Origin of the sequence: Paraburkholderia sacchari, assembly GCF_000785435.2 — a bacterium.
In the GTDB taxonomy this organism is placed as follows: domain Bacteria; phylum Pseudomonadota; class Gammaproteobacteria; order Burkholderiales; family Burkholderiaceae; genus Paraburkholderia; species Paraburkholderia sacchari.
Genome location: NZ_JTDB02000012.1, coordinates 113,693 through 171,363, shown reverse-complemented (window position 1 = coordinate 171,363; position 57,671 = coordinate 113,693). Strand labels below are relative to the sequence as shown.

At 63.2% G+C, this 57,671-nt stretch carries 48 protein-coding genes (1 of these 48 cut by a window edge); 20 read left to right on the top strand and 28 right to left on the bottom strand.

Annotated elements, in window-relative coordinates; all coding sequences use genetic code 11:
* Positions 1-1,928: part of a beta strand repeat-containing protein coding region (locus NH14_RS29530; protein ID WP_168727167.1), annotated on the bottom strand (this coding region is incomplete at its 3' end). Its footprint begins 5,745 nt before the window's first position; the window shows 1,928 of its 7,673 annotated nt.
* Between the two features lie 198 nt (positions 1,929-2,126).
* A complete protein-coding gene (locus tag NH14_RS29525) occupies positions 2,127-2,699 on the bottom strand; it encodes a LysE family translocator (RefSeq protein ID WP_407947199.1) in 573 nt (190 codons plus the stop codon).
* A 200-nt stretch (positions 2,700-2,899) separates the two neighbouring features.
* Here NH14_RS29525 and NH14_RS29520 point away from each other — a divergent pair, with 200 nt between their 5' ends.
* Both NH14_RS29520 and NH14_RS29515 read left to right on the top strand, forming a co-directional pair.
* The gene (locus NH14_RS29520) at positions 2,900-3,625 is read left to right on the top strand and encodes a 3-ketoacyl-ACP reductase FabG2 (protein WP_035533460.1); all 726 of its coding nucleotides are present in this window, start codon (positions 2,900-2,902) and stop codon (positions 3,623-3,625) included.
* Between the two features lie 69 nt (positions 3,626-3,694).
* Positions 3,695-4,960 carry an NAD(P)/FAD-dependent oxidoreductase gene (locus tag NH14_RS29515; RefSeq protein ID WP_052148490.1) on the top strand — a complete coding sequence of 422 codons (1,266 nt, stop codon included), beginning with the start codon at positions 3,695-3,697 and terminating at the stop codon, positions 4,958-4,960.
* A gap of 114 nt (positions 4,961-5,074) precedes the next feature.
* Here NH14_RS29515 and NH14_RS29510 read toward each other — a convergent pair whose 3' ends face one another.
* The 3 genes from NH14_RS29510 to NH14_RS29500 are packed head-to-tail and all read right to left on the bottom strand — an operon-like array spanning position 5,075 to position 7,398.
* Positions 5,075-5,866, bottom strand: a complete 792-nt coding sequence (locus NH14_RS29510; RefSeq protein WP_035533462.1) for an ABC transporter ATP-binding protein — start codon at positions 5,864-5,866, stop codon at positions 5,075-5,077.
* A 26-nt stretch (positions 5,867-5,892) separates the two neighbouring features.
* Positions 5,893-6,660, bottom strand: coding sequence for an ABC transporter permease (locus NH14_RS29505; RefSeq protein WP_035533463.1), 768 nt, complete (start codon positions 6,658-6,660; stop codon positions 5,893-5,895).
* A 15-nt stretch (positions 6,661-6,675) separates the two neighbouring features.
* Positions 6,676-7,398, bottom strand: coding sequence for an ABC transporter permease (locus tag NH14_RS29500; RefSeq protein ID WP_035533465.1), 723 nt, complete (start codon positions 7,396-7,398; stop codon positions 6,676-6,678).
* 247 nt (positions 7,399-7,645) lie between these two features.
* Between NH14_RS29500 and NH14_RS29495 the strand changes: the two genes are divergently transcribed.
* Genes NH14_RS29495 through NH14_RS29485 form a run of 3 tightly spaced genes read left to right on the top strand, consistent with a single transcriptional unit; the run spans position 7,646 to position 10,588 of the window.
* On the top strand, positions 7,646-8,683 hold the full coding sequence (locus tag NH14_RS29495; RefSeq protein ID WP_035533467.1) for an aromatic ring-hydroxylating dioxygenase subunit alpha: 1,038 nt from the start codon (positions 7,646-7,648) through the stop codon (positions 8,681-8,683).
* A gap of 19 nt (positions 8,684-8,702) precedes the next feature.
* Positions 8,703-9,677 carry a PDR/VanB family oxidoreductase gene (locus NH14_RS29490; RefSeq protein ID WP_035533469.1) on the top strand — a complete coding sequence of 325 codons (975 nt, stop codon included), beginning with the start codon at positions 8,703-8,705 and terminating at the stop codon, positions 9,675-9,677.
* A gap of 44 nt (positions 9,678-9,721) precedes the next feature.
* The gene (locus tag NH14_RS29485; RefSeq protein WP_035533471.1) at positions 9,722-10,588 is read left to right on the top strand and encodes a transporter substrate-binding domain-containing protein; all 867 of its coding nucleotides are present in this window, start codon (positions 9,722-9,724) and stop codon (positions 10,586-10,588) included.
* Between the two features lie 242 nt (positions 10,589-10,830).
* On the opposite strand, the gene NH14_RS29480 is transcribed toward NH14_RS29485, so the two are convergent.
* Positions 10,831-12,399 (bottom strand): HAL/PAL/TAL family ammonia-lyase, encoded by a 1,569-nt coding sequence (locus NH14_RS29480; RefSeq protein WP_052148491.1) that lies wholly within the window; start codon positions 12,397-12,399, stop codon positions 10,831-10,833.
* Between the two features lie 185 nt (positions 12,400-12,584).
* Positions 12,585-13,514: a LysR substrate-binding domain-containing protein gene (locus NH14_RS29475; protein ID WP_035533472.1), complete on the bottom strand. Its 930-nt coding sequence runs from the start codon at positions 13,512-13,514 to the stop codon at positions 12,585-12,587.
* A gap of 291 nt (positions 13,515-13,805) precedes the next feature.
* Between NH14_RS29475 and NH14_RS29470 the strand changes: the two genes are divergently transcribed.
* The 3 genes from NH14_RS29470 (at position 13,806) to NH14_RS29460 (ending at position 19,045) form a co-directional block, all read left to right on the top strand.
* Entirely contained in the window at positions 13,806-17,282 is a 3,477-nt protein-coding gene (locus tag NH14_RS29470) for an adenylate/guanylate cyclase domain-containing protein (protein WP_035533473.1), read from the top strand.
* Positions 17,283-17,301: 19 nt separating this feature from the next.
* Positions 17,302-18,363 carry a patatin-like phospholipase family protein gene (locus NH14_RS29465; RefSeq protein WP_035533475.1) on the top strand — a complete coding sequence of 354 codons (1,062 nt, stop codon included), beginning with the start codon at positions 17,302-17,304 and terminating at the stop codon, positions 18,361-18,363.
* Between the two features lie 61 nt (positions 18,364-18,424).
* Positions 18,425-19,045: an HD domain-containing protein gene (locus tag NH14_RS29460; protein WP_035533476.1), complete on the top strand. Its 621-nt coding sequence runs from the start codon at positions 18,425-18,427 to the stop codon at positions 19,043-19,045.
* Between the two features lie 10 nt (positions 19,046-19,055).
* On the opposite strand, the gene NH14_RS29455 is transcribed toward NH14_RS29460, so the two are convergent.
* The 4 genes from NH14_RS29455 to NH14_RS29440 form a co-directional block, all read right to left on the bottom strand.
* Complete coding sequence (locus tag NH14_RS29455) at positions 19,056-20,006, bottom strand: hypothetical protein (RefSeq protein ID WP_237179816.1); 951 nt, start codon at positions 20,004-20,006, stop codon at positions 19,056-19,058.
* 41 nt (positions 20,007-20,047) lie between these two features.
* Positions 20,048-20,563, bottom strand: a complete 516-nt coding sequence (locus tag NH14_RS34065; RefSeq protein ID WP_035533479.1) for a (2Fe-2S)-binding protein — start codon at positions 20,561-20,563, stop codon at positions 20,048-20,050.
* Positions 20,560-23,352, bottom strand: coding sequence for a xanthine dehydrogenase family protein molybdopterin-binding subunit (locus NH14_RS29445; RefSeq protein WP_035533481.1), 2,793 nt, complete (start codon positions 23,350-23,352; stop codon positions 20,560-20,562). The genes NH14_RS34065 and NH14_RS29445 overlap by 4 nt, the downstream gene beginning before the upstream one ends.
* A 90-nt stretch (positions 23,353-23,442) precedes the next feature.
* Positions 23,443-24,609 carry a formylglycine-generating enzyme family protein gene (locus tag NH14_RS29440; RefSeq protein ID WP_331253478.1) on the bottom strand — a complete coding sequence of 389 codons (1,167 nt, stop codon included), beginning with the start codon at positions 24,607-24,609 and terminating at the stop codon, positions 23,443-23,445.
* Between the two features lie 568 nt (positions 24,610-25,177).
* On the opposite strand from NH14_RS29440, the gene NH14_RS29435 reads away from it, so the two are divergent.
* The 9 genes from NH14_RS29435 to NH14_RS29395 all read left to right on the top strand — a co-directional run bounded on the left by NH14_RS29435 (position 25,178) and on the right by NH14_RS29395 (position 37,116).
* Complete coding sequence (locus tag NH14_RS29435) at positions 25,178-25,603, top strand: DUF4399 domain-containing protein (RefSeq protein ID WP_035533483.1); 426 nt, start codon at positions 25,178-25,180, stop codon at positions 25,601-25,603.
* 94 nt (positions 25,604-25,697) lie between these two features.
* Positions 25,698-26,090 carry a DUF4399 domain-containing protein gene (locus NH14_RS29430; RefSeq protein WP_237179815.1) on the top strand — a complete coding sequence of 131 codons (393 nt, stop codon included), beginning with the start codon at positions 25,698-25,700 and terminating at the stop codon, positions 26,088-26,090.
* A 395-nt stretch (positions 26,091-26,485) separates the two neighbouring features.
* Positions 26,486-26,755, top strand: coding sequence for a hypothetical protein (locus NH14_RS29425; protein ID WP_035533486.1), 270 nt, complete (start codon positions 26,486-26,488; stop codon positions 26,753-26,755).
* A 160-nt stretch (positions 26,756-26,915) separates the two neighbouring features.
* Complete coding sequence (locus NH14_RS29420; RefSeq protein WP_052148493.1) at positions 26,916-28,346, top strand: efflux transporter outer membrane subunit; 1,431 nt, start codon at positions 26,916-26,918, stop codon at positions 28,344-28,346.
* 164 nt (positions 28,347-28,510) lie between these two features.
* Positions 28,511-30,445, top strand: a complete 1,935-nt coding sequence (locus NH14_RS29415) for an FHA domain-containing protein (protein WP_237179805.1) — start codon at positions 28,511-28,513, stop codon at positions 30,443-30,445.
* A gap of 58 nt (positions 30,446-30,503) precedes the next feature.
* The gene (locus tag NH14_RS29410) at positions 30,504-31,880 is read left to right on the top strand and encodes an HlyD family secretion protein (RefSeq protein WP_035533550.1); all 1,377 of its coding nucleotides are present in this window, start codon (positions 30,504-30,506) and stop codon (positions 31,878-31,880) included.
* Positions 31,881-31,948: 68 nt separating this feature from the next.
* On the top strand, positions 31,949-32,701 hold the full coding sequence (locus NH14_RS29405) for a peptidylprolyl isomerase (RefSeq protein WP_035533488.1): 753 nt from the start codon (positions 31,949-31,951) through the stop codon (positions 32,699-32,701).
* A gap of 18 nt (positions 32,702-32,719) precedes the next feature.
* Positions 32,720-35,791 carry a peptidase domain-containing ABC transporter gene (locus NH14_RS29400; RefSeq protein ID WP_035533490.1) on the top strand — a complete coding sequence of 1,024 codons (3,072 nt, stop codon included), beginning with the start codon at positions 32,720-32,722 and terminating at the stop codon, positions 35,789-35,791.
* A complete protein-coding gene (locus NH14_RS29395; RefSeq protein WP_035533492.1) occupies positions 35,788-37,116 on the top strand; it encodes a sigma-54 interaction domain-containing protein in 1,329 nt (442 codons plus the stop codon). The genes NH14_RS29400 and NH14_RS29395 overlap by 4 nt, the downstream gene beginning before the upstream one ends.
* A gap of 31 nt (positions 37,117-37,147) precedes the next feature.
* Here the strand turns inward: NH14_RS29395 and NH14_RS29390 are convergent, their stop codons facing one another.
* Positions 37,148-37,930, bottom strand: a complete 783-nt coding sequence (locus NH14_RS29390; protein ID WP_152617299.1) for a PP2C family protein-serine/threonine phosphatase — start codon at positions 37,928-37,930, stop codon at positions 37,148-37,150.
* Positions 37,931-37,948: 18 nt separating this feature from the next.
* The gene (locus NH14_RS29385; RefSeq protein ID WP_035533495.1) at positions 37,949-38,239 is read right to left on the bottom strand and encodes a hypothetical protein; all 291 of its coding nucleotides are present in this window, start codon (positions 38,237-38,239) and stop codon (positions 37,949-37,951) included.
* A 488-nt stretch (positions 38,240-38,727) separates the two neighbouring features.
* Between NH14_RS29385 and NH14_RS29380 the strand changes: the two genes are divergently transcribed.
* Together NH14_RS29380 and NH14_RS29375 are read left to right on the top strand one after the other, a co-directional pair.
* Positions 38,728-39,213 (top strand): lecithin retinol acyltransferase family protein, encoded by a 486-nt coding sequence (locus NH14_RS29380; RefSeq protein ID WP_035533496.1) that lies wholly within the window; start codon positions 38,728-38,730, stop codon positions 39,211-39,213.
* A gap of 46 nt (positions 39,214-39,259) precedes the next feature.
* Positions 39,260-39,502 carry a hypothetical protein gene (locus NH14_RS29375; protein ID WP_035533498.1) on the top strand — a complete coding sequence of 81 codons (243 nt, stop codon included), beginning with the start codon at positions 39,260-39,262 and terminating at the stop codon, positions 39,500-39,502.
* Between the two features lie 62 nt (positions 39,503-39,564).
* Here NH14_RS29375 and NH14_RS29370 read toward each other — a convergent pair whose 3' ends face one another.
* From NH14_RS29370 to NH14_RS29360, 3 genes are all read right to left on the bottom strand, one after another.
* The gene (locus tag NH14_RS29370) at positions 39,565-39,780 is read right to left on the bottom strand and encodes a hypothetical protein (RefSeq protein WP_162531588.1); all 216 of its coding nucleotides are present in this window, start codon (positions 39,778-39,780) and stop codon (positions 39,565-39,567) included.
* A gap of 197 nt (positions 39,781-39,977) precedes the next feature.
* Positions 39,978-40,250 (bottom strand): hypothetical protein, encoded by a 273-nt coding sequence (locus tag NH14_RS29365; protein WP_035533501.1) that lies wholly within the window; start codon positions 40,248-40,250, stop codon positions 39,978-39,980.
* Positions 40,251-40,340: 90 nt separating this feature from the next.
* Positions 40,341-40,610 (bottom strand): hypothetical protein, encoded by a 270-nt coding sequence (locus tag NH14_RS29360; RefSeq protein ID WP_035533503.1) that lies wholly within the window; start codon positions 40,608-40,610, stop codon positions 40,341-40,343.
* A 429-nt stretch (positions 40,611-41,039) separates the two neighbouring features.
* On the opposite strand from NH14_RS29360, the gene NH14_RS29355 reads away from it, so the two are divergent.
* On the top strand, positions 41,040-43,142 hold the full coding sequence (locus NH14_RS29355; protein ID WP_035533505.1) for a serine/threonine-protein kinase: 2,103 nt from the start codon (positions 41,040-41,042) through the stop codon (positions 43,140-43,142).
* An 81-nt stretch (positions 43,143-43,223) separates the two neighbouring features.
* On the opposite strand, the gene NH14_RS29350 is transcribed toward NH14_RS29355, so the two are convergent.
* From NH14_RS29350 to NH14_RS29295, 12 genes are all read right to left on the bottom strand, one after another.
* On the bottom strand, positions 43,224-44,318 hold the full coding sequence (locus NH14_RS29350; protein WP_035533507.1) for a ferritin-like domain-containing protein: 1,095 nt from the start codon (positions 44,316-44,318) through the stop codon (positions 43,224-43,226).
* A 51-nt stretch (positions 44,319-44,369) separates the two neighbouring features.
* Complete coding sequence (locus NH14_RS29345) at positions 44,370-46,310, bottom strand: hypothetical protein (RefSeq protein ID WP_035533508.1); 1,941 nt, start codon at positions 46,308-46,310, stop codon at positions 44,370-44,372.
* A gap of 84 nt (positions 46,311-46,394) precedes the next feature.
* Entirely contained in the window at positions 46,395-47,174 is a 780-nt protein-coding gene (locus NH14_RS29340) for a VOC family protein (protein WP_052148494.1), read from the bottom strand.
* 129 nt (positions 47,175-47,303) lie between these two features.
* On the bottom strand, positions 47,304-48,041 hold the full coding sequence (locus tag NH14_RS29335; RefSeq protein WP_161790886.1) for a UbiA family prenyltransferase: 738 nt from the start codon (positions 48,039-48,041) through the stop codon (positions 47,304-47,306).
* Positions 48,019-49,416, bottom strand: coding sequence for an alkaline phosphatase family protein (locus NH14_RS29330; protein WP_035533510.1), 1,398 nt, complete (start codon positions 49,414-49,416; stop codon positions 48,019-48,021). The genes NH14_RS29335 and NH14_RS29330 overlap by 23 nt, the downstream gene beginning before the upstream one ends.
* Positions 49,394-50,518: a metabolite traffic protein EboE gene (eboE, locus tag NH14_RS29325; RefSeq protein ID WP_035533512.1), complete on the bottom strand. Its 1,125-nt coding sequence runs from the start codon at positions 50,516-50,518 to the stop codon at positions 49,394-49,396. Before eboE ends, NH14_RS29330 begins: the two co-directional genes overlap by 23 nt.
* On the bottom strand, positions 50,515-51,708 hold the full coding sequence (locus NH14_RS29320; RefSeq protein ID WP_052148496.1) for a 3-dehydroquinate synthase: 1,194 nt from the start codon (positions 51,706-51,708) through the stop codon (positions 50,515-50,517). Before NH14_RS29320 ends, eboE begins: the two co-directional genes overlap by 4 nt.
* Before the next feature lie 83 nt (positions 51,709-51,791).
* A complete protein-coding gene (locus NH14_RS29315; protein ID WP_035533514.1) occupies positions 51,792-52,688 on the bottom strand; it encodes a TatD family hydrolase in 897 nt (298 codons plus the stop codon).
* Entirely contained in the window at positions 52,685-53,605 is a 921-nt protein-coding gene (locus NH14_RS29310) for an EboA domain-containing protein (protein WP_052148497.1), read from the bottom strand. The genes NH14_RS29315 and NH14_RS29310 overlap by 4 nt, the downstream gene beginning before the upstream one ends.
* A gap of 85 nt (positions 53,606-53,690) precedes the next feature.
* The gene (locus tag NH14_RS29305) at positions 53,691-55,571 is read right to left on the bottom strand and encodes a hypothetical protein (RefSeq protein ID WP_035533516.1); all 1,881 of its coding nucleotides are present in this window, start codon (positions 55,569-55,571) and stop codon (positions 53,691-53,693) included.
* Positions 55,571-56,614: a ferritin-like domain-containing protein gene (locus tag NH14_RS29300; protein ID WP_035533518.1), complete on the bottom strand. Its 1,044-nt coding sequence runs from the start codon at positions 56,612-56,614 to the stop codon at positions 55,571-55,573. Before NH14_RS29300 ends, NH14_RS29305 begins: the two co-directional genes overlap by 1 nt.
* Positions 56,615-56,694: 80 nt before the next feature.
* A complete protein-coding gene (locus NH14_RS29295; protein ID WP_052148498.1) occupies positions 56,695-57,624 on the bottom strand; it encodes a hypothetical protein in 930 nt (309 codons plus the stop codon).
* Between the last annotated feature and the right edge of the window lie 47 nt (positions 57,625-57,671).

Genomic DNA, 57,671 nt, shown 5'->3' with positions numbered 1-57,671 from the left:
AGATCACTGGTTGCCGAGAGGGCGAGCGTGTCGCCGTTGATGTTGCCCCTGGTGTTGTCGATGGATGCGCCGGAAACGGTCGCCGCTGCGCCCGAGAACGTACCGCCTGCATTGGAGAGCGCCCCTGTTGCGCTTACGCTCAACGCGCCGCCAGCGGTCGTCGCACCATGGTTGACGAGGTCCCATGCCGAAAGCGTGGCGTGGCCGAGCGCGGAGATCTGGCCCAGGTTCGTGAGCCGGTAAGCGTTTGCCAGAACATTGCCGTTGCCACCGATCACGCCACCGGGGCCGTTCAGGAGCGTACTCGCCACGCCGAGGTTCAATCCGTTGCCGTTGAGCGACAGGATATGGCCTGTGGAATTGTCCAGAGAGCCCGCGAACACGCTTTGCGGACCTGCCGACTGCATCGTGCCGCCCTGATTGTTCAGCGTGCCGCCGACATTCGTATTGAGTGCGCCGCCCGAAACGACCTGACCGTCGCGGTTCGACATTGCCCCTGCATCGAGCGTTTGCGTGCTGCCGGAAGAGATTGCCGCATGATCGGTCGTGAGCGTGCCTGCCGCAGTGGCCGCAAGCGTGCTGCCCGCTTTGACGGTCGCGCCCGAAAGGTACGCGTCGCCCGCGCCCGCGCTCAGCGCCATGCTGCTCGTGGCCGACGTGTTGCTGCCCGCGAGATTCAGGCCGTTGCCGGAAAAAGCGGCGTTGCCGCCCGAGAGGTTGTGGCCCGTCGCCGTGAGCGCGCCCGACGACGTGACGCTCAGGCTTGCCGCCTGGGTCACGACGCCATCGCCGTTCACGCCCGCGCCAATCGTCCCGCTCGACGCAACGCTGCCCGCGTTGACGGAAACGTTCTGCTGTGCGGCCAGCGTACCGCTATTCGTGAACGCGCCTGCTGTGCTCGCGCTCAAACCCTGCTGCGCGTAAGTCGTGCCGCTGTTATCGATGCCATCGCGCGCGCTTGCGCCGATGTTGCCGCTCGCGCTGGTTTGGCCCGCCAGCACGAGCTTGCCCGCCGAGGTCAGCACCAGATCGCCCGCCTGCGCCGCGAGCACGCCCCGGGTCGACACCCCCACGCCCAGCTCCGTGCCCACCAGCACGATGCGGTTCGCGTACATGCCGCCGAGATGGCTCACGTCGATGGAAACCCCCTGCGCGGGGCCATCGCCCGCAATCGGCGTGGCCGCGAGCGTATCGTGATCGACGCGGTTCGCGCCCGTCACGACATTCAGATTCTTCGCGTAGATAGCGGCATTGGCCTGCACCGCACGCGACAGCAAATCGACCTGATCGACATTCGACGCATTCAGCCCCGCGCCGCTGACCGTGATGTTGCCGCCGGTGACATTAAATCCGGAGAGCGAACCATCGGCCGCATAGTTCGGCGTACCGGTAGTGAGAACGGCGCGCGACGTGTTGATGAACCCGCCGCCGTTCACGGCTATGCCAGAAGGGTTCGCGATAACCACTTCGGCCCGGTTCCCCGCCACCTCGAGATGCCCGTTCAGCTGCGAAGGCCCCGCGCCATTCACCTGATTGACGATGATCCGTGCGGCCTGGCCCGGCGCGAAATTCGGGTTGCCGTTGATCATGCCCGCCTGCTGCGTCTGCACCATGGTGGGCGAGTTGTTGAGGATCGCGCCGCGCTGCTGCACGTCGAAGCGGTTGTACGTGTTGACCGACACGCCCGCGCCCGAAGGCCGGTTGATGTTCACCTGATCCAGGCCGTTCTGGGTCTGGATCACGCCCGGTGCGTTCGCGCCGCCCGGCGCGATCTGCGCTTGCGCACCCAATGCGAAACCCGCCAGCACCAAGGCGGTTGCAATCGATGCCTCGCCGCTGCCCCGTTTTCCCGCTGCGGTGGCCGTTTCCTCGACAGCCACGAGCATATTGCGCACGCGCGAAAACACCAGCCTGTAACTCAGGTTCATCCCGTCACCCCGTAGATTTTTCGAAATCCTTACAGGGGTGGCATCTCAATAAACGTCAAATTGCCTGTTTCAATGAACTTTCGGATTTATCCTAGTCAGGATCATGCTTCTGGCATTGCACGTGTTGCAGCCAGACAACTCCGGGGCTACGCGCAGACTAGCTAGCAGGTCACCAGGGTAACGAGCAGTGTCCAACCGCTAGCGAACGAGCGGCCACATCAGCGACACGGAGAAGGTCGCCACTACCACCGCTGCGCAATGCTGAACCAGCGCGGGCCGAATGCTCGGCACGCGCCCGTTGCGAGGCGCGGCGCCGATGGCGATCCACACGAGGCCAATGGGTACCAGCAGGGCCGAGAAGATCGCCATGGCCGCGAGCCACGTTGCGGGGCTTGAAAACGCTGCGGGAGGAAAAATCGAGCCCGCGAACAGCGTCGCCTTGGGATTGAGCACCGTTGCGCAGAATAGCGAACGCGCACTGACGACGCCGGTAGCCGAGCACGAAACCGACTTCGCCGTGAGCCACAGGCGAATGGCGAGCCACGCAAGGTAGATGCTGCTGGCCACTCGCAGGAGCTTGGGCAGCCAGCTCATTGAATGCGAGGCGTGGGTGAAGCAAATGCCCCAAAGCGAAATCGAAACGAGGTAGCCGGCAAGCTCCGCAGCGGTGAGGGGCGCCGAGCGGCGCACGCCCTGCCTTAGCCCGGCGGCGGCGAGCAGGGTGTTGGTGGGGCCCGGCATGAGGAGCACGATCGCGCAGCTCAAGGCCATCAGTCCGGCGGTCGAGAGGGAGAGCATGAAAAAGGGGGGAGAAGAGGACTGGCGTGGGCGATTGAAACAGCGCGAAAATAGCTCGCATTTTACCGACTGCGCGCTCGAGCGCGTATTCGGAGTCGAACTTGCCCCTTGTGCGCGTTTCGATCCGTTCAGTCGAATATTTTTTGGAATTTTATCGAGGAGAATGACTGACCATGAGCCGGCGTGTTCTCGTCACCGGCGCGAGCCGCGGCATTGGCCGAGCGATCGCGCAACAACTGGCCGCGGACGGCTTTGCCGTCAGCGTGCATTGCCGCACCGGCCTCAACGAAGCGCAGGCCGTGTTGGCAGATATCGTCGCGCAGGGCGGCACGGCCAGCGTGTTGCAATTCGACGTGCGCGACCGTGCCGCGTGCCGCGCGATACTCGAAGCGGACGTGGCTGCGCACGGCCCGTACTACGGCATCGTCTGCTGCGCGGGCGTGACGCGCGACGCGGCGTTTCCGGCGCTCACCGACGAAGACTGGGACATCGTGCTGGAAACGGGCCTCGACGCGTTCTACAACGTGGTCCATCCGCTGATCATGCCGATGGTGCGCGCGCGCAAGGGCGGCCGCATCGTGACGGTGTCGTCGGTGTCGGGCGTGACCGGCAATCGCGGCCAGGTCAATTACAGCGCGGCCAAGGCTGGCCTGATCGGCGCGACCAAGGCGCTGGCGGTGGAACTGGCCACGCGCAACATCACGGTCAACAGCGTCGCGCCCGGGCTCGTGGACACCGGCATGCTCGACAATGTGCCGCTCGAGCACGCGCTGAAGGCTGTGCCGATGAATCGCGTCGGACAGCCCGCCGAAGTGGCGGCCGTAGTCGGCTTCCTGATGTCGGATGCGGCCTCGTATGTCACCCGCCAGGTGATCGGCGTGAACGGCGGAATGGTCTGATGAAACGCGTCGTCATTAACGGCACGATAGAACGCACAGAAAATTTAGCACCAAAGGACGGAACGACGAATGGAACATAACCCCGCAGAAGCAGCCCAGCCCCTCGCGACGCGGCACGAAACCGTGGATGTGGCGATCATTGGCGCCGGCCCGTCCGGCGCGGTGGCGGCCGCGCTATTGCGCAAAGCCGGGCATTCGGTGCTCGTGCTGGAACGCCAGCATTTCCCGCGCTTTTCTATCGGCGAGAGCCTGTTGCCGCAAAGCATGGCCTACCTCGAAGAAGCCGGCATGTTGCAGGCCGTGGTGGAGGCGGGCTTTCAGTACAAGAACGGTGCTCACTTCGTGTGGCGCGATCGTGCGTCGTCATTCGACTTCCGCGACAAGCACTCGGCAGGTTGGGGCACGACCTATCAGGTCGAGCGCGCGAAATTCGACGAAGTGCTGATCGGTTGCGCCGCGCAGCAAGGCGCCGAAGTGCGCTTCGGCCATACCGTGCTGGCCATGCGCACGGGCGCTGCGCCGGTGCTGGAAGTGGCCGACGAGAGCGATGCGCGCTACGAAGTCCGCGCCCGCTTCGTGCTCGACGCGAGCGGCTTCGGCCGCGTGTTGCCGCGACTGCTGGATCTCGAAGCGCCCACGCGCCAGCCGACGCGCACGGCGATCTTCAGCCATGTGCGCGACGGGCTGGCGCTCGACGCGTTCGATCGCAACAAGATCTGCGTCGCGACGCACCCCGAGCATCGCGACGTGTGGTTCTGGATGATTCCGCTCGCGGGCGGCCGCTCCTCGGTGGGATGCGTGGCCGAGGCGGCGTTCCTCGACGTCCCGGAGGCCGAACGCGAGGCGCGCCTGCGCACGCTGATTCGCGAGGAGCCGACGTTGAACCGCCTGATCGGCGACGCGCCGTTCCTGATGCCGGTGAGGCAGATCAGCGGTTATTCGGCCAACGTCGCAAGCCTGCATGGGGCAGGCTATGCGCTGCTCGGCAACGCGGGCGAGTTTCTCGATCCGGTATTTTCGTCGGGCGTCACTATCGCGTTGCGATCGGCGCATCTGGCTGTGGAGGTGCTGGCGCGCGCGCTTGCGGGCGAAACGGTGGACTGGCATGCCGAATACGATGTGCCCTTGCGCAAGGGCATCGACACGTTCCGTGCTTTCGTCGATCGCTGGTACACGGGCGAGTTGCAGGACATCATTTACTACCCGCAGCAGGCCCCGTCGATCCGGCGCATGATCAGCGCGGTGCTGGCGGGCTACGCATGGGACGAAAGCAATCCGTTCGTGGCGGACCCGGTGCGCAGGCTCAACGTGCTGCATGAAGCATGCACGCAGTGAGCGAGGCTGCGTGCGCGGCAACCGTTGCGTTGCCGCGACTTCGCACATATAGATCGGTAATGCGGACTCGTAATCCGCCGGAGAAATTCGCACTCCATCGCCCGACGGGCTTTGTCAATGCGCGGCGCGGTCTTTGTGGCTCGAAACGAATCGCCTGAAGCGATCCGAGCGCAGTTCGTCGAATACTTCGCCGGGCGTTCCGTCAACGTCCACTTGCCCTTGATGCAGAAACATCACGCGGTTGGACACATGGCGCGCGAAATCCATCTCGTGCGTCACCACCAGCATCGTGCGGCCTTCTTCCGCTAGCGTTCTCATGACGCGAAGCACCTCGCCGACAAGTTCGGGATCGAGCGCCGACGTCGGCTCGTCAAAAAGCATGACTTTCGGATGCATGGCAAGCGCGCGTGCTATGGCGACCCGCTGCTGCTGTCCGCCCGACAAATGTGCGGGATAGTACGCGCGTTTGTCGGCAAGGCCGACTTTCGCAAGTAATGTTTCGGCTTCCTCAATTGCTTCTCCACGAGCGCGTTTCAATACTCGAACCGGTCCTTCAATCAGGTTATCGATCACGGTCATGTGAGACCACAGATTGAAATTCTGGAACACCATGCCGATTCGCGAGCGAATACGGTCGACCTGCTGGCGATTGCCGGCGTGCAGCTTGCCGTCGCGCCGGCGTACTAGTTCGAGTTGTTCTCCGGCGAGGAAAATCGAGCCGTCGTCTGGCGTTTCCAGCAGGTTCATGCAGCGCAGCAATGTACTTTTTCCCGAGCCGCTCGCGCCAAGGATGGAGATCACATCGCCTTCGTACGCATCGAGAGAGATGCCGTTGAGGACGCTATGTTTGCCGAACGATTTATGAATGTTGTTAACCGACAATGCCGTGGGAAGCGGCTTGCTCATGGATATCTCCGAAGAAGAATCATGGGTCACGATGCGACGCGATGTGGATCGGCGACGGCCGCGGTGGAATTCGAACCCATCGCCTGCGGGTACGACCGGTTGGGCTCAGCACGAAGGTGGCGCGAAAGGCGTGCTTCAAGCAAGCCAAAAGACCGTACGATGATGAAGTTCAGAAACAGATAGATAAGCGCAGCACAAAGAAAGACTTCGCTGGTGCGATAGGTCTGCTGAATGATTTGCTGCGCGACGCCTGTCACTTCCCATACCGTGACGAGACTGGCGAGTGCGGTCGATTTCACCTGAAGCACCGCTTCGGTCGTATAGGCGGGCAGGCACTGGCGCAGTGCGATGGGGCCGACGATCCGGCGCAGGAGCGTGAATCCGGACATTCCGATCGAATAGCCCGCTTCGATCTGTCCGAGCGGAACGGCCAGCAGTCCACCGCGGATGATCTCGGCAGTGTAGCCCGCCGTGCACAGTGCAAGAGACAACACGGCGCACGTATACGGCTCACGCAGGAGCGGCCAAACGAAGCTTTGCCGGATTACACCGAACTGGGCGAGTCCGTAATAGACCAGAAATAGCTGGATGAGGATCGGCGAGCCGCGAAATACGAGGATGTACGCGCGTGCCAGTCGATTCGGCAGCCAGTGTCGCGAGACGCGCATCGCTACGATCACGAGAGACATCATGCCGCCAAGCGCAATGGAGCTGAAAAACAGGCCAAGCGTGACAGGAACGGCGGCGAGAAGGCGAGTGAAGGTGTCGAACAGAAAAGCGAATTCGGAATGCATGTTGATGCGTCCTCGTCAGTTGCATGCGAAATTGGTGCGAAAGGTTCGCTCGACGCGCGCTTCCGCATGATTGAAGACCCGGTTGGAGATCATTGTCATCGCCATATAAAGCGTGCCGCCCACGATGAAGAACAGGAAATACTGATGCGTCGAACCTGCTGCAACCTGACTCGTGCGCAATAGTTCCGCAAGACCCGTTACCGAAATGAGAGCGGAATCTTTCAAGCTCAGCTGCCAGACGTTTCCGATCCCCGGGAGCGCGAAACGGATGACTTGGGGGATCAGGATGCGTCGCATCATCAATGACGCCGACATGCCGACTGCACGCGCCGCTTCGAGTTCGCCGCGCGAAACAGCGAGCACCGCTGCGCGATAGACCTCTGCCTGGTAGGCGCCGGAAATCATGCCCACGGCAAGCGAGCCAATCAGAAAAGGGGAAACTCCGATGAAGCCCGACGCACCGAACCATTGACCGACGGATGTGACGAATGTCGACCCGCCGAAATAAAACAGATAGATGACGAGGAGTTCTGGAACGCCCCGAAAAATGGTGGTGTAGAGATCCCCGGCGATTCGAAGAGTACGGACGCCAGACAGCTTTGCAGCTGTGATGAGCGCGCCAAGCAACGCCCCTATGGCGAGTGCAGTCGCCGTCACGGCGACTGTCATCGATGCGGCCAGCAATAGTACGCCGCCCCATCCGTCGCTGCCAAAACCGAGTAATTCAAATATGGACATCCGTCGTGCTCCTATTGATTTGCCGATACGAGGCTGCACATTTCAGAATTTCCGTGCAGGCCATTTATTGAAATATCTGTGACGTCATCTGGAAACTCCCGATACGTAGCCATGGTGGCACAAAAATATCTGTTATGCGTTTAGAAAAAATGAGGCGCGATATTAGATTTAATCGCTTGATCGATGTTTATCTCCGTTCCTATTCTGTCCACCATCCAACAACGAACTACACACGGAAGAGGTGGCAATGTATTTGCGCAACGCATGGTATGTGGCGGCCTGGAGCGATGAAATCGGCGACCGGCCAGTGGGTCGTGTCATCCTCGGCGAGCCTGTCGTGTTTTATCGAAATGCGGACCGTGCGGTCGTCGCGCTGGAGGATGCCTGTCCCCATCGAAAACTCCCGCTTTCAATGGGGGAGGTGGTGGGCAACCATCTGCGCTGCGGCTATCACGGGCTGGAATTCGGGGCGGACGGTACGTGCACGCGTGCGCCAGGTCTCTCGCGCACGCCGCCGAGTGCGTGCGTGAAGCCTTATCCCATTGCGGAACGTTACGGATTGGTCTGGATCTGGATGGGCCCCTCCGAGCTGGCCGATCCGGATACGATCATTCCGGTCGCGCATTACGACGACCCCGCATGGGGCATCAATCGGGGCCCGGCCATGGACGTCGACTGCGATTACCTGTACATGACGGATAACCTGCTCGATCCCTCGCACGTCACTTACGTGCACAAGACGTCGCTGGGTAATGTGGCGACGGCCGATGTGCCGGTCAGAATGTCCGTCGTCGAAAACGGCGTGCTTGCGTCGCGCTGGATGCTCGATTGCGAACTCGCGCCGTTCTTCATTCCGTACGTGAGTTTTACCGGCCGCGCCGACCGCCTCCAGCATTACGAAGTGCAATATCCCTCTCACGCGATCATTCGAGACATCATTGCGCCGGCGAATTCGGGTGCTCCACAAGGGCATCTTCATTCCAGTGCATTTCTTATGGACTCGTACAATTTCGTGACGCCGGTTGCCGAGAATACATGCCGTTATTTCTGGTTCCAGGTGCGCAACTTTCGCCCGAATTGCATGGCGACCAGTCGCGCCTTGACCAATGATTTTATCGCTGCGTTCAAGGAGGATCTCGTCGTGTTGGCGGCGGTCGATCGGGGGATGAAAAACAAGCGCACGCCGAATACCGATATCGAAACCGACGCTGCACCGCTGCGCTTTCGCAGAGTGTTGAAAAAGATGATCGATGCGGAGCAGGAATTGCAACCGGTGCTGTCATGACAGTGAGGAGTATGAGGTCATGAACGCTTTGATCGAAACGATCGAGGTCGTTGTCGGTGAGGCCGAGGGCGGGACGGCCGACACGCGCGTATTGAAGTTGGTCCGGCTGGACGGCCAGCCGCTGCCGGCATATCGGCCAGGCGCGCATGTCGACGTCTACCTTCCGGACGGGTTGGTGCGTCAATATTCGCTTTGCGGCCCGAACCCTCAAGCGCCCGATTATCGGATCGCCGTCAAACGCTCGAGTGAGTCGCGAGGTGGATCCGAGTGGCTTTGCAGCCATGCAGGCAACGGCTCCCGGTTGCGGATCGGCATGCCAAGGCATGCCTTTGGCGTGAACGATATGGCCAGCCACCACATCCTGGTAGCCGGGGGAATTGGTGTTACGCCAATTCTTTCGATGGCTTACGCATTGCAAGCGTCGGGCAAGTCGTACCAATTCGAATATTTTGTCCGCAGCGATGCCGATACGGTCTTTCGGAATGAAATCATGGCCTCGTCATTGGCCGCGCAAACACGAATTCATCCCGCGCTCGCACCACAGGCGGTGCGCGAGCGCATCGCGAGGGTGCTCGCTGCTTCGAAAGCGCAATCGCACTTGTACGTATGCGGTCCCGCCGCGCTGATGCAGTCGACCGCGGAGCAGGCTCGCGGCGTACTCGGCGACGCGAACGTTCACATGGAGGCCTTTGCGCCGCCGGCCTTGCCCGCGGCCGGCGAGCGCGGGTTCGCCGTCATGCTGGACACGTGCGGCAAGACTGTCGAAGTTCCGTCGGGCAAGTCCGTATTGGCATGTCTTCGCGAAGCGGGGCACGAGATCGAGTCTTCCTGCGAAGTCGGGGTATGCGGGACATGCATGATGCGCGTGATCGAAGGAGAGCCCGACCATCGGGACAGCTATTTGACGGATGATGAACGCATGGCGGGAACGTACTTCATACCCTGCGTATCGCGATCGAAGTCGCCGGTGCTCGTGCTTGCCAGCGACCCTTGACAATAAACGCAGCGGAATTCGAATTCAACAGCGAAGGAGGAGATATGCATAGGATCGCAAATCAACGCAGACTCGTAAAAGCCGTGGCAGGTGCGATAGCTTTCACGACCATCATGGCAATCACGCCAGCGCAGGCGACGCAGAACACGGCCGTGAGTATCGCCCTCGAGGGCAGTTACGAGCCCTGGAACCTGACACGGCCAGACGGCAGGCTCGATGGCTTCGAGCCGGAATTGGCCCAGAACCTTTGCCAGCGAATGCACGTGCAGTGCAAGCTCGTGGCCCAGGACTGGGACGGCTTGATTCCGGGCCTGAATGCGGGCAAGTTCGACGTGATCATGGACGCCCTGTCCATCAGCGACGAGCGCAAGAAGGCCATTGCCTTTTCGGCGCCGTACGCAAATACACCGGCGGTGTTCGTTTCAGCATGCCCGGGCATGCTTTCAAAGAGCCCGGCCAATGGGGCACTGATCAAGTTGACCGGAATTCCAGCCCAGGACAAGTCAGCGGTCGCGCTGCTGCGCACCAGCCTTAAAGGGAAAACGATCGGCATTGTTACGGGATCGGTCTACAGCAACTTCATCAACCAGAATTTCAAAGACATTGCGACCATTCGGGAATACAAGAACGCACCGGACCACGATATCGATTTGACTTCGGGACGTATCGACGTCGCGTTCGATGACGCAGCCTACTATGCATCGGCATTGTCAAAGCCGGGTAACGCGTCGCTTTGTCTGACCGGTCCCAAGATCGGCGGAGCGATCTGGGGCGATGGCGAAGCGCTCGGACTGCGCAAGAGCGATGCCGATCTGAAGAAGATGTTCGATCGAGCCATTGCCGACGCGCTTGCCGATGGAACGGTCAAGCGCTTGAGCGAAAAATGGTTCAAGGCAGACGTTACGCCTTGATGGTCCCTTTAGCGCAATAGCGACCTGAAGCGCGAATCGTCGTCGCATGAGCTTGAGTAGTCTCCGATTTGCCGTCGTGCCGATAAGGACGACGGCTTTTTTGTGGGCAGCCGGGATTGATCGTGCAGGGTGGTCAACTACATGCGGAAGGTGCGAGGAATGGCGACCTGTAACGCACTACGGACGCATTTCCCGCACCTTCGAAACTTCGCTATCGCCGTGCAGCAGATGTCGCAGGCAGCTTACGCATGGAGCGTGCCCGTAATGGTTTCGGCAACGCTTGTGAGATCGCCTTCTGCCACGAGCCGATGAATGGCGACCATGTCGGGATAGAAGTAGCGATCGTCGTCGACCTTTGCGGCCACCTGCCTGATGCGCGCATAGACAGCCGCAGTGGCGGGCGAGGCGTCGGCCGGATCGAAGAATTCCAGTGCTTGAGTCGCGGTCATCAATTCGATTGCGAGCACATGCTGGAGCTTCTGCGAGACTGCGTAGGCCTTGCGTGCGGCGAGATAGGCGAAGCTCACCGGGTCTTCCTGGTTGCCGCTCGTGGAGACGCTGTCGAGCGTCGCAGGATGAGAGAGGGCGCGCATTTCGCCCAGCAAGCCGGCCGCCGTATATTGCGTGATCATGTAGCCGCTATTGAGGCCAGGGCGCGCGACGAGAAAGGCCGGCAACTCGCTGAAGTGCGGGTTGACCATGCGATCGGTCCGGCGTTCGGAGATCTTCGCAAGGTTGGTCATGGCGATGCAGAGCAGGTCGCTCGCAATGCCAACGAACGTGCCGTCGAAGTTCGCCCCCGAGATCGCGAGGCCCTCTCCGTCGCCCGGATGAATCACGGGATTGTCGCCGGACGAGCGCACCTCGTTGCGAATCGATGCGCGCGCATCGTCTATCGCGCGCTTCGATGCTCCGTGCACCTGTGCCATCGCACGCAGGCTGTAAGTGTCCTGCAGCCGGTAATCGACAAAACGCTCGGCCAGCGCGCTGCCGGCAAGCAGGCGCCGCAGGTTGTCAGCCGCGTTGGCCTGATCCGGGTGCTTCTTGATCGCGTGGTAACGCTGATCCAGCGAGCGAGTAGTGCCTTTGAGCGGCTGCAGGGACATCGCGGCAGCAATGTCCGCGACCCTGGAGGCTTCTAATGCGTTGTGGAGCGCGAGCATCGCTATTGCGGTGACCGATGTGGTCCCGTTGACCAGAGCGAGTCCCTCCTTGCATCGCAGTGTGTGGGGCTTGAGTCCAGCGCCCTGCAACGCGTGCAAACCGCTCACGCGTTCGCCGCGCCAGGTGGCCTCGCCTTCTCCGATCAGCACGAGCGCCATGTGCGCCTCCGGACCGAGATAGCCCACTGAGCCGTCTCCCGGCGCGAACGGCGTAATGTCGTTGTTCAGCAGGTCGGCGACGAGTTGCAGCAACTCGAGGGTGACGCCGGAATAACCCTTGCCCAGGCTAATGAGGATCATCAGCTGGTTCGCGCGGACCACTTCGCGCGGCAATGGCTCTCCAACGGAAACGGCGTGAGAGCGGACGATGTTGCACTGGAGCTGCTCTGCTTCTTCGGGGCGCACGACGCGAGTCGAGTTGTCGCCGAATCCCGTTGTCACGCCGTAGACGAGTCGATTCTCTTGAAGAAAGCGCTCGACGAGTGCGCGGGAGCGGCATACACGTTCGCAATACGCGGGAGAAAGATGCACACGCGCACCGTACTTTGCGACAGCGATGAATTGCTCAAGTGAAATATCGTCGTCGCCGAGCAGCACTTCAGCGATTTCCTGTGCGCGAACGCGAAATTCTGTACGAGGTGTGTTCATGTCGTTGCATCGATCCTTTAGAAAGTGGGTAGTGAGCGCCAAGCGTCAAATCCTGCAAAGACACGCAATGCAGGCGCACTGAAGCCACGTTCGAGAATAGGAGGACGCAATGAGGCCGACAAACCATTTAATTTGTCGACCGTTTATAGATTATCTAAAACGAGAATGAAAACGGTGTCGGGCAATCAGCCGAACATCGAATCGATGTCGCGATTCGTCTGTTCCGCCTCGGCAATCAGCCAGTCGATGAATTGCCGGGCGCCGGGCGTATCGAGCGAGCCGGGTTGCCACACCAGATAGTACGGGCGCGGCATTGTCAGCGAGATTTTGAATGGCGCGATGAGCCGGCCGTTATTGAGGTCGTCAATCGCAAACAGTCCCTGACCGAGTGAAATACCCCTGCCGCGCACCGCCGCGTCAATCGCCATCGAGGAAAGGGAGTAGGTGAGCGGCGCGAGCGTGTCGGGTACTGGAACGCCGGCGGCATTGAGCCAGTTGGCCCAGGTTGGCGGCGAGAGATCGGCCCAGCCCCATTCGACGTGAACGAGCGGACAGTGCAATAAATCCGCAGGCTGCTTGAGCGGGAGGTCCGGCGTTGGGAGCGATGGAGCGCTCACGGGCGCAACGCGATCGGTAAACAGCAGCCGATGAGGGGTGCTGTCGGTGGGCGGCGTGCCATACGCCAGGCGGATATCTGCGCGGCTTTCGCCACGCTTGGGCTCGCGGTCGGTCGCCTCGACGTGGATGCGAATATCGGGCGACAGCGCGTGCCATTTGTCTAGCCGTGCGGCGATCCAGTGCGTTGCCACCGACGGAAAAGTACTGAGCGTCAAATGCGGGCCGTGGCGCGCCCCAACCAGCGCTGCATGCGCGTTATGAAAACACTCGAAGCCCTGCGCGATATGTTGATGGTAGAGCTGGCCAAGGTCCGTGGGGCGCAATCCCGTGCTCTCGCGGACAAAAAGCGCCAAGCCCAGTGTCTCCTCGAGCAACCGGATCTGCTGGCTGACCGCCCCAGGCGTTACATGCAGCGCTTCGGCGGCGGCGACCACATTGCCGTTGCGAACCACGGCGTCGAATGCTTGCAACGCGCGTAACGGGGGCAGGCGGCTCATTTCGGTTTCCGTAGGGTTCCGTATGGGGTGGGTATCGTCGGACCGGCGTGAAGACTGTGATTTTCCATGGTTTCCATGCGGGTTGTCCAGGACCTGATATTAGTGTTATCGACGATTGATGTGAACAAATCCATGTTCGCGTCTTTATTTCAAATGCAGCCGTTGTCGGCACGGGCAGCGGCGCACCCGGTCAGGCACGATGCAAAGTGGTCCGCTGAATATTGGGGCTGTTCCGTCCAGGAATGCAGCGCATAATTGGCCCATGATGATTCCCGGTCGCGACGAGGTAGTATGCGCTGCACAAACTGCGGATTCGAGAATCTCGCCAAGGCTGGATTCTGCGAAGCGTGCGGGACGCTGCTCGCGCGCGCGTGTCCTCGTTGCGGGCACGTAGCCGCTGCAGCCGCCCGATTCTGCATTGAATGCGGCGCGCAGCTAACCGGCGCGCCAGAGACCGCACAACCGGCACAACCAGCACAACCGGCGAAGGAGTCACCGCCCGCGCCGATTCATTACACGCCGCATCATCTTGCCGAGCGTATTCGTGCCGAGCACGTCGCCATGGAAGCAAGAAACGAGACCGCAGGCGAACGCAAGACCATTACCGCGCTGTTCGCGGACATGGCCGGTTCCACAGCCTTGATTCATGGTCTCGACCCGGAAGAAGCCCATCACCTGATCGAACCCGTCGTGGCGCTGATGATGGAGGCCGTCCACTACTACGAGGGCTACGTCGCGAAGTCGTTGGGTGATGGCATCCTCGCGCTGTTTGGCGCGCCGATTGCCCACGAAGACCATCCGCAACGCGCGCTGTTCGCCGCGCTACGCATGCAGCAGGCCATGCGCTGGCATGGCGACCGTATTCGGCTGGAGAAAGGCATTCCGCTGCAGATTCGTGTGGGCATACACACCGGCGAGGTCGTCGTGCGCTCGATCCGCACCGACGATCTGCACACCGATTACGACCCGGTCGGCCACACGATCCACATCGCCTCGCGCATGGAGGGCATCGCCACGCCCACGTCGATCCTCGTGAGCGAGTCGACCCACAAACTGGCCGAGGGCTATTTCGAGTTCAAGCCGCTGGGCGCAGCCCAGGTCAAAGGCATTCCAGAACCGCTGCCCGTGTATGAGGTGCTAGGCCCGGGTGCGCTGCGCACGCGATTGCAGTTGGCGGCCCATCGCGGCCTTGCGCGCTTCGTCGGGCGCGAGGCTGAAATGGCCCATCTTGACCGGGCGCTGGAAATGGCGCGGGCGGGGCGGGGACAGGTCGTCGCAGTGGTCGGCGAAGCGGGCGTCGGGAAGTCGCGCCTTTTCCATGAATTCAAGGAACGTTCGCGGCGAGGAAGTCTGGTGCTGGAAACGTTTTCTGTTTCACATGGCAAGGCGTTTGCCAATTTGCCGCTGATCGAGCTCATGAAGAGCTATTTCCAGATCAACGCGCAAGACGATGAGCGGCGTCGCCGTGAGAAAGTCGTCGGCAAGGTGTTGACACTCGAGCGCAGTTTCGAAGATCTGGTGCCTTATCTGCTCTATCTGCTTGGCACGGGCGAATCGGCTTCGGTGCTGGCGGACATGGATCCCAAGGTTCGGCGCGACCGGACCTTCGACGCGATCACGCAGATTCTCACGCGCGAGAGCCAAAGCCAGCCGATCGAGCTGCTCTTCGAGGACCTGCAATGGCTGGACCGGGAGACCGAGGCGTTCCTCGCGTATCTGGTCGAGCGCGTACCGGACACCCGTGTCTTGCTGCTCGTGAATTACCGGCCGGAGTATCGGCCGGCGTGGGATGGCAGCCAGCTCCGGCTGGAGCCGCTTGGACCGGAGCAGGCCGAGGGGCTTCTTGCAGCCCTGCTGGGCGATCATGCCTCGCTGTTGCCGCTCAAGCAGCGCATCCTCGAAAAGACCGAGGGCAACCCGTTCTTCATGGAGGAAGTGGTGCAAACGCTCGTGGAGGAGCGCGCGTTGCTTGGCGAGCCCGGGCGTTATCGCATCGAAAGGACGCCCGCCGCGCTGCATATCCCGACCACGGTGCAAGGCGTGCTCGCCGCGCGTATCGACCGCCTCCCGCTCGCGCAGAAGGAGCTGCTGCAAACGCTCGCGGTGATCGGCAAGGAGTTTCCGTTCAGCCTGGTCCAGCGTATTTGCGACGGACAGCTCGCACGCACCGACGACGATCTGCGCGCGCTGCTCGCGAACCTGGAAGCCGCGGAGTTCATTTACGAGCGGCCCGCCTACCCGGAGGTCGAATATTCCTTCAAACACGCGCTGACGCAGGAAGTCGCGGGCTACTCGCTGCTCACGGAGCGACGCAGCGCGCTGCACGAGCGTACCGCGAAGGCTATCGAGGCACTGTTCCCCGCGCGCATCGCGGACTACTGCAGCGAACTGGCGCATCACTACAGCCTGAGCGGCAATATCCCCAAGGCGGTGGAATACCTGCACCGCGCCGGGCAGCAGGCGCTCAGGCATGCCGCCCATCCGGATGCCATGCACCACCTCGGCGCCGCCCTGGGTCTGCTCGAGCGATTGCCCGATACGCCTGCCCGCGCGTCCCGCGAACTGTCGCTGCTGCTCTCGCTGGGTCCAGCGCTGATGAACGTGCGCGGTTATGGAGCGCCAGAGGTGGCGGCGACCTACACGCGAGCCCGGCAGCTGGGTGAACAGCTCGGCGACGCGTCGCAGCTTTTTGCGGCGCTCCTTGGCTCGCGAATTCATAACATGACGCGTGCGCAGTATGCGGTTGCGCGTAATCTGGGCGAGCAGATGCTGCGCATGGCGCAGCACGCAAAGGACCCGGACTGGCTCATGGAGGCACACGGTGCACTCGGCACCTGCCTTTTCCTCCAGGGCGAACTGGACGCTGCTGCAGCGCACCTGGAGCAGGCGCTGACCCTCTATGATCCCGAGCGGCATCAGGCACATGCAGTCTCGCATGGCGTGGACCCCGGCAGCCGGGCGTTGAATTTCCTGTCCTTGATACGCTGGCTTCAGGGCTATCCCGATCAGGCGCTCAAGCGAAGCATGGAGGCGCTCGTACTCGCGCAGAAGCTCGCCTACGGGCCGACGTTGGCGTTCACGCTGGCTTACGCAGCGGAATTGCATCAGTTTCGGCGCGAGGCTGCGCTGGTCAAGGAGCGGGCCGAAGCGGCCATCACTGTCTCGATCGAGCACGATTTGCCGTACTGGCTCGCGTGGGGAACCATTTTGTCGGGCTGGGCGCGCATCGAACCGGGAAGCCTGCAAGAGGGCATTGCCCAGTTGCGCCAGGGGCTGGACGCCGAACAGTCAGCGGGCGGTGAGGAGCATCGCTCCTACTTTCTGGCCTTGCTTGCCGAGTGTCAGTGGCGGGCAGGCGACGTGGAGGGTGGCCTGCAGACGCTCGACGCGGCCATGGCGATCGCGGACGCAACCGGCGAGCGCTTCTACGAGGCTGAATTGCACCGGCTCAAGGGAACCATGCTGCTCGCGGCGCCGAGCAAGGGCGAACGCATGCCTTCGTCCAGCGAAGACGCGCAAGCTTGCTTTCTCAAGGCGATTGCCGTGGCTCGCGCGCAGGGCGCCCACTCACTGGAGCTGCGCGCGGCGGCGAGTCTTGCTCGTCTGTGGCAGCGTGAAGGCAGATCAGGCGAGGCAAGGCAGGTGCTGTCCGAGACCGTCAGCCACTTCACGGAGGGTTTCGACACCGGCGATCTGCGAGAAGCGAGGGCGCTGCTCGACGCGCTGGCATCCAGTAACGCGCGAACCATCGACGACGGACGCGGCTAACCCGCCAGGGAGGCGACCCATGCCGACGAAGCAGACAGGAAGCCGTGAAGGAGGCAACGATCCCGCAGCGCCAAAGCAGATCGCGCTGGCATTGCAGGGCGGCGGGATGCACGGCGCGTTCACGTGGGGCGTGCTCGACCGCCTGCTCGAAGACAAAAGACTCGCGATCGAAGGCGTAAGCGCGACGAGCGCCGGCGCAATGAACGGCGCCGTGCTGGCATACGGGCTGTTGAAGGGCGGCGAGAGCGGCGCGCGCGAGGCACTGCACGACTTCTGGCATGCGGTTGCCGAGTCGGCCGAACGCTATAACCCGCTGCGCTGGGTGCCGTGGCTCAAGGGGTCGCACAGCTTCGGGCTCGACCATTCGCCGCTCTATGCGTTCGCCGACATGATGCTGCGAATGTTCTCACCCTACCAGTTCAATCCGCACAACCTGAATCCGCTGCGGGAGCTCCTTGAACGCCAGGTCGACTTTGCGGCGCTGCGCAAGGCATGCCCGATACTGCTGTACCTGTGCGCGACCAACGTAGAGACGGGCAAGATACGCCTCTTCACGGGCGAGGACGTCTGCGCGGATGCTGTGCTCGCCTCCGCATGTGTGCCGACGCTGTTTCAGGCGGTCACCATCGCGGGCGAGCACTACTGGGATGGCGGCTATATGGGCAACCCGGCCATCTATCCGCTGATCTATCACTGCAAGACGCGCGACGTGGTGATCGTCCATATCAACCCGCTCGTGCGTCCCGGGGTGCCGGTCACGGCGGCCGACATTCTTAACCGGATCAGCGAAATCAGTTTCAACTCATCGCTGATGCGCGAAATGCGCGCGATTGCGTTCGTGACCGAGCTGATCCAGAAAGGCAAATTCGCTCGCGACGAGATGAAGGAAATGCTGATTCATTCGATCCGCTCCGACGCGGCAATGTGCGCGCTCAGCGTATCGAGCAAGTACAACGCGGACTGGGATTTCCTGTGCGAACTGCGGGACAACGGCCGAAAGGAAGCCGATGTGTGGCTCGCCCGGCACTACGACGATATCGGTCAGCGCTCGAGCATCGACATTCGCGAGGAATTTCTCTGAAGCTGTCGATGGCGGCAGCCCAAGACAGGTGCGGGGACGCGCAGTGCGCAAAGGAGCAAGGGTGAACCTGACGCAGGAGCGCTTCGTCGAGCTGTGGTCGCGTAACGGGGGGCGGCACGCCGACGCCGTGTATGTCGATCTCGCGCGTCGTTATGGGGAGCCGGGCCGTTACTATCACACGTTGCGTCACGTACGACGCTGCCTGCGCTATTTCGATCTGGCGCGCCATGCCATGGAACGCCGCGATGTCGTCGAGCTGGCCCTATGGTGCCATGACGTGATATACGTTCCCGGCGCTCACGATAACGAACAGCGCAGCGCCGACTGGATGCGGCGCTGGGCCGGCGATCGCATGGTGATGCGCGAGCCCATTTGCGAAGCGATTCTTGCGACCCGGCACGTCCGTGTGCCAGTCGAACTGGATTCGCGCTTCGCGTGCGATATCGATCTCGCGGCGCTCGGCGCTCCGCGTCGCCGGTTTCAGGAAGACGGCATGCGCCTGAGAGCCGAACGAGCGGACCTCGACGACCGAGCGTACGCCTTGCAGGAAAGCAAAATCCTGCGCGGCTTGCTCGCGCGGCCACGAATCTACCTGACCGATTACTTCCATTCACGCTGCGAGGTGCGCGCGCGCGCAAATATCGCATGGCGGCTCGGGGGACAGAGGCTGAAACAGCAATGAAAGAATGGCGTCATTTACTGTAGTTCGCATTCGAACTTGATGGAACGGGATTGAAGCTGCAGTTCGGGTTTTTGTGCGCCTTGTCATTGCAGCAGGCCAGCAAGGCCTCGACCGATTTCACATTGGCCTCATTCCACTGCGCTTCGCTCATGTTGTTGTCGGCCGGCATCCAGTGGCTAAGCGGATAACGGTTGGCGAGCGCGTTGTTTCCTGGCGCGGAAAGCTTGCCCGCCGAAAGACCGATATATGCCGTGCAACTCTTCTCGCTGCCTATCCGGTGGCAGCCGATACAGGCGTTACCCGGTGTGGTGATCGTCGTGAGGCGATGCGATGAGAATGCAGCACCGATGTTCGAATATCTCCCCCATGGGTCGGTGGGCACCTTGTCCCAGACCTGCCCGATATACGGGCTGAAGATAAACGGCCCTGCATCGTGGCAGGACGCGCAGCCCGGGTTCTCCGCGGCAACCTTTGCGGGACTTGTCCAGAATTCGACAGCGGCGGGACGGCCCGGCGGCGGCTTCTTCTCGTTGGGCGGCGGCACACGTGTTGCATCGAAGCCTTTCGTGCCCGAAGCGGGGGCCGATTGGAACCAGCAGGTCTTGCCGTTGCCGGAGTGATGCACCACGATGTCGACTTCGTCATAGTGTGGATCCATGTCCGCGCGCAGCGTGTTGCGCCGGCAGTACGCGGCGATCTGTGTATTGCCGCGCGACAGATTCAATATTTTCGAGTACGGAATGCACTGTCCCATCACTTCGGAGTCCGGGTGAAGCAGCGAGGGCTTGTCGCACCGCCGTGGAGACTCATTTTGCGCGGGAGGCTTGCCGTTGATCGTAATGGGTATGTCCGTGCCGCCGTTGCAGTCGAAGGCGGGAATTTCGCCGATTTCCCTTGCGCATTGCTCGGCGTATTCGAGCAATGTCTGTTCGCGAGCCAATGCCGCAAGCGGCACGGCCATGATGCAGAACAGGGCGAGTAGCCGAATCGCGCGCGGCATCTTCACGCTCCGCCCTTCATGTGCAGTTGCGCGACTTTGCGGATGGCATCGCGGTACTTGACGTAGCCCGTGCAACGGCACAGATTGCCGCCCACCCAGGTATCGATGGCCTCCTCGAGTTGATCGGCGCCGTACGCCTTTAAATGTTCGAGCATGGCGGTGGCCGCCATCAGGAAGCCGGGCGTGCAGTAGCCGCATTGAAATGCGAAGGATTCGAGGAAGGTCTGTTGCAGCGGCGAGAGCCTGGCCCCTTGCGCGAGGCTCTCTACGGTATAGATGTGCTGATTCGCAACGGCGCTGACCGGCGTCACGCATGCCAGGGTTTTTTCCATCAACGCGTCCTGGCTGCTACGCATGCCTACGGTGCACGCACGGCACACGCCGATGCCGCAGCACACTTTGGTGCCCGTCAAGTCCATGCGTTCGTGAAGGAATTCAGCGAGGCTCATATCGGCATCGGCCGCTGCAACCGCGACCGCTTGCCCGTTCACGTGAAGCTGCACCGAACGTTCGCTCACGCTAGTGCCTCCCGAATCATCCCGGGCGTCACCGGTGTTTGCCTGAAGCGGCGCCCTGTTGCCATGGCCAGCGCATTGAGCAGCGCGGGCGCGATGGGACACATTACGGCCTCGCCGATTCCGCGTGCCCCATGGCGATCCTTGTCCGCCGGTGGCGGCAGCGTGATGAGCTCCTGGATCGGGACGTCGGTCATGCGCGTGATCCGATACTGGTCCAGATTCCACTTGCCGTTTCCGGGGCCTTGATTGCCGAGCGGGCACGCTTCGCTGAGCACGTTGCCGATCGCCATCGCAACAGCGCCTTGCGATTGGCCTTCGACAATCTCAGGACAAATCAACCTGCCTGCGCTGAGCGTGGTGACCACATGCTCGATCTTGACGTGCCCGCTGGCGGGGCTGACGCTTAGCGCGACCAGCGCGGCGGCGGGCGCATAGTTTGTCCGGCCGTATCCCACTGCGTTGTGCGGCGCAGTTAGCGCACCGTGAGGCAACGGCTTGAGATTGCGAATATCGGTGCCGACAGCCACGAAGTCGCAATCCATCTCGGCGGCTCCGGACTTGAAGGTGTACTGACTTTTCCAGAAATCGCCCGCGTAGGTCACGTGGACGGCCGCCACGGTGGCCAGTTGCATGCGCTCGATTTCGTCGAGCAAGGCTGGCCAGCCGAGCGACGGTCGGCCCGGGGCAGTCAGCTTTCCGTTCGTCCATTTGAGCGCTTGCGGCGCAATGCGCGCGTTGCCCCATAGCTGGCGCGCGGCGGGCAGCACGCTGTGCAACATCAACACCATGGCCGCGCGATCCACGGCCTGATAGTGATGGAATGCCCCGAGGCATGCGCTCGACGATCCAAATGGCCCGGAAATAGCATAGCTTCGGTTGTCGTCCTGCCACTGGCCGAGCGCCCGGAAATTGAAATCCGTAATGGAGGTGAACGCCTCGACCTCGCTCATCACGATCTCTTGCGCGTTGCGCCCAAGCCAGGTGGCGGGCGCGAGTCCCAATGTGGTCGCCGCGCCGTTGCCCATATCGGTGTAATGCGTCAGCACGCGCACGCCCGCATCCGGCTGAATCTGCACCATCGCGAACACAGCGTCTTTCCCGGTGCCATAGGCTTGATTCGACATCGCGAGCCCTACGCCATAGCGCAATCCTTGCTTGCGCTTTTGCGCGCGAGTGCTTTCGCGGTTGCGCCACAGCGCGTGGGTTTCGAGCCGGTTCAGCAGTTCCTCGAGCTGCAGGTCGAACAGGATGGGCGCGCCGGTCAGCGTCTTGCCGCGGCCTTTGACAAGCAGATTGCCGCGGCGAATCTCGAATGGGCTCTTATGCAGGGATTGGGCGGCCTCGTCCAGCAACGTTTCGATGGCCAGGAAGGCCTGCGGGCCGCCGAAGCCGCGCTGTGAACCACCGAACACCTCGGGCGTCCAGCTCACCGAGCTTTGCGCAATCGCACGCGGAATGTCGTAGCAACTCATCGAACTCATCGCCGCCAGGTCGCCCACGGCGCCTGACAGGTTGGCCTTGCCGCCGCCGTTGAGCTTGAACGTGCTGTCCAATGCCTGGAGCTTGCCATTGCGGTCGACCCAGATGGACTCCGTGAATTCGGTTTCGGATCGTTTCAGGCCAACCTGGAACTGTTCGTAGCGCGACTGTTGCCAGCGCAATGCCCCCTTCGCAAACGGCGCCGCGAGCGCAAGGTAGAGCGGGAAGTACGATTTATCCCGGCCGCCGAAGCCGCCGCCGGGATAACATCCGGTCACATGCACGTGATTGATGTGGATCTTGCTATTGGCAAACAGGTTTCCGGCAGAGGTCGCATCGTCGCGTGGCGATTGCGTGCCGAGCACCAGTTGCAGCACTCCGGAGTCCTGCTGATACCAGGCCAGTCCCGCTTCCGGTTCCAGAAAGACAGGGTCGATTGCGGGTGTCTGAAAAGTGCCGTCGAACCGGCTCCAGGCGCTGCTTTCGACATTGCGCCTCGCCACAGCGTGAATCTGGTCGCTCACGGTCTTGCACTGGCTGCGGAACGCGTCAGTTGGGTTGCCATTGGTGTCCGTAGCCATGTGGACGTTAGAGAACGATTGGTCGTCGTCGCGCACATAGAGTTTGGGCGGCGAAAACAAGGGCGGCGGCTGGTCGCCCCGCGATACCGTGGCGCCATAGCGAATGACCGCTTCGTTGAATTCGAGCAGTTTCTTCGCGTGGCGCCAGGTATCGAAATCTTCGAAGATCAACAGGGCGACGGGCTGGCCGTAGCAATCTGCCGGGTCGCCTTGCTGCGCAAAAAGATAGATATCCTTGTTCTTTCTCGGATCTGGTTTGGTCGAGAGATAAATGTGATTGTCGTTTAGCGTCTCGTTGGAGATCACGGCAATGGGACGAAGCTCACGAGGCAATACGCTGAGGTCGAATCCCTCGACCCTCTTGTCGATGCAATTGCATCGGAGCGCGTATAGCCAGTTTTCCTGTTTCGGCCATCCCTCGAAGTCGCGTGCCTTGAAGTCGCGCGCGTAGATCTTCGCTCCCGTGACCTTGCGCACGCCCTCGATACGCCAGCGCGCCTTGCCGGGCTTCGGCGCCCATGCGGGCATGCCATTCAAGGTCTTTTCCGGTGCAGTGGCTTCTGGCGTGGCGTGGGTGCCCGGGCCAATCGGTCCGGCGGGTTCGCTTTGTGTGCGCTGCGAAGTACACGCGCCGATCAACGCCGTGATCGAACTCACCGAGACCGTGAATGCGCCGCTGCCCATGGCCTTGAGGAAGCTTCGGCGGTTGAGGGAAACATTGCAAGCCATGCTGCGTCTCCACGTATGGAAAGCGAATCCTTACGGGTGTGCTTACATGATTCGGACTGTCTTTGACTGCACCTGCGCCGCGTGGCCGCGCTATTGCATGTCCCGCGCCACACGAAATCCATTGGCGTTGTAACGCACGCTGCTGTCGTATTTGAAACGCGTGGCGCTCAGCATATAGCCTGCGCCGTCGCGCCAGGAGCCGCCGCGGATCACCCGCGTCTGGCAGTTGGGCTCGTCCCATGAGCGGCCGTCGTCGGGGGCGTTCTTGTACGAGTTGTGCCAACAGTCGCTCACCCATTCCCAGACCCCGCCGGCCATGTCGTAGAAGCCAAAGGGATTGGCCGCAAAAGAGCCGACATCGTCGGGAGCTTCCACGTGCCACGGCGGCCCGCAATCCTTGCAGTTCGCCGTGCCCTTGCGCATCTCGTTGCCCCACCAGTAGCGCGTTGCGGTGCCGCCGCGCGCTGCATATTCCCACTCGGCCTCGGTCGGCAGGCGGTAGGGCTTACCGCTGATTCTGGAGAGCCATTTCACGTATTGCTGCGCGTCGTCCCAGCTCAGGTCGCGCACGGGGGCATTCGGCGCGGTGTTGCTATCGCTCGACAAGCGCGGACAAGCGCCGGCGTTGGCGCACGCGTTCCACTGCGCCACGGTCACCGAATATTTCGCGAGCGCGTAGCCGTGGCCAATCGTTACGCGATGCACGGGCTTTTCCGATGGGTCGTCGGTTTCGTTGCCCATCATGAAGTTGCCCGGCGTTACCGCGATCAACAACGGGCAAGCGGGGCAGTCCTGAATGTCGTGCGGCCCCGGCTTGGCGGCGGCGACATTGGTCTTCGCAGGCGCCGCTGCTTGAACTGCTGCCGGCACCGCGGCCGCGGCAGCGGGCGCTGGCTTCGCTTGTGCGGATGGCGGGGCCTTCGGTTGCGGGGACGGCGGTGTGGCTACTGGGGGAGCGGCCTTCGCTTGCGTGGCTGGCGGCGCGGTTGCGGGAGACGGGGGCTTCGCTTGCGCGGCCGGTGCGAGTGCCGCGCTGGCCGCGCCGCTCGCCTCGTGTGCTGCTGGCGCAGCGGGCGCTTTCGATGCCGCTGCGCGCAAGCGTGCAAGGCGCGCCTGGGCTAGCGGCACGAAGCGCCCGTTCGGATACGCCTTCAGATACGCCTCGTAGTCGCTTGCGTATTGGCTGTCCTTGATCGAATTCCAGAACGTGATCTCGTACTCTTCCGAGGTGTCCTTGGGCATCAGGCCAACACGCATGAAAGCAAAACCGTTACCGGAATGGACAGCGGGTATCGCACGCGCGTAGCTGAAATGCGCTCGCGGAGCCACGGCGTGCAGCGTGCTTGCCGGAACCGAACGGTCATGCGTTACCGGCATGCTTGGGAGGATCGCCGAGCTCAGGCTGAACGAGGCCAACAGGCACACAGGCACCAATCGCCGCCACATGTTCGTTCTCCCTATCACGCAACACGAGGAGCAACATCAGGAGCAAACCCGCAGCAAATCAGGAAAACCCGCAAGCCGTCGGCTTCTGATGCGCAGGGTGCGCTGCCTTATGGACTTTTCAGACGGACGCTTCACACGGACGCTTCACACGGACGCTTCACACGGACGCTTCAGGGTACAGACACAAGCACTGTTCGTATACAACTACAAAATAGCACGCGTGCGGGCGCGGCATGAGATGAATGAAGCGTTTGAGACGAAGATGGCGCGCACGCGTCGATATATGTGCAACCGGAGGAATCCGACCTAAGCTGTACATCACGCCATCACACGCCTGACCGCGAGGCAGCGCGTCGATCGCCGAAGAAGGAGCGCTGAGATGCAACGAAGAAAATCCTTGTTGGCACTGGCAGCGGTTGTTTTGATACCGCGTCTGGCGTTTGCCGAGCGCACCCCATCGCCACCGGGCGCCGAGGTCTACATCATCTGGCCACCGGACGGAGCAACGATTCCTGACGGCAAGTTCTGGATACGCATGGGTCTGCGCAACATGGGTGTCTGCCCCAAGGGCGTCAACCGCGCGAACACGGGCCATCATCACCTGCTCGTCGACGCGGATCTCCCGCCGCTGGACCAGCCGATCCCGTCGGATCGCAATCATCTTCATTTCGGGGCGGGCGAAACGGAGGCCCGCATCGAACTTCCGCCGGGCAAGCACACGCTGCAGTTGCTGATGGGCGACTACAACCACGTGCCGCACGATCCGCCCGTGTACTCAAAGAAGATCACGATCACGGTGAAGTAGCGGAGCAGGGCTTACTGGCTGTTTGCAGCCAGATGCGGGAGTGCATGCCATGAACAGGATTCTTGTCTTTGTCCCGGTTTTTGCGGCCAGCCTCATGCTGCTCTTTGGCGGCGCGGCGCACGCGGGCACGACCCCGGCCGACCCCAAGGCCATCGTCTACATCGGCTGGCCCAACAACGGCCAGGCGATGCCGGCCGGGAAACCGTTTCGCGTCTGGTTCGGGTTGCGCTACATGGGCGTGGCGCCCAAGGACGTCGAGTTCAAGAACACCGGGCATCACCATTTGCTGATCGATACCGACCTGCCGCCGATGGATCAGCCCATTCCCTCGGACCGCAACCATCTGCATTTCGGCGCGGGCGAAACCGAAACCTCGATCCAGTTGCCGCCGGGCAAGCACACGCTACAACTGCTGATGGGCGACGCTCATCACATTCCGCACAATCCTCCGATCTATTCGAAGAAGATCACCATATACGTTAAGTGATCCGTACGAAGTCGAATGCCAGGCATTGGCGCGCGCGATGAAGCGCGCCAAGGCGCCAGGCGTCATCACGTCCGCAGCGAGCGCGCGCTCGCTGCCCGCTTGCAGTACCTCATCCCGCAACCCGCTCAACAACCGGCGCTTCGGTGTCTGCGCCGCGCCAACACAATTCGCGTGCTGAGTTGGCGCGCGCCCATCAGCGCGCGTGGCCCGCGAGCATCGGTGCAGGTGTTAGACACACCAATGAACATCGGCGAAGGCCTTATGCAACGGGCGTTACGTGGCATTGCCGGCACCGAGCCGCGTAACTGGCACGCCTCATGCCTTAAAGGAAGCGAGCCCGCAACATTGCAGCTCAAACGCCAACACCTGGCACCTTACCTATCTGGAGAACTGTCATGAGCAAGCTGATGATCGCCGACCTGAGCGCCACCCGGGAACTCGACTGCCGTTCCATGAGCGCCGTACGCGGCGGCTACCTGGGCCTGCCGATCTACTACCCGTCGCCGAGCGTGAAGATCGACACCACCAACTTCAGCGCCGAACAGCTGATTGGCCAGACCAATAACATCGTGAGCAACACAGGCAACGATGTGGCGTTCGTGTCGGGCATCCATTCGTCGGTCAATCCGGTACAGACGGCGAAGAACACGATCAACTTCTTCTGATCGCGCTGCAAGCCGTGGAAGCGAAAACGCTTCCACGGCACCGCCTTCGCTTCACTTCCCTGCACTGCCTCGCCATCGCGTTCCGCTCAAGGAGTCGATCGTGAACACACCGCTTTCGCCGTTGCACACGCCGTTCCCCTTACCTGCACGTTGCGGCGCGATGGGTTCGCTGGCGCGCTTCATGGGTCTGGCGGGATTGAGTGCGGCGCTGCTGTGCGGTTGCTCGGATCTCAGCACGCCTGCTTACCATCGCCCCGACATGCCGGCCAAGCAAACCTGGGCCCACGCGCACCCCGCTGTTTCCGCGGCGGAGACGATCGACGCGCAATGGTGGAAAGCCTTCGAGGACCCGTACCTGAACACGCTGATCGACAAGGCGATCTCGGGCAACGTCGACATCAGGATTCTCGCGGCACGCATTGGCGTGGCCGGTGCGCAGATCGGCGAAGTGCAGGCCGGCGCGCTGCCCACGCTCGATGCGGGCGCGGGTATCGATTTCGAGAAGCGCACGGGGCAAACGCTCACGAAGTCCTATAACGTTGGCGCGCAGTTGAACTGGGACATCGACATCTGGGGCAAGGTCGAAAAAGGCGTGCAGGCCCAGAAGGCCGAATACCACGCGAGCGAGGCGGATTGGCGTGCGGGGTGGCTCACACTCGTTGCAAATGTGGCGACCACTTATTTCCAGATCCTTCAGTTCGACGATCAAATCCGTGAGGAGCAACAGACGCTCGACAAGAACAAGCAAATTCTCACGATCTACGAGCAGATGTACGCAAATGGCGTGGCGCCGAGGACCGAAGTGCTGCGCCAGAGCGCCGAAATCAACGGGCTCGCGAACGAACTGCTCGAACTGCACCGCTCGCGCGATACCGAGGAAAACGCGCTGGCCACGCTGATTGGCGTGCCGGCGGGCGAGTTCAAGATGCCGGCGGGGCAGTTGCGCCAACGCGTGAAGCTGCCCGACGTGCCGATGGGGCTGCCCGCCCAGTTGCTCGCCCGCCGCCCCGATGTGGTGGCCGCGCAGTTCCGCATTCTCGAATCGTATGATGAAGTGGGCGCCGCGCGGCTCGCACAATTGCCGACCATCAGTCTCACGGGGCGGGGCGGCACGGCCGCATTCTCGCTCTCCGACCTGTTCAAGGCTTTCACCTTCAGCTTCATGCCGAGCATCAACCTGCCGATGTTCGATCCGGGTGTGCATGCGCACATCAAGACGACCGAGGCGCAAAGCAAGGTGGCGGAAGAGCAGTATCGTCAGGCGGTTTTCACGGCTTTCGAGGAAGTCGAAAATGCGCTCGTGAATCTCGACGCGCACAAAAAGCAGCGCATCGAGCTGCTCCAGCAGAACGAGCGTTTGCGCATGGTCGCGGCGCAAGTGGAGGCCCAGTTGAAGGAAGGCCTCGTCTCGCAGCTCGAAGTGCTGGAGTCCGAACGTTCGCTCGCTTCCGCGGAGTTATCGCTGCTCGCCAATCACGAACAGATCCTGAGCGACACCGTCACGCTCTACAAGGCAATCGGCGGCGGGTGGCCTGCTGTCGAAGTGACCAACGTGGCATCCTCCGCTGTGGCCGCAGCACCGGCCAGGTGAGCGAGCGTGAGCGTGCAACGTGGCAAGACGCGCCAGTGGTTTGATTCCCGCAATCCGTCGCCTACACTTTTCTCACACTCCGATCGCCATGTGCAAGGCGCGCGGCTTCACACGGATCGCCGGTGTGCGCGCAGCGCTCGTGCTGCACGCAGTCTGGCGGACCAATGCTGATCGTTGGCGGAATCATGGTGCCTGACGTCGCTTCGATTGCCGCTTCGGTCGTCAAGAGGCAGACCACACTCGACCGGACCTTCGATATTGTGCTTTGGCCGATATCCCATCCGGAACTGGGCGAGATCCGCATCGACAAGGATCTGTTCGCCGTGGGGCGCACGCAGCCGTCTTTCGCGCACGCGCGGCCCGAGCTGGTCGTCGACGTTTCGCGCCGCCATGCGCGTATCTTCAGCGAAGGCAGCGTGGCCTACGTGGCCGACCTGGACAGCAAGAACGGCACGGCGGTCAACGGTATCGAAGTCACGCAGAAGCCCCACGTTCTGAAAGACGGCGACGAGCTCTGCTTTGCGGGCACACTCACATATCGCGTGGGTTTCGTCCCTCGCGCGGCGCGCGCGGCGGTGCGGGCGGCCATCGTAACGCTCACGCCCGAACGCGGCGATCTGGGTCTGCAGCCGATCGTCATCAGCAGTTTTCCGTTTCTCGTGAGCAAGGCCGACGAGACCTTCGCCCAGTATCGCGAGGCCTGGCCGCATCAGGTGAACTACCTCTCGCGGCGCCACGCGCACATCTACGCCGAGGACGATGCGGTATACGTCGAAGACCTCGACAGCACCAATGGCACGTTCGTTGACGGGCAGCGCCTCGCCGAGCACGCAGTGCGGCTGGCACAAGGGCAGCGGCTCGCGTTCGGCGGCGACCACTTCGCTTACCGCGTCGGCATCGAAAGCGCGTCTTCAACCGACTCCACCGTCACGGCGACGCGCCAATCCGGCACGCTCGCGCCTGCTGACGATCCCCACGCCGCCGCTGGTCCTGGCGCCGATCTGGTGTTCGATCCTGAGCGCACCACGTTCGTCGGCACCGCTCACTCGTTTCTCGACATCTTCTGCACGCCGGTGCCCGCGCAGGACGACGAGATCAACCCCGATGCGCCCGCGCGCGCGCCCGAATCGGTGCCGGACGCGCGGCGCCGGCGCGGCCGGCTCGAAGTCTTTCTCTGCGAGTTGAGCGAAGCGCTGGGCGGCAGCGGGCGCATCGACATGCGCCGCCTTGGCCGGTGGGGCGGCGGCGTGCTGGCCGCGCTCGCCGTGCTGGTTGCCGTGACGTACTTCCAGGGCGCGCCGCAGCGCGACATGCAAGCCTTGCTGGCGAGCGGCCAATATGAAAGCGCGGCGCGTATCGCCGATCAGCACCTCGCACGCTATCCGGACGACGCTGCCTGGCGCGCGATGGGGACAGAAGCGCTCGTCAAGGCGAAGGTGCCCGAATGGATCGCCGCCATCAATGAGCGTGCGTTCGATCGCGCGCAAGCCATCGTGCAGGCGATGCGCACGCTCGCGCGCCACAACCCGGACGCAGAGCCGCTCGTGGAGAACATCGGCTGGATGGGCGCGCTGCAGTCGTTCGTGCTGGGGCGCGGCGGCCCGCAAGCGCCGATCCGCATCTATCGCGACGAAGCGCCCATCCGGGCGCTCACGAGCCGCTGGAACGACGACCCCGGCGAGCATCAGCGCGCGCTCGACCGGATTTCGGCTTACGTGCCGGCGTTTGCGACGGTTTATGCCGATGCACTCAGCCACTTGCGCAAGCTGCAAAGCGACGACTCGGTCTACGTGGCCGCGCTCGAACGCATCAAGCAGGCGATCGGCGAGGCGCTGGAGAGCGACCGTCTCGACGGACTCGCCGCGATGCTGGCCGACTACGCCCAACGCTACCCGCGGCTTGGCGGGCTCGACGCCGTGCGCGCCGACCTCGACCAGTATCAGCAGATCGACAGCGAGGCGCACGCCGGCCATGTGCAGGCGGTGCGCGAGCGCCTTGCCTCGGCGCACTTCGCCACGCCGCAATTCGCGGCCCATGCGGCCCGGCTTGAAAAGCTCGCATCGGCAGGAGACCACGGTGAAGCCGCCCCGGCTCGTTGAGCGCCTGCGCGCGGCGCTGCACACGCTCCAGTCACGCGCGGCTCGCGCGCAGCAGACGGTGCATGCGGCGCCCGAGCCGCCCCGGGCGCTTGGCGAGGCGCTCGACGATCACAGCGAGGAGGGCATCGCGATCCTGACCGCGCGGCCATGGCGCTTGATCGAGGCGACCATCATCGCGCTGGTGGCGCTCGTGGTCTGCGGGCTCGCCTGGTCGTTCGTCGGCCGCGCGGACGTGATCGTGAGCGCGCAGGGCACGCTCTCGCCCGAGTCCGAGGTGCGCCGCATTTATGCGCCCGTGGACGGCGAACTGGTCGATATCTATATCGCAGAGGGTCAGCCCGTGGAGAAGGACGACGTGATTGGCCGCATCAATGCGCGCGGTGCGATCCAGGCGGCAACCAACGCGCTCGACGCGCGCCTGAAGCTTGACGACGCCGAGCGCGAATGGAAGGAGTTCCCCGAAAAGAAGGCGCTCATGGAGCGCAAGGCCGAGGCGCTCAAGGCACAGATCGGCGTGGAAGAGCAAGCGCATGAAACCCGCGTTGCGGAAGGTACGAGCAAGCTGCAGCAGGCCGAGAACGCGCAACTCGACGAAGCGCGCGGCAACATCGATAACGCGCGCCACGTGCGCGATCTCGCGAAGGAAGAGCAGGACAAGTACGAGCGATTGTTTGCGCTGCCCGGCGGCGGCGGGATTTCGCAAAGCCAGGTGGAAGAAAAGCGCAGCGCGTTTTTGCAGGCGGACAATAACTACCGGATTGCCCAGGCGCGGCTGGCCGCGCTGCAGGCGCAGACGAGCCACGAGTTCGCGCAGGCGAAGGCGCAGCTTCAGGGCAGTGCGGAGACGCTCACGAATCTGCGCATCGAATACGATGCCACCGAGCGCGAAATCGCCAATACCGAGGACAAGCTGCGCTTGCAGGTGCAGACCGCGCGGCTCGCCGCCGACGCTGCCGCGCGCATCCGCTTCGAGAACATCGACAAGGACAATTTCCTGCTGGTGCTCGCGCCGGTCTCGGGCGTCATCACGGACGTGACCACCACGCAGCCCGGCGACAAGATTCAGGCCAACACGCCGCTGGGCGGCATTGCGCCCGCCAACGCGCGCCCGGTCGTGAAAGTGGCGATTGCCGAGCAGGACCGGGCGTTTCTGCACGAAGGGCTGCCCGTGAAGCTCAAGTTCAACGCGTTTCCTTACCAGCGTTATGGCGTGGTGGATGGCACGCTCGAATATATTTCGCCGGCAACCAAGCCACAGGCGCCAACGCACGAGCCCGTTTATGAAGGGCGCGTACGCCTGGCACGCGATTACTTTTCGATTGCGGGCACGACGTATCCGCTGCGCTACGGCATGACCGCGACGGCCGAGATCGTCGTGCGCGAGCGGCGGCTCATCGATTTCGCGCTGGACCCGTTCCGGCAGGTCGCGGGCTGAAGCTGGCGGGGCGGGAGCGGCCGCAACCCGGAACTCAAGAATCAGGATCTGGAACTGAGGGGAACGAGATGACGGCAATCGTACGTATCGACGACGAGGTGATCGGCACGGAGGATTTCATCCGGGTGCTCAAGCTCACGGGGCAATTCGAGAGTCTGGTCGAGCAGCAGGTGCGCGACCGGCTCACCGTCATCGCGGCGAAGAAAATGGGCGTGCAGGTGAGCGCCGACGAAATCCAGCAGCGCGCCGACCAGTTCCGCCGCGTGCGCGGGCTGCACCGCGCAGCGGACATGAATCGCTATCTGGACGTATTCGGCATCAGCCTGGACGAGTTCGAGCGCTTCATTACCGACACGCTCTATCAGGAGAAGACCTTCGACCAGATCTGCAGCGACGAGGCCGTCGAAAGCTATTTCAAGCTCAATTCGCCGAAGTTCGACAGCATCGAGGTGAGCCATATCGTGGTGGACTCCGAAGGCAAGGCGCGCGAAGTGATGTCGATTCTCGAAGACGACCCGGAGGCGTTCGGCGAAATGGCGCGCGAACACTCGATCGCCGATACGAGCGAGCGCGGCGGCGTGATCGGCAAGGTGCTGCGCGGCTCGCTCAAGACCGACATCGAGGCGAAAGTGTTCAACGCGCAGGTGGGGGACTTGCTCGGGCCTTTCCCCGCGCCCGACGGCTCGTTCTTCGAGATCTTCTGCGTGAGTGCGAACCATCCGGCGACGCTGGATGCGGACGTCTCCTCCGAAGTGCGCCGGCTGTTGCGCGAGGAATGGCTGGCCGAGCGCGCGCAGGAACACATCATCGACGCGCATTGAGTACGCGGAGCCCCGCAGATGGATACCCAGGCGCCCGCACCGGCTAGCGTACCCACGCTGGCGGACTTTCTCGCAACGGTCGAACCGCTCTCGCTCTTTTCGCGCGAAGAGCTTGACCGTCTCGCCGCGCAGGTTCAAACGCGCAGCTACGCATTCGGCGACACGCTGTGCAAGCGCGGCGACGCCGCGGCCGGACTCTACGTGATTCGCTCGGGCTCCGTGCGCCTGATCGCCGAGGAGCGCGGCAAGGAGACCAGCCTTGGCGTGCGAAAGGCGCCCGAGGTGTTCGCCGAGATCGCCATGCTGCGCGACTACTGGCACGAGGTTTCGGTGCGCGCCTCCGCGAAAACGGAGGTGCTCTGCATCCCGCGCGCGGCACTCGAGCCGTTGCTGGCCGCGAACCCGGCCGCGCAGTCGTTCGTGACGAGCTACGTGGCGATCAGCTCCGCCGGCGGCTTCGTTTCGCGGCTGTTCGATTTGCGCGGCAAGCTCTCGCGTGAAGAGCTCGAAGAATATGTGTCGAGTGTCGGCGTCAAGCGCGTGAGCGCGGGCAAGGAGATCGTGCGTCAGGGCGCGGGCGGCGACATGCGCCTTTATGTGGTGCGTCAGGGGGAAGTGAGCATCGCGCGCGAGGAAGAGGGCAACGTGTACCAACTCGGCAAGCTGGGCGCGGGCGAGATTTTTGGCGAACGCGCGTGCTTGCTGCGCCAGGACCAGCAAGCGAGCGTGAGCGCGCTCACCGATGTGCGGCTGCTCGTGATTCCCGAAAAGACCGTGCACTTCATGCTCGAACGCAACCCGAAGCTGCGCGAGGTGCTGGAAGAACGCGTGCGCTTCACCGAGCGCGAGTTGCAGCGCCAGAAGAAGCTGGCGGAGCGCCGCCGCCACCCTCTCGCGATCGACACCGGCGCGGATGCGAAATTCAACGAGCGCATCATCAAGCGCTTCGTGCTGGTCGAGCAGGCGGAGGAGATGGATTGCGGTGCCGCGTGCCTCGCGATGATCTGCCGGCATTACGGTATTGCGATGACGCTCGGCAAGCTGCGCGATCTCGCGAACGTAACGACGCAGGGCGCGACGCTCGACAGCCTCGCGCGCACCGGCGAGGCGCTCGGCTTCACGACGCGCGGCGTGCAGTGCACCTATGAGGCCTTGCAAGGCTTCGAGCTGCCGTTTATCGCGCACTGGGAGGGCTACCACTATATCGTGGTCTATGGCGTGTCGAAGCAGTGGGTGAGGGTGGCCGACCCGGCGCTGGGCTTTCGCAAGCTGAGCGTGGAAGCGTTCGAGCGCGGCTGGAACGGCACATGCCTGCTGTTCACCGCCGGCGAAACCACGGGCGCGCAGGTGGCGTCACGCTCGCCGTGGGTGCGCTTCATCGGCTATCTGCTGCCGTACCGGAAGATCCTCGCGCATCTTTTCCTCGCGACGTTTGTTATCCAGATGCTGGGTGTGGTGCCGCCGCTCATCATCCAGAACATTCTCGACAGCGTGATCGTGCACCAGAACGTGAGCCTGTTGCATTTGTTGATCGTCGGGCTCGTCATCTCGCACGTGTTCACGCAATTGATGACGACCATACGCGCGCATCTATCGAACTTCATGGTGCGCAGTCTCGACTTCGCGATGATGTCGCAATTCTTCAAGCACACGATGTCGCTGCCGTTCTCGTTCTTCGCGCGCCGCAAAACGGGCGATATCTTCGCGCGCTTCCAGGAGAACCAGACGATCCGCGCGTTCCTCACCGAATCGACGGTGACCACGGCGCTCAATCTGCTGATGATTTTCATCTACTTCACGATCATGTTTCTTTACAACGTGAAGCTCACGTTGCTGCTGATTGCTTTCGTCATACCGATCATGGCGCTCACCGCGATCGCCACGCCGCGCATCAAGCGCTATGCGCGCGAGGTCTTCGCCGTATCGACGGACGCACGCTCGATGCTGATGGAAACGCTCGGCGGCGTGGAGACCGTTAAGGGCATGGGCATCGAAAGAGCGGTGCGCCTGAAGTGGGAGCGCAAGTACGCGAAGTCGCTCGAAGTGCAGTATCGCGCGCAGGCGTTCAACATTCTGGTGGGTCTGGGCAGCCAGTTGCTCAACGCCGCTACCACGGTTGTGATTCTTTGGGTGGGAGCCACGCTCGTGCTCGATCGGGAATTGAGCATCGGCCAGTTGATTGCGTTCAACGCATTCATGGGCAGCGTGCTCGCGCCGCTGATGGGTCTCGTGGGCCTCTGGAGCCTCATGAACGATGCAGCCGTTGCGATGGAGCGACTGGGCGACGTGCTCGACATCGAGCCCGAGCAAAAGCCCGCCGATCTCGGCTCGCGCGTGCTGCTGCCCGACGTGCAGGGCGACATCGAATTCAACGGCGTGTATTTCCGCTATGGCGGCAACGAAACGCCTTATGTGCTGGAGAACATCAGTTTCTCGATCGGCCGCGGCCAGATGGTGGCGATCGTCGGGCGCAGCGGCTCGGGCAAGACCACGCTCGCCAAGCTGCTGGTGGGTTTCTATGCGCCCACGGAAGGCAAGATCAACGTGGACGGCTACGACATGAGCGCGATCGACCACGCGTACTTTCGCGCCCAGGTGGGCTATGTGATGCAGACCAACCTCGTGTTCTCGGGCACGATCGCGGAAAACATCGCTTGCGGCGACCCGAGCCCGGACTGGCGCCGCATGGAGGAAGTGGCGCGCATGGCCGACGCGCACGCGTTCATCAGCAAGATGCCGCTCGGCTACGAACAAGTGGTGGGCGAACGCGGCATGGGTCTCTCGGGCGGGCAGATCCAGCGTCTGTGCATCGCGCGTGCGCTGTATCACGACCCGCGCCTGCTCGTATTCGACGAAGCCACCTCGTCGCTCGATACGCAGTCTGAAAGCAATATCCTCTCGAACATGCACGATATCCTCCAGGGCCGCACGGCGCTAATCATCGCGCACCGCCTGAGCACCATCATGCGGGCCGATAAAATCCTCGTGCTCTACGAGGGCGCCATCGTGGAGCAGGGCCGGCATGAAGAACTCGTCGAGCGCAAGGGCATGTACTACCAGCTCGTCCAGAAACAGCTGAGTGCGACATGAAACTCTTCGACCCGCATGGATTCGGCAGCTCCACGCTCTCTTATGCCGGGCTGCTCGAGAAGATCGAGATCCTGCGCTCCACCTTGCGCTGGGCGCCGCGGCTCGAACGTGCGGAGATCGAGAAGCTCCTGAACCAGTCGAACGCGCTGCGCGACGAAGTCATGCAACTATCGCGCAAGGAGCGCTTTATCGAGGCGGCGGCCGATTTGTCCGACGTGTCCGATGCGCCCGAATCGCTCGACAAGCCGGAGGCGCTCCCGCCCTCGGCGCACCGGCGGCGCGAGGCGCTCATCGAGCGCAGCTTCATTTTCGAAGGCATATTCGGCGACAACCCCAAGCTGCTGGCGGCGCTGGAGGTGGCGGAAAAGGCGGCGCCCACCGACCTGCCCGTGCTGATCGATGGTGAAAGCGGCACCGGCAAGGAGTTGATGGCGAAGGTGATCCATGCCAATGGCGCTCGCTCGGAACGGCCTTATATCTCGGTCAACTGCGGCGCGATTCCGGACAATCTGCTCGAATCGGAACTGTTCGGCCATCGCAAAGGCGCCTTCACAGGCGCGTCGAGCGACCGCAAGGGCAAGTTCGAGAGCGCCCACACCGGCACGATCTTTCTCGACGAGATTGGCGAACTGCCGCTGCAAGGGCAGGTGAAACTGCTGCGCGTGCTCGAAGCGCACGAGATCCAGCGCGTGGGCTCTGACGAGCCGATCGCGGTGGACACGCGCATCGTGGCCGCGACCAACCGGAACCTGCGGGAACTGGCCGCCCAGGGGCAGTTTCGCGAGGACCTGTTCTATCGGCTCAGCGTGATTCACGTGACGCTGCCCGCGCTGCGCGAGCGCCGCGACGAGATTCCCCTGCTGATCTCGTGGTTCGGCGACGAGGCGGCCAGTCAGCTCAAGCGCCGCCCCGTGAAGCTCACACCGAAGCTGCGCGATTTCCTGCTCACCTATGCGTGGCCAGGCAATATCCGCGAGTTGCGCAACGTCGTCTATCGGCTTTCGTGCCTCGCGGGCGACACCGCCGACCTCGAACATCTGCCCGACGATATCCGGCCGGTGCCTGCGGTTGCGGCATTGCGCGAGGTCGATGGGCAAGCGTTGGGCTCGCCGCTCTCGCTCAGCGACGCGAAGCGCGCCGCAAGCGACGAAGCCGAGCGCGCCTTCCTCGAACGCGGCCTGCATGAAACCGGCGGCACCGTGGCGGAACTGGCGCGCCGCTGCGAGATGAACCGCTCGCATCTACAGATGCTGCTCAAGAAGCACGGCATCCGCTCGAAAGATTTTCGTCATGCCGACAAGACGGATCGCGAAAAGGAATCCTGAGCGCGACAACATGAGCCGACGGCCGCGTGCTTCACGGTGACACTACGGCGGGATTCACCAGCGTATGATCCGCGGCGTCGGGGTCTTCGGCCCGGATGACGACCGCGGTGATATTGTCGCGCCCGCCCGCCTGCAAGGCCATGTCGACGAGCGTATCGGTCGCGAGCCGGCAGTCGCCGCCTTCGAGCGCGCGCGCAATGTCGGCTGCCTGCACTTCGTTGCTGAGGCCGTCGCTGCAAAGCAGAAAGCAATCGCCGTCGCGCACGGCGATATGGCCTTCATCGAGGTCGAGCCAGTTCGCGGCGCCGACGGCCCGCGTGATCAGATGCTGCGAGGGATGGTGGCGTGCCGCTTCGGCGCTCAGGTGACCCTGTGCCCGAAGCTCGGCCACATGGCTGTGGTCGGTCGTGAGCGGCTCGAGGCGCGCGTCGCGATAGAGATAGAGGCGGCTGTCGCCCGCCCACAGCCACTCGCATTCGCGCCCGCTCGCCATCAGCACGGCAACGGTGCTGCCGATCACGCGCACGCTCCGCCGCGCCGCTTCCTCGCGCAGTTGCTGGTTCACTGTTTGCAGCGTGTCGCGCGCGGCGCTCTTGATGGCTGCAAGCGAGTTCGATGCTGCGAGCGTGCCAAGCGCGCCAAGCGCGCGCACGATCGTCTGGCTGGCGAGGTCGCCCGCGGTATGACCGCCCATGCCGTCGGCCACGGCCCAGAGGCCCTGCTGGGGCAGATCGAGATACGCGTCCTCGTTGAGCGCCCGCACGCGGCCAATGTCCGTGCGCGAAGCCGAGGCCCACCGCAATCCGGCTGTCACGATCGACCTCCATCCAGGCTAGACGAGACCGTTGTTCTTGCCGGTCTGGCCCACGCCCACCGTCACATTGGAATTGGCCCCGGAGTTGGTTACGTCGAGCATCTGAAACTGATTGACGACCTGGTTCGCATAGAACGTGTTGTTGGTCTGATAAAGATTGATGACGGGGCCGAACGCGGAGGGCTGTTCGGGCTGGTACGGCTGAATCCAGCCGAACACCCACGGCGCACCTGCGCCCCGGATGAACGACATCGCTTTGTGGTCGATATCGCGTTGCAGGTGAAGGTCGGTAATCGCGAGCGAGGTCATGGTGTTCTCCATCCAGATGATGGCCGCGAGCGCGCGGCTGTGCGCCCATACCGTGCAAGCATCATGCCACTGCGTAGCGCGCGCCCGCGCTGGGCAAGCCATATCGCCGGGAGCCCTGCTGGACGAGGCGCTTCGGAGCGCCTGAGCGTTCTTTGCATGCTAGTGCCACGCGGTCCCATTGCGCAATGGTCATGACCGCGCCAACACCTGGACCTCACAACGTTGTCAGGACTCCGACACTTGCGGCGTTCGGCTCTGGCTGCGCGATCGTGGGGGAAATGGTGGATCGGCGCAAACACATGTGAGGCGAATGCGTTGGCGAGCGGCTAACAGGCGGTGGCGAGCGTTGCGTGCGTTTTCCGGCAAAGCCTTATACAGCCGTGGTTGAGAGCGTTGGCATAGCTGATGCAGGTTAGTTGGCAACCGGCGAACCCCGCAGCAACACGGGAAGCCGACAACCCCCAACAGCCAGCCAGACGGACCCAGCCATGTGCCTCGATCTTCAACCGACGAACCGCAGCGCAGACATCAGCGCCGCCGAGGAACTGCCGCTTGGCGCCCATCTCGTCTCGCGTCGCGCGGGCTACAGCCATCACGGCATCTATGTCGGCGCGGGCCGGGTCGTTCACTACGCGGGTCTGTGCACGTCGCTGCATCGCGGCCCGATCGAAGAAGTCTCGCTCGAACGCTTCGCAGCCGGTCATGAAGTTTCCGTCGTCGCGCATCCGTTTGCCGCATACGCGGGCCGCGCGGCCGTCGCGCGGGCGCGCTCGCGTCTTGGTGAAGACCACTATCGCTTGCTGACCAACAACTGCGAGCACTTCTGCACGTGGTGCGTGGACGGCAAGGGCCGCAGCGAACAGGTCCGCACGTGCTTCGCCCATCCGCTTGCCGCCATTGGCGTCGTCCGCGCGCTGGTGCGCGCGCGCCGCGCTCAGGCGCACGCCGCTGCATTCGCCATGCTGGCGGCGTGATCGTCACGTTAAGACTTCGCCATCGCTATTTGTTCTGGAGACCGTCATGAACCCCACCGGATCGTCACTGCGCGTTCTCGTCGACAAGTGGCTCGCGCCGAACGCCCATGCGCCCGCGCGCGTGGTGTGCTTTAGCCGCATGCAGGACAACCGGCTGCGCTATGTTTGCGTCGAGGCCGTTCACCCCGCGCGCACGATTGCAATCTTCTTCTTCCGCCACGACGATGGTTCGTGGTGCGTATTTCCGCCTGCAAGCCAACGTCCGGCCATGATGACGCGCGCCGCGTGACGCGCGCCCCTTTTGCGGGGCACGCGGCGGCGCATCGAACCGTGGAGAGGTCAGGCGGGGAATCAGCGCAACAGCGTGGGTCGCGGCGGCACCGCAGTGACGGGTGCCAGCCCGCGCGGCGTTGGCACGCCCGCGACGCCCACGTGCAGCCCGATGAACGACCGCGGCGCGAGCAGCGCTTCGTGCGAGACGATGCGCGCGCCGCCGGTAATCGCGGCCATCGCCTCTTTGTCCAGATCGACGCTTTCCGGAAGATCCTTGATGACGAGAATACCCATGGTCTGCTCCATGCGAGCGGATGAAGGGAAAAGGCCGCACGTCAGTGCAAGCGCTGCGCGCCTGTGTGATTGTGAGCGCTCGGCGCCGAGTATTCAACACGGTTTTTTGAACGCCGGCACAGCGGCTCGCCAGCGGCACGCGAGAAGACGCAGACGGGACCCCGGCACCGTCTGCGTCTTTTTGCGTGGAGCGGCGGCTAAAGCGTCACTCCGGTGCTCGCGTATTGCGAGGGATCGACCTTGAGATTCAGCGGCCCGAAGCCCGCGCCGATGTAACCGATATTGTTGAGCGCGGCGACGTTGACCACCTGAATTTGTTGAATGTTCTGCTGGATGGTCGGCGATACGTTGATGCTGGCGATCGGTCCGTAACCATAGGTCGGGTTGTTGGCGCCGCCGCGCACGGCAATCATGGCGCGGCGGTCGAGTTCGGTGCCGGGGGCCAGCTCGCGAATAACGATGGAAGACATGGCAAGCCTCCAATAGTGAAAACAGGTGGATCGCAACGGGCGGACGCGATGCATCGATCGAGCGTGTGCAATCGTCCCGCCGTGGCGTGATCAGAAGTTGATCGAGTTGCGAGCGTTCTGCACGGGGTTGACCGTCGACTTGATGCCCGTCGCGAACGCAACGTCGTTGCCCGTGTTGCTCACGATACTGTTGGTCTGGCCGATCAGCTGTTCGGCGCTGAAGGTGGTGGTGTCGACCTTCACGCCCGGCATGGGGTAGTAGACGGGCCAGAGGCCCAGGTTGCCGCCGCGCACGGCGCTCATGGCGCGGCGGTCGAGTTCTTGGGTGGCGCTCAGGTCGGCGATCATCAGCTTGCTCATGACAGTTCTCCAGAATGGCAATACGGGGGTGGGTAGTTGAGCTGCAGTGTGTTGCGGGCTCGGTTCTCTTAATGCACAGGGTGTGCCAGGATTTGCCAAACCCGCTGCGCTCGCCGCACGAATCGCGACGCGCCTTGTCTGGCGGGGCCTGGCGCGCTTGCAGCGCGTTCGCGGGCCATGCACGAGAGCGCATGCGGCCAGCGGCGCAGATGGCCGGCGCCCAACAGCACGCAGCAAAGGCGTTGGGTTTGCTGCAACACGCGACAGGTCTCGCTCGCGTGGCTGGTGCGCCGCCGCCACGCATAGTTCAGGCACCGATTGCGTTGCGCGTTGCGGCAGATTAATCTCACTTTAGACACGTCGAAAACGCGGCGCGCTCGTGCGTTGCGAATGCGTTGGCCAGCCTGAAGCTGAATTGACGGCAGACGAATGATGAGCCTTTCGCAGCTGATCCAGACGTTCCAGAGCGGGACGCTTTCACGCGAGGCGTTCTACTCCGAGATCGACCACGTGCTCGCGGCTGACGTGGCCAATTGCGCTCGCCTGCGCGAGGCGATGGACGCGACGCAGACGGTCCATCCGCTACCCGATGCCGTCTACACGGAAGTCCTCCGGCGCATCGAACGCCGCCAGGACAGCACGGCGACCACCAGCGACGAAACCCGCGTCCAGGAGAGCCCTTCGGCGGCCCACGCGCCGCCGGTGCGCGCCACCCATGCGTCCGACGAGCCGGAGCACATCAAAGGCATTGGCGACACGCTCAATGGGCGCTTCGTGCTCGAAGAATGCCTTGGCGTGGGGGGCATGGGCACGGTCTACAAGGCACTCGACCTGCGCAAGCTCGAAGCTTCCGATCGCAAGCCGTACATTGCGATCAAGGTGCTCAACGTGCAGTTTCGCGGCCAGCCGACTTCGCTGATTGCGCTTCAGCGCGAGGCCCGCAAGGCGCAGACGCTCGCGCACCGGAACATCGTCACGGTGTACGACTTCGACCGCGATGGCCCGCTCGTCTATCTGACGATGGAATATCTGTGCGGCAAGCCGCTCAGCAAGGTGCTGCGCGCGCAGGGCTTTGCGGGCATGCCATTCGGGAAGGCCCGGCCCATCATCGCCGGGATGGGGCAGGCGCTCGCGTATGCGCACGAGCGCGGCTTCGTGCATTGCGACTTCAAGCCCGCCAACGTCTTTCTCACCGATGGCGGCGACGTCAAGGTGATCGACTTCGGCATTGCCCGCGTGTTCCAGCGGCCCGAAGAGGACCCCGACGTGACCGTATTCGATCCGGCGACGCTCGGTGGCATCACGCCCGCCTATGCGAGCCCCGAGATGTTCGAGCACCGCGAGCCCGACCCGCGCGACGATGTCTACGCGCTTGCCTGCGTGACTTACGAACTGCTCACGGGCACGCATCCGTTCAAGCGCAAGTCGGCAACCCAGGCACGCAGCGAGAAGATGCGCGCCGAGCGGCCCCAGGGGCTCGATCGCACCCAATGGCGCACGTTGAGCGCCGCGCTGGCGTTTGATCGCGCCGCGCGCACGGCGAGTGTCAATCAGTTTCTCGCGGGCATGGGCGTGCTCGCGCAGGCGCCGGCATTCCCCGCCGCGCGGGTGGCGGCCCTGGGCGTGGGCGCCGTAGTGCTTGCCGGAGGGCTCTGGATTGGCTATCGCGCGCTGTCCGGCAATGAAGCGCCACATGCAAGCGCTTCCAATGCCGCCGCGCCCGTGATCGCGGCCACGCCGGCCGCCGTGGTGGCGAATGTACCTGTCGCAAGCGCAGCGGTACAGACGCCGGCGGCAAGCGCAGCGGCGCAAACGCCCGCTGCAAGCGCCACGCTGGTTGCCGCCGCGCCGGGCGCCGCCGCGCTGGATACGCTTAATTCGACGCTCTCGCGTATCCCGTGCTCGGCACTGGCGGCGTCGCTGCCGGCGCAGGCGCTCCAGGTCCGGGGCTTTGCCAATGCAGGCGACGGCATCGCGCGCATGCGCGACGCGCTCGCGCAAATACCGGGTGCACAGGGCGCGAGGCTCGACGTGAGCGCCATCGAAAACCACAACTGCGAGGTCGTGAACGCGTTCGCGCCGTACTGGCGCGCCAATCGTCAGGCAGGCGGCGAGGCGACGATCCATACGCGGCCGCTGGACGCGCAATTCATGCAAGGAAGCCCGCTTATCGTCGACATCACCACGCCGCACTACGACTCGTATGTCAACGTGGACTATTACGCGCTCGACGGCAGCGTCGTGCATCTCGTGCCGAGCAATCACGAGCGCGACAACCAGGCGCCGCCGGGTTTTTCGGCGACGGTCGGCAGCACGGGCGACTGGATTATCGACAAGCCGTTCGGCACCGAGATGATCGTGTTGTTGATTACGCCCGCGCCGCTATTCGATGCGCTACGTCCGGCGTCGGAACCGCGCGCGGCGTATCTCGCGGCCGTTGGCCAGCAGTTGAAGCAGATGGAAGCGCGCTACGGCCGCGCGCACATTGCCGCCGATTTCGTGCAGATCACGACGCGTGCGCGCAATAACTGATCGATGTGCTTCGCGCCCGTTGGGCTATGCGGTCTGCAAAAAAAGTCCTCGTCAATGTGACCGCGCCCATTCAATCCGTACCTATGGGGCCACGTGTGTCAGCATGAACGGCGGCGCGGCAAAGACAGCCGAGGGCGCCGCGCCGACCTGGAACTGCATCACCTGCTGCGCGACGAGCTTCAGTTCGAACATGATGCCAAGCGCCGCATCAAGTCGTTCAGGCTGACCGTTGAACGTTTGGTCCAGCGCCACGAGCAGGCTCCGGTACGCTTCGTAGAACTGCTTGCCGGCGATATACGCGCCGCTGCCCTCGGGATAGTCGCTCAAGGCGGCATTCGGGAACAAATTGACGATGTTGCTTTCGTCGAGCGGAACCGGCTCGCCCGTATACGACCACCCGGAAGGGTTCGCGCCATCGGGCACGAGCCGATGCCCGTAGAAGATTTCCCCGAACTTGAAGTAGTGCGCGTAGTTGCCATCCGGGTCCGCTTTCGGATTGATCTTGTCCTCCCGGATCTGCAAGCCTTCGCCCTGACGCACGATCGTTTCGAGCACCGCGCGCGCGGATTCGAGCGACGACACCTTGCCGTGCGGGAAGCGTTCGATTTCCGGCGGAAACCATTTGCTGATGTCGATCTGCTGTTCGAGCCGCGGTTGGGCGAAGATCGGCTGCCCGGCGGCAACGAGTTCCGCAAGCTTGTCAATTAGCGCCGCATAGAAGTCGCCGATGGAGTCGTAGCTGGCCTGCGCATCGGCGAGCAGCCGGGTCTCGCCGGGAAGGATCGCTTTCGTGGCTGGCCGCTCGATGGCCATGAACACGTTGCCGACTTGCGGCTTCGTCAGCGAGCCCAGCGTAACGGTCAGGCCTTCGTCGATACACATCGGCAGTGGGCCAGGATACTGGAGTTGCTGCGCGATCTCGAGCAGTCTCGGGTTGCCGCCGATCGCGATCAGCGTATTGCCCGCGAGCGTCATATGGAGCATTTCCTCGACCACGATCGAATGCACCAGCGCGCGCGCTTCACGATTTTCCGCCTTGATCGAAAACAGGGCGGTCAGGTACGGCGGAATCGTCGAGAGTTCGAGCGACATCGCGCCGCTCAGCATCGTCTGCACGTCTTCGACACTATCGGCCGCGCGCAGACGGGCGATGACTTCTTTTCTGATTTTCAGCATGGCGAATCATTCCTGTTCAATGAGGGGCGGCGACGAGTCTGCACGCCGCCTTCAGCTCTTGCTGCCGATGCGTCGCGTGGCGATGCCCGTGAGGTCGGGCGCCGCGTCGCGGTCTCCAGCGAGATTGCGCAACGGGCATCGCTTGCCAAACAGCACCTGGCGATCCATTGTTTTTCCGGTACGGTTCATCACATTGCGGAAGTAGTTGATGAGCATGCGGCGTTTCGTGGCCGACAGATCCCGCGTGACCGGCATCTGGTCCGGATCGTCGATGGTTTTGTCGAAAACGAAGTGCATGACGAACGCGGCGGAATCCGCCACTTCCTGCTTCGAAAAGTCGAACAGCCCCTGGCTCATCACCGGGTAGAGATTGGCGTACTGCTGGAGAATGGGCTGCACATCCTCCCAGCGCGGGTTGTCGAGATCGATCGGCTCGTCTCTTGCCGGAAAGGTGCTGAAGACCACGATCGCCAGCTTGTCGTATGGCTGCTGAATGGCCGTTTCGCCGCCCGCGAAGTTGTACGAGACCACATAGAGCTGGCCGTCGATGTAGCCGCGCGGATTGCCCATCGATTCGGGGCCGGTGATCGCGATGCGCGCTACGCCGCGCTCGTCGGTCTGCGCGCGCTGCGGTGTCAGTTGCAGGCCGCCGGGAACGTTGTTGATGGGCAGCAGCGCCCGGGGCGTCGCGCCGGGTTTCCCGCTCGCTGGCGTGTTCGAGTAATCGGGAGCGGGCGAGCCGATCCAGAAGTCCAGCTCCCGATGCGCGCATGGCCCGCCATAACGCGCCGCGTAGAGACTGGTCTGCATACGGTTCTGGGCGGGATCGTTCGGGTCGAGCTTGAAGGTGAACGCATCCGCGCGAACCTCGAGGCCGTGGGGCGCTTCGCGCACGCAGACGGTCGCGCTGCCCGAGCCGTCAACGGCCTGAACGATGGCGAGCGGCTTGCCGCGCACCTTTTGCAGCAGATCGCCTGGCAGCGGCAGCGACTGGACCCCGCCTTCGAGGTCCTGCAGGTTTTGGGTCTGGTCGACGTTGCCGAGAGCGATGTAATCGTCTTTTGGTAATTCGGTATCCTGTGTAACGGTGTCGTCGAGCAGAACCGCGAACTGCAGCGGCTGGCCACTCACCGGCGCGATCTTGTAGCCTGCGCCGAGCGGCAGCGCATTGCTCAGATCGACGTTGAGCGTGCTCGTTTGCTCATCGACGAACGACGAAAAACACCCGATGCCGTTGCCGCTGACGAGGTCGCCGGCGCCGTTCGACGTGGTGGGCATGAAGCGCCGCCCCAGAATGAACGAGCGCGGCTGGCTGGACTTCGCGGGCCCGATGTTGCCGAGGAGAATGCCATAGCCGAAGTCAGGCACGAGTACGCCGTTCTTCTTCACGCGCTGCTGGTAGCCATAGGTGCTCAAACGGATCGACAACTCGTCGCGTTCCGACGCCGAGCGCAACTGGTCCAGCAACGCGCTTTTCAGTTCGCGATGCCAGACGATGTTGGTCAGGACCGACTGGAACATCGCCGATGCGCCGCTGTCGCCACCGGCGGTGGAGCGCGTAAACCAGAGATCGCGAAACGGATTGCTCTCGTACGCGGCGGTCATGATGGGCAGGCCGTCAGTCCCGATCAGCGACACCTCGAGCCCATAGATATTCGACGCGAGCTGCCAGTCGGTGTCGAGGTCGACGAGCTTGCCGGCCGGGCGGCTGAGCGAATTGCCCACCGTGCAGCCGATCAGCGGATCGGATTGGGGGGCGGTGAGCAACTGGCCGGTCAGGCCTCGCAGGCTCTTCACCGTGCAATCGGTGAAACGCATGATCGCGGTGCCCGTCGGATTCCACCAGCCGTTCATCGCGTCCTTGCTCTGGAACTCCTGAAACGACGCTTCGAAATGCTCGTTGTCGAAATGGCGGGGATCATTGTTGACTGTCGAGACGTCGGCCTGAAACTTGCCGGTGAACGCAAACCTCGGGAATTGCAGGTAGCTCATCTCTTCTCCTGGATGGAATGCCGCGGTGTGCCGCAACCGCAGGCGTGCTCCGTCTGTGCGCCGCCGTTCTGCTTCCGGTGGTATTCAGAACGGCTTGATCAAACCGATCGTGTTGCCTTCGGGGTCCTTGACCATCGCGAACGTGTAGCCGTCCACGCTGACCGGATCGACATAGCGTTGCCCGCCGTGCGCGAGCACGCGCGCGATCGTGGCCTCGAGGTCATCGACGCGCAGATAGAAGTTCTTGCCGGGCTCGTAGCCGGGCGTGTTCGGCTCGCTCTGCCCGATGCCGCCCAGCAGCGGGGTGACGCGCGCCGGGAACGGGATGTAGGCGAAGCCGGCGGTGCCCGTCGAGTACTGCCAGCCGAATATGTCGCTATAGAACGTCTTGAGCGTCGCCTGGTCGCTCGCAATGATCTCGAACATCACGCTGGGATGCTGGTTGGCTGCCGCCTCGGCTGCGCTGGCACCGCGGACATGGGAAACCTGCGTTGTCCGAACGAACCCGGCGCGGGTTTCGAGGAACTCGACCGTCGTGAAGGGCTTGCCATCGGATTGAACGAAGAGATTCCCGTGCCGCTGCACGAAGTTCGTGAAGACGGGGCCGTTGACGTGACGCAGGAAGGCGTCGGCATTGCGGTAGGTTTCGAAGAACAGCACGCTCAGCGGATCGACGGGTGGCAGCGTCTGTAACGGCCCCGTGCCGTGCCAGGGGCGGTGGACGAGGTAGGTCAGCGTATCGGGCTCCTCGCGCTCGACGTCTTGCGCGAGTTCGCGCAACGCGGCGTCGGCGGCTTCCTCGCATCCCGGGCGGATGAACCAGTTCGAGGTAAGGCTGACGGTGCGGGCATCGGTTGGGCTCATGTTGTTTCCCTCTACTTGCAGTGAATCGGCTTGCGCGGCAGCGCCAAGGGGTGCTACGTACCTCGAACTTTCGTGCACGCGTCGTGGCGGCTGCGTGCCGCATACGCAATCTCAGTCGCAGTCTCAGTCTCAGTCGCCGCGCACGTAACGCTGGGCGGCACGGGTCATCGCCATGCCGGCCACGCCGGCGACGAGCCAGGCAGGATGAACGAGCACGGCCAGCACGACGCCATCGCACAGCGGAATCGCCGCGAGCATCCAGGGGACGACGGGCCACGCGTAACGGTGATTCGGCATCCGGCTTTCGGAGCGGGCGACGAACGTCAGCGTCAGGATGTATGCGGCCTGCACGATGCCGGCCACCCAGACGAGACCGGGCACTGCGCCCGTCAACGCCAGGGCGGTCACGGCATAGGCGAGCAGCCTCGCGCCCGCCATCAACACCACTGTGGACGGATGGCGTTTGTGAAACCGGTCATAGAGCCAGATGACCGCGAGCAGCGCCACGCCCGCCGCGGCGCCCGCGCGATACGGCGCGGCGAGGAGGCACAGGAAGCCGAGCGCGAACAGCGTGCAGAGGGTAGCGCTCGCCTGGGCCAGCGTGATGCGGCCCGCGACAATGGGTCGAAAGCGTTGATGGACGCTGTCGTAATCGAGGTCGCAAACGTCGTTGAGGGCCATGCCGCCGCAATAGAAGCAGGACAACGCAAGGCAGAGCAGCAGCACGGCGAAGACGCCTTGTGCGCCGTATGGGGGATTCGCGAGCACCGCCGCACTCAGCACGTTCATCCACAGCGTGGGCAGGTTGCTGATGCGGCACAGCGCGAGGATCGCGCCGATGCGGTTATGCAACGTGACTGTGCTCATGGTCGAAGATGTGCTCGAGCAAAATGGAACAGACATCGGTCGCCGCGACGTTGCCGTTGCGAATCCGGCCGCGTTCGGAGCTCATGAGGATTGGCGCGTCGCCGTCGTCCGCGGTCCGGATGCCGTGCGAACCTCGCACGAGCGACGCGTCGAGCGGAATCACGTCCATTACGTAACGCATGCCCAGCGTTTTTTTCGCCAGCACGGATGCGACTTTCAACGCGGGAAAGCGCAGCGCGGGATTGACGAACAGCTCGACCGGGTCGTAGCCTGGCTTGTTGTGGATGTCGACCGTGCGCGCATAGTCCGGCGCGGCTGCGTCGTCGCGCCAGAAGTAGTACGTGAACCAGCTATCAGGCTCTGCGAGCAGCACGAGCTCGCCGGCGCGCGGATGCGCGATGCCATGATGACGCTTGCCCGATTCGCCCAGCACTTCCGCGATGCCGGGTAGCGCTTCGCACAGCCGTTGCACCGTGGCGACGTCGCGCCGGTCGCGCACGTACACGTGGGCGATCTGGTGATCGGCCACGGCAAATGCGCGCGAAGCGCCCGTGTCGAGATAGTCGCGCCCGAGGTCGCGTTTGATCTCGACGAGGCCGGCGTCGCGCAACGCACGATTGATGTGGACCGGCCGGTGCACGGGCATGATGCCGTACTCGGAGAGCACGACGACGCTCACGCCGCGCGACTGCAGGGCGTCGCTGAGATTGCCGAACACGGTGTCGATGTCGCGCAGATCGGCCGCAATATCGCCATGCGGCCCGACGCGCTGCAGACAGTAGTCGAGATGGGGCAGGTAGATCAGGTTCAGCGTGGGCTGGAAGCTTTTCTCGAGCGCAAGCGCCGCGTCGGCGATCCATCGGCTGGAGCGGATGCTCGTGCGCGGCCCCCAGAAGTCGAAGAGCGGAAATTGCCCGAGCCGCTCGCGCAGCGATTCCCGCAATGACGCGGGCTGCGCGTAGAAGTCAGGGAGCTTGCGGCCGTCGGCGCAATAAAGCGGCCGTGGCGTCAGCGTGATATCGGCGTCCGTGGCCATCGCGTACCACCAGAACGTGTTCGCGCATGTGAAGCCGGGGTCGCGCTCACGCGCGAGGTGCCAGATGCGCGGCGCCTGCACGAGGCGATTGCTCTGGCGCCACAACAGGACCTGGTCCAGTTCGCGAAAGTACCAGCCGTTGCCGACGATGCCATGCGCGCCCGGCAGTTTGCCGGTGAGGTACGTCGTCTGCGCGGAGCAGGTGAGGGCCGGCATCACCGCGTCGATGGTGGCGATAGCGTCGCCGGCGCCGCGGCCGAATGCGGCAAGACGCGGCGTGTGCTCGCCGATCAGGTTCCGGGTGAGGCCGACCACGTTAATGACGGCTGTGCGCTGCATCGAGCGTCTCCCTGACCCAGTTGAGTTCGCGCGCGATCGAATGGCCGAGCGAATCGAGACGCATGGCGGGGGGCAGCGCGCCGAAACTGTACGTTTCGACTTCGAGCGGCGTGCCCGACGGCAAGCGCGGCAGGCACGCCTCGAGAAAGAAGCGTGTCGTGCCGATTCCGCCCAGTTCCTCCAGAAAGATCGGCACATGGAAATGGACGCGGCACTCTTCGGGCGGTTCGCCTTCCTGCAGCCAGCGCGCGAGACCGGGCAGGTCGGTGAAACGTCGAAGCTCGCCGTTTCGCAGCAACACGACGGCCTGATGCAGGTACGTGGGTTCGTCGAACTGGAGCAGCGCGGCCACCGCCTTGCCGCGCGCGCGCAACGCGGACGACACCTGAACCTTGGCGATGGGAATGCTCGCGCTTGCCAGTTTCGCGAGGCAGTCGGCGGGCTCCTCGAATTCCACGGCCTGATGGCAACAGTCGAAGCACAGGCCGACATGCGCGGCAAGCGGCTCCGGAAAGGCCATGCGCTCGAACAGCGCGACGGCCTCGTCGGTTCGCTCGACCACGCAGCACGGCTCCGGCTCGATCGCGAGCCGGATCAGCGGACCGCCGCGCTCGCGAATGCGCGCGAGATGCGCCGCCACGTCGAACAGGTGAGTTCTGACGATCGTCCAGTGCGCAGGCTCGAAGCCTGCGCGAAACGCCACCGGCACGGTCGAGATCGATATGGGCCGATGGTTCGGTGTCCACTGCACGGCGATGTCGGCGAGCCGCTTCGTATAGCTGACCCGCAGTGGATCGCGCCAATCGGGCAGATAGACGTTCTGCTTGACGGCCGTGCCATGAAACGAGCCATACGGAAAGCCATTGAGCGTCAACACATGGCAATCGTGCTCGCCGCACCAGTTGGCGAAGCGGTGGATTTCAGCTTCGTCGAGCTCGAACGCGGCCCGTGCCGAAAGGCGCAGGCCGAGCGGGAATGCCTGCGCCGGCGAACAAAGCCTTTTGACCTGCAGCCCATGATCTTCGAGGTTGCGCCGCACGTCCGCCCACGTTTCACCGGGGTGAATGTTCGTGCAGTAGGTCAGCGGATAGTCGCGGTTCACGCCTCCACCTCCCGTGAGACCGGTTGTGGGGGCAACTGCATTGCCGGACCACTGGTGCGAAGCGCGGCAATGCATTCATGCATCGCGGCGATATCGATCGTATCCATCTCGACGCCCTGGCCGATATGCGCAAGCAGCGTGATGCAGAGCTGGCCGCCCAAGTGCTCGCGAAATTCGTTCAGCGCCTGTGCGATGTCGAGTTTGTCGAGCGCATCGTCGTCGAGCACGAAGCCGATGTCGCGCAGCGTCGACAGCACGGCGCTGGCGTCGGCGGCATCGATCATGCCGAGCCGCTGCGAATACAGCGTGTCGACCGCAATGCCGATGGCAACGGCCTCGCCATGCCGCAACCGGTGATGCGAAAGCTCTTCGAGCTTGTGCGCGACCCAATGGCCGAAGTCGAGCGGGCGGGCGCTGCCATGCTCGAACGGGTCGCCGCCATTGCGAATCTGCGCGAGATGCAGTTCGGCGCAACGAACGATCAGCGGCTCGAGCGCGTGCGGGGCGAGGCGGGCGAGCGCGAACCGCTGGCGATGAATCTCGTCGAAGAAGTCCGCATCGCGGATCAGCGCGACCTTGACGGCCTCGGCGATGCCCGCGCGCCGGTCGGCAGCGCTAGCGCCGCTCAGCAGGTCGAAGTCGTTGACGACCGAGAAGGGCGGCACGAAGGTGCCGACAAAGTTCTTCCGGCCGTGCCAGTTGACCGCGTTCTTCACGCCGACGCCGGCGTCGTTCTGGGCGAGCACCGTCGAGGGCATGCGGATGAGCCGCAGGCCCCGATGGGCGGTCGCGGCGGCGAATCCCACCGCGTCTAGCACCGCCCCGCCGCCGATCGCGACGACGTAACTGTGCCGGCATAGCCCGAAGTCCTGCGCCATCGCATAGAGCGCATCGACCTCGCGCAGTCCTTCCTTCGACGCTTCACCGCCGCGCACGATCCATGCGGGGCCGGCCAGCCCGATCGCGTCGGCATGGGCGTGCGCATAGCATTCAATCGCGCGCAGCAGGCCCGGCCGGGCCGCTGCGAGACCGGAATCCACCGCGAACAGCACTTGCGCCGCGCGGCCGCGCCCCGGCTGCCGGATCAGGTCCGCCAGAACCGTATTGGACGGTTCGAACGCGTAGCGCGTGAAGCACACCGGATAGCTGTAGCGAACGGCAAATGATTGCTCGATGCGATGTTCCAGCATGCGGATCTCCGTGCGAGAAACGTGTCGCGTCTCGTGGTGGCACAGCGGTCACGGCCGCTGAAGATGGGCGACGCCGTGAGCTGTCAATTGGGAACGAATTCGTCCACGCGCGGCGTTTGACCGCGAAGAACCGAGTTGTCGGCGAACAGTTGCCGCTGATCGAGCCGCGGCGTCTGGTCCAGTGCGGCGACGTCGATCTGCTGCGACTGTGCATACGCCTGCAACGCGTTACCCCACGTGACGGCTTCGACGGCGGCGAGCGGAATGCCGCGTTCGAGCATCAACCGCGCGGTTTTCGGCACCGACAGCGGGTCGCTGACGCCCCAGTCGGCCGAACTATCGACGATGATCCGTTCCGGCCCGTACTGCCGGACGACCTCGACCATGCGCTCCGAACCCATCTTGGTGTTCGGATAGATCGTGAATGCCGCCCACGCGCCGGAATCGAGCACGCTGCGTACGGTTTCTTCGTTGTTGTGATCGATAACCAGCTTCGTCATGGGGATGCAGTGCTCGCGCGCAACCTCGATCGAACGCAGCGTCCCGCCCTTCTTGTCGCGATGCGGCGTGTGAACCATCACGACCATGTCGTGTTCGCGCGCGATATCGAGCTGTGCGCGATAAGCGAAGTCCTCCGCTTCGGTGATCTCGTCGTAACCGATCTCGCCGATCGCAACGACGCCTTCCTTCAGCGCGAATTGCGGAATCACTTCCAGCACTTCGCGCGCGAGCTTTTCGTTGTTCGCCTCTTTCGAGTTCAGCCCGATCGCGCAGTAATGCGCAATGCCGAACTGCGAGCAGCGAAAGCGTTCCCAGCCGACCAGGCTCGAAAAGTAGTCGATGAAACTGCCGACATTGGTGCGCGGCTGCCCCAGCCAGAACGCCGGTTCGATGACCGCGCGAACGCCGGCAGCGGCCATCGCCTGCAAGTCGTCGGTGGTGCGCGAGCTGATGTGGATGTGGGGGTCGAAGAATCTCATGACCGGTCCTCTTGTAGTGGCGACAGAAAGCGGAATGTGCGCTGTGTAAAGCCGTCCTGGCGGGCCTGTTCGATGAAGGGCGTGTGAGTGTTGAAGGCGGTGCGCAGCCAGTGGCGCTCGGCGGTCAATGCGCCGGCTCGGGCGATGGCGAGCAGGGCGCCTCGCTTGCCTTGGTCATCCCCCTCGGCCAGTTCCTTCTGCAATGCGCGCAGCCCGCGTTCACCCGCATACGGGCCGAGGCAAAGCCATGTCTGCGGCGACACCGCGCGGCCCGCGCTGCGCCGTTCGTCGGCGAGATCGAGCGCCATCCGCGCAAGCTCGGGGGAGAGCCGTCGATCGAGGCCGTCGATGCGCCACAGCGGTGCGTCGATGAATACGGCCTTGATCACGAGCTGACGCCAGGCGACGTCGTCGAAGTGTTGCGCCGGGTAGGGCGAGTCGAGCGCCACCGCCTCGAACAGCGAGCGCATGTTGGAGCGGCAGCCTTCGCGTGCCCGCCAGACGAAACGTTCGCCGCGCGGCAGCAGCGGCAGCGCACGGTACAGCGCGCACGATTCGCCGTGGTCCGCAAACCGGAAGCAATGTTCGAACGCCGCGGGGAAAACGTCGCCCTCCCTGTCCGGGGACGCGAGCAGCAACGCGATACGCAGCGTTTCCAGCACGCTCCACCGCACCGGACTCCAGCCGGGAATGCCGGCGTCCAGCCGTCGCAACTCGTCGGGAGTCAACGCCAGCGGGACGCCAGCGCGAGCGTGGCGACTCGCGAGCGCGAGCAGTTGTGCAAGACGTTGCATCGATACGCCGTTGCGTATCTCATTCGTTGCGCTCGACCGGAAGGTATTCGCTTCGTGCGAAAGATGAGCGCCGAGAAGCGCCGAAAGCGCTTCAGCGGCGTCGAATCGCATCGGGGTATCCATGATTCGTTGTCGATCGCGTGGCCGATGTTGCTGAACGCGCTTCCTGTCCTGCGTGGATGAGAAGCGCGGGGAGAAGCGCGAGGCGCTAGTTGCCTTTGGGTCCTCCGCGCAGGCTACGGCTGAGTTCCGTTTGCGTCATGGTCTCAAGGGGCAGGGTGGCCTCTTCCCGTCGCTGAACCGCCGTCGCTGGCTGCGTCCGCAATACGTTTTTGAGCAGCCGCACGCGCGATGGCAATTCCGCCTCGTGATCCTTCGGCGAATCGAGCCACGCGTATAACAGCGAACGCATGCCGGCGCTCATGTCCCGCGTGATCGGCATGAACCGGAAATGCTCGAATGCCGCCGGGTCGGTCAGGCGCTTGAGGACGGTTGCGTACGCACGGATCTGTTCGGGATCGTCGAGGCGCAACCAGTTATCCATGCAGGGCGCCATCGCATTCCAGTTCGACAGCACGTACTTGTACACATTGGGCCAGGTGGGCGGTAGCGCACCGATTTGCGGATCGTCGGGTAGCACACGCACATACATATAGGTGTCGAGCTGTGTGCTCAACGAGCTCACCGTCTGCGACGGAAAGCTGGGCACGTAGGCCGTGATGCCTGGCAGAGCGGCGGACAACGATACTTTCGCGATACCCGTGGCGTCGGTCGTCATCGGGATGCTTATTTCAACCGTCTGGCCGTCCGATGACATCTGATTCAACTGAAAGGCGACACCGTTGCCGACCGGCACGCCGTGCTCGTACACCTGGAACGACGCCGAGGTTGCCGTTTCCTGGTCCGCGTAGAAGTTCGGCGTCAGCGGAATGGCGCGAAACGCCTGTTCCCGGAGGATCGGACCTTGCACGGTATTCACCTGGAGATTCAGCCCGGCTATTTTTTCCGCCATGCCGGGCGCGAGCGGCAGGGTCACGAGCCCGGCACTGGCCTCGTAAGCCGTACGGTCATACGACGTGTACGGAATCGATCCCAACTCCTCCTGGACCGCGCCCGACTGATCGATGGCCACGACGGAGAGCCTGCCGAGGTCTTGCTTCGTCAACGCCACATCGACTTCCGGCACGCTATTCGAAAGGTCGATGACGAGCGAGTCGACGTTGCAACGTGCCGAGGCGGTGCCCACCGCGGGAGTTGCCCCAACCTGAATGAGCGCGCGGTCACCGGGTTCGTGAACCGGCTCGTTCTTGCGCCACAAACCCACCACGCCGACGATCAGGCTGCGGGCCGGATTCGGCTGAAAGCCGCCACCGGCGATTTTGTCAGCCAGCTGCTGCGCCTCCTGCGCCATGGCCGGCGAGCCGTTGGTCAGCGCTGCATTGTCGTAGTAGACGGTGCGATAGGCATTGAACCGGACGCTCAAGCCCAGCACGTCGTCGGCTTCCAGCGCATTTTTCAGATCGGCGAGGATGCCCGAGTCGAGTGCGTTGATGCGCAGGCCGTTCGCCTTTGCGAAGCAGGTCGTCCAGATGACCGACGCGATGCCCGCGATTGCGGTGTGCCTGGACGTGTTGCGGCCGAAGTTGATCTGCCGCGCGATGATGCGCGACGTGCGCGGCAACTGAATGCTGTAGCCACCTTCGACGCCGAACAGCATCGAATCGAAAAAGAGCTGCGAGCTTACGCTGCCGAACGGTTCGAGGTCGACCAGCATGCCGGTGAAGTTCACTGCGCTGGTCGCGAACGGATCATCGGTTTGGGTTCCATGGCCACGATCGAACCCGCAGACGGCGGTCTCGTAGAAAGACGAACGATAGGTGCCGTGCGGGTTCCAGTTGCCGCTGGCCCCAATCTGGGCCACCGCTCTGTCGCGGAACGCCTGAACGTCGTCCTGGATAGTCGGCAGGTTCTGCGGCAGGACGGTGGTGCAATCTGTCTCGTCGTAATTGACGGGGTAGTTGTTGGTGGTCACCGGGTCCCACGACACGTTGCCCTTGAAGTAAATGCGAGGAATCTCGAGCACACTCATCATTTGTCTCCATGGAGGTTGGGCACGTAAAGAAAGGCGGGACCGGCGAACTGACCGTTGTTCAACGGCACGGAGAAAGCATGCAACGCGGCCATGCGCAGATCGAACATGAAACGCACTGCCTCGCCGAGTGCGCCGTCCACACCGGTAACGGCGCCCTGCAGTGCATCGATCATCCGGGTGAACGCCGCGTTGCAGGCCGCTTGCGCCGCCTGCGCGGCGGGCGGCTCGGTCGAGAAGTTGTGCAGGGCAGGGTCGGTGAGGTCGCGCCCGGCAGGCGGCCACGTCACTTCCAGGCGAGCCGGGCCCCACGTGTAGCCGGATTGACTGCCCGGATCTCTGGTCAGCACGCGCTCGTAAAAGACTTCCCCAAAGCGGAAGTAGTGCGCGGGCTGGTCCTGGAAGTCGAGCGGATCGTATTCGCTGCCTTCGCTCGTTCCCTCGCCTTCAGAAACGATCTGTGTGATCGCCTTGTGCGCATCCGCGTAGCCGTTGACCGCGAAGAGCTGACCCGGAAAGAATTGTTTGTCGACGATCTGATTCCGGTTTGGCGTCCATGCGCTTGCGGGCAGGGTCGCGAGGAACTTGTCGAGTGCGTCATAGAACTGGCCGATGGTCACGGCTTTGGGCGCCGCTTCGGCCAGCAGGGCAGCAGTCGTGACCGGATAGTCGGGCGGATTCTCCGGCTCTTCGATCGCCATGCCCTGCGCCAGTGCGTCCTTGGAGAACGGATACAGGTGCACGGTCAGCGGCGTGTTGTTCGGACCGATATCGCCGGGCAGCGGCCCTGGGTACTGCTGTACGTGGATGACTGGATTGCCGCCCAGCGCGTTCAGGATGTTGCACGCGAGGCACATGTGAATCATCTCCTGCAGAGCCACCGAACGTATGAGTTGGGCCGCTTGCGGGTTGGTCTGCGGTGGGATGGAGTACAGCGCATAAAGATACGGAGGCAATGTGCCGAATTCGACACCGATTGCGGTTTGTAGCAGGGATTGCGCATCTTCTACGCTCGTCAGCTTCGTAACGGCCAGGCGAATCACTTTGGCCTCCGTAAAGTTATTGGGGCGGTTTTCGGAACAGCAGGTGGATGTGCGCCGCAGCGCTACGGCTCAGGAGCTGCTCAGGGCCCGAACCGGCAGACCGGGATAGGCTGTCCTTTCGCAAGCTGTGCGACGAGGTCCCACGTCGTGGCTGGGTCGGGCTTCGTGAACGAGAAGTCGTAAAAGTTCTGACTGACGATAGGCGCGTTCGGCGGGTCAGCCGGCCACCCGGAGAAATAGAACGACTGCGGCAGCCGATACAGTGTGGGTTCGGCGCTGCTCGTCCCGTCTTCGGTCCAGTTGCTGTGGAAGGCGTAACCGAACAGCACCGCGCCGTCCTTTGTGCGGTCCGGACTGACGCCAACCTGGATCGGCGGACGATTTCCTTCGGGGCTCGTCCAGAACGAGTATCCCTGCACGCGTGAGCCGAGCCGTTCGCTGTCTGCCTTGCTGTAGGGCAGATGCTTGATGAAGTCGCGCATGGGCGGATGGTTCAGCGCCGAAAACAGGCACACGGGAACCATGGTGGCCGGGCGGTTTTCCTCGAACGTGAGGAAGTACGCATTGTTGCCGAGGGAGATGTACGCGCAACTATAGTGATTCGAGCCAGGAAAGATCGGCAGCGCGCGGTCCTCGTAATACTCCATCATCGCGCCGCGTTCGCCGTTTGGCCCGATCCAGGTGCTGTCGTAATAGCTCGCGCCATTAGACACTTCGTAATCCACACCTTCCGTCAACGGAGGCGGCGGGACGCCGTCATAGGGCGGCGGATACTCGGCGTACCGGTTGTATACGCGGTACATCTTCCACTTCGCGGACCAGTAGAGCGGCAGGACCGGATCGGATGGCTCGCCGGGCGCACGTCCATACAGGCAGTCCGGCGCGGCGCATGGACTGTATTGTGGTGGATTGTGAACCCCGTAGGTCGGATAAATCGGAGCGGTGGGTGTCTGCGTTGCAGGCGATTCTTTTTCTGGCTTCACCGAAGCGTCAGTGGAGAGCTTGTGCATAATGCATAGTTATCCGATTTATATTATTGAGGGGAGGTCGTCTTTTT

Excerpts from the sequence above, each read along its gene's own strand:
- NH14_RS29345 (WP_035533508.1), bottom strand. The coding sequence starts at position 46,310 with ATGAGCTACCTGCAATTCCCGAGGTTTGCGTTCACCGGCAAGTTTCAG.
- NH14_RS29360 (WP_035533503.1), bottom strand. The coding sequence starts at position 40,610 with ATGAGCAAGCTGATGATCGCCGACCTGAGCGCCACCCAAGAACTCGAC.
- NH14_RS29310 (WP_052148497.1), bottom strand. The coding sequence starts at position 53,605 with ATGGATACCCCGATGCGATTCGACGCCGCTGAAGCGCTTTCGGCGCTT.
- NH14_RS29330 (WP_035533510.1), bottom strand. The coding sequence starts at position 49,416 with ATGCAGCGCACAGCCGTCATTAACGTGGTCGGCCTCACCCGGAACCTG.
- NH14_RS29315 (WP_035533514.1), bottom strand. The coding sequence starts at position 52,688 with ATGAGATTCTTCGACCCCCACATCCACATCAGCTCGCGCACCACCGAC.
- NH14_RS29340 (WP_052148494.1), bottom strand. The coding sequence starts at position 47,174 with ATGAGCCCAACCGATGCCCGCACCGTCAGCCTTACCTCGAACTGGTTC.
- NH14_RS29400 (WP_035533490.1), top strand. The coding sequence starts at position 32,720 with ATGGATACCCAGGCGCCCGCACCGGCTAGCGTACCCACGCTGGCGGAC.
- NH14_RS29320 (WP_052148496.1), bottom strand. The coding sequence starts at position 51,708 with ATGCTGGAACATCGCATCGAGCAATCATTTGCCGTTCGCTACAGCTAT.
- NH14_RS29415 (WP_237179805.1), top strand. The coding sequence starts at position 28,511 with ATGCTGATCGTTGGCGGAATCATGGTGCCTGACGTCGCTTCGATTGCC.
- NH14_RS29350 (WP_035533507.1), bottom strand. The coding sequence starts at position 44,318 with ATGCTGAAAATCAGAAAAGAAGTCATCGCCCGTCTGCGCGCGGCCGAT.
- NH14_RS29445 (WP_035533481.1), bottom strand. The coding sequence starts at position 23,352 with ATGGCTTGCAATGTTTCCCTCAACCGCCGAAGCTTCCTCAAGGCCATG.
- NH14_RS29355 (WP_035533505.1), top strand. The coding sequence starts at position 41,040 with ATGATGAGCCTTTCGCAGCTGATCCAGACGTTCCAGAGCGGGACGCTT.
- NH14_RS29435 (WP_035533483.1), top strand. The coding sequence starts at position 25,178 with ATGCAACGAAGAAAATCCTTGTTGGCACTGGCAGCGGTTGTTTTGATA.
- NH14_RS29485 (WP_035533471.1), top strand. The coding sequence starts at position 9,722 with ATGCATAGGATCGCAAATCAACGCAGACTCGTAAAAGCCGTGGCAGGT.
- NH14_RS29475 (WP_035533472.1), bottom strand. The coding sequence starts at position 13,514 with ATGAGCCGCCTGCCCCCGTTACGCGCGTTGCAAGCATTCGACGCCGTG.
- NH14_RS29430 (WP_237179815.1), top strand. The coding sequence starts at position 25,698 with ATGCTGCTCTTTGGCGGCGCGGCGCACGCGGGCACGACCCCGGCCGAC.
- NH14_RS29470 (WP_035533473.1), top strand. The coding sequence starts at position 13,806 with ATGCGCTGCACAAACTGCGGATTCGAGAATCTCGCCAAGGCTGGATTC.
- NH14_RS29480 (WP_052148491.1), bottom strand. The coding sequence starts at position 12,399 with ATGAACACACCTCGTACAGAATTTCGCGTTCGCGCACAGGAAATCGCT.
- NH14_RS29465 (WP_035533475.1), top strand. The coding sequence starts at position 17,302 with ATGCCGACGAAGCAGACAGGAAGCCGTGAAGGAGGCAACGATCCCGCA.
- NH14_RS29455 (WP_237179816.1), bottom strand. The coding sequence starts at position 20,006 with ATGGCCGTGCCGCTTGCGGCATTGGCTCGCGAACAGACATTGCTCGAA.
- NH14_RS29335 (WP_161790886.1), bottom strand. The coding sequence starts at position 48,041 with ATGAGCACAGTCACGTTGCATAACCGCATCGGCGCGATCCTCGCGCTG.
- NH14_RS29395 (WP_035533492.1), top strand. The coding sequence starts at position 35,788 with ATGAAACTCTTCGACCCGCATGGATTCGGCAGCTCCACGCTCTCTTAT.
- NH14_RS29515 (WP_052148490.1), top strand. The coding sequence starts at position 3,695 with ATGGAACATAACCCCGCAGAAGCAGCCCAGCCCCTCGCGACGCGGCAC.
- NH14_RS29510 (WP_035533462.1), bottom strand. The coding sequence starts at position 5,866 with ATGAGCAAGCCGCTTCCCACGGCATTGTCGGTTAACAACATTCATAAA.
- NH14_RS29305 (WP_035533516.1), bottom strand. The coding sequence starts at position 55,571 with ATGAGTGTGCTCGAGATTCCTCGCATTTACTTCAAGGGCAACGTGTCG.
- NH14_RS29405 (WP_035533488.1), top strand. The coding sequence starts at position 31,949 with ATGACGGCAATCGTACGTATCGACGACGAGGTGATCGGCACGGAGGAT.
- NH14_RS29505 (WP_035533463.1), bottom strand. The coding sequence starts at position 6,660 with ATGCATTCCGAATTCGCTTTTCTGTTCGACACCTTCACTCGCCTTCTC.
- NH14_RS29495 (WP_035533467.1), top strand. The coding sequence starts at position 7,646 with ATGTATTTGCGCAACGCATGGTATGTGGCGGCCTGGAGCGATGAAATC.
- NH14_RS29370 (WP_162531588.1), bottom strand. The coding sequence starts at position 39,780 with ATGGGTATTCTCGTCATCAAGGATCTTCCGGAAAGCGTCGATCTGGAC.
- NH14_RS29520 (WP_035533460.1), top strand. The coding sequence starts at position 2,900 with ATGAGCCGGCGTGTTCTCGTCACCGGCGCGAGCCGCGGCATTGGCCGA.
- NH14_RS29375 (WP_035533498.1), top strand. The coding sequence starts at position 39,260 with ATGAACCCCACCGGATCGTCACTGCGCGTTCTCGTCGACAAGTGGCTC.
- NH14_RS29500 (WP_035533465.1), bottom strand. The coding sequence starts at position 7,398 with ATGTCCATATTTGAATTACTCGGTTTTGGCAGCGACGGATGGGGCGGC.
- NH14_RS29525 (WP_407947199.1), bottom strand. The coding sequence starts at position 2,699 with ATGGCCTTGAGCTGCGCGATCGTGCTCCTCATGCCGGGCCCCACCAAC.
- NH14_RS29365 (WP_035533501.1), bottom strand. The coding sequence starts at position 40,250 with ATGTCTTCCATCGTTATTCGCGAGCTGGCCCCCGGCACCGAACTCGAC.
- NH14_RS29295 (WP_052148498.1), bottom strand. The coding sequence starts at position 57,624 with ATGCACAAGCTCTCCACTGACGCTTCGGTGAAGCCAGAAAAAGAATCG.
- NH14_RS29385 (WP_035533495.1), bottom strand. The coding sequence starts at position 38,239 with ATGACCTCGCTCGCGATTACCGACCTTCACCTGCAACGCGATATCGAC.
- NH14_RS29420 (WP_052148493.1), top strand. The coding sequence starts at position 26,916 with ATGGGTTCGCTGGCGCGCTTCATGGGTCTGGCGGGATTGAGTGCGGCG.
- NH14_RS29490 (WP_035533469.1), top strand. The coding sequence starts at position 8,703 with ATGAACGCTTTGATCGAAACGATCGAGGTCGTTGTCGGTGAGGCCGAG.
- NH14_RS29425 (WP_035533486.1), top strand. The coding sequence starts at position 26,486 with ATGAGCAAGCTGATGATCGCCGACCTGAGCGCCACCCGGGAACTCGAC.
- NH14_RS29440 (WP_331253478.1), bottom strand. The coding sequence starts at position 24,609 with ATGCGTGTTGGCCTGATGCCCAAGGACACCTCGGAAGAGTACGAGATC.
- NH14_RS29380 (WP_035533496.1), top strand. The coding sequence starts at position 38,728 with ATGTGCCTCGATCTTCAACCGACGAACCGCAGCGCAGACATCAGCGCC.